The 57671-nt window shown below is 72.1% G+C and carries 46 protein-coding genes (2 of these 46 running past the window's edge); 21 read left to right on the top strand and 25 right to left on the bottom strand.

Features of this window, described 5'->3' with window-relative positions; translation table 11 throughout:
- Both AMIS_RS44705 and AMIS_RS27725 read right to left on the bottom strand, forming a co-directional pair.
- A protein-coding gene (locus tag AMIS_RS44705) for a DUF3320 domain-containing protein (RefSeq protein WP_014445742.1) crosses the window boundary here: on the bottom strand, positions 1–1101 show its 5' portion. The gene continues 4329 nt to the left of window position 1, outside the view; 1101 of the gene's 5430 nt are visible here — the first part of the coding sequence; the start codon lies at positions 1099–1101; its stop codon lies off the left edge, out of view.
- A gap of 737 nt (positions 1102–1838) precedes the next feature.
- The gene (locus AMIS_RS27725; protein ID WP_014445743.1) at positions 1839–3407 is read right to left on the bottom strand and encodes an FAD-dependent oxidoreductase; all 1569 of its coding nucleotides are present in this window, start codon (positions 3405–3407) and stop codon (positions 1839–1841) included.
- Between the two features lie 79 nt (positions 3408–3486).
- On the opposite strand from AMIS_RS27725, the gene AMIS_RS27730 reads away from it, so the two are divergent.
- Positions 3487–4053: a helix-turn-helix domain-containing protein gene (locus AMIS_RS27730; protein WP_014445744.1), complete on the top strand. Its 567-nt coding sequence runs from the start codon at positions 3487–3489 to the stop codon at positions 4051–4053.
- Here the strand turns inward: AMIS_RS27730 and AMIS_RS27735 are convergent.
- The 4 genes from AMIS_RS27735 to AMIS_RS27750 form a co-directional block, all read right to left on the bottom strand.
- Entirely contained in the window at positions 4045–4974 is a 930-nt protein-coding gene (locus tag AMIS_RS27735) for a phosphoglycerate dehydrogenase (RefSeq protein ID WP_014445745.1), read from the bottom strand. The genes AMIS_RS27730 and AMIS_RS27735 overlap by 9 nt on opposite strands.
- Positions 4975–4989: 15 nt before the next feature.
- On the bottom strand, positions 4990–6471 hold the full coding sequence (locus AMIS_RS27740; protein WP_014445746.1) for a glycosyltransferase family 39 protein: 1482 nt from the start codon (positions 6469–6471) through the stop codon (positions 4990–4992).
- A 164-nt stretch (positions 6472–6635) separates the two neighbouring features.
- Complete coding sequence (locus tag AMIS_RS27745; protein WP_014445747.1) at positions 6636–8750, bottom strand: PhoX family protein; 2115 nt, start codon at positions 8748–8750, stop codon at positions 6636–6638.
- 143 nt (positions 8751–8893) lie between these two features.
- On the bottom strand, positions 8894–9775 hold the full coding sequence (locus AMIS_RS27750; RefSeq protein WP_231859110.1) for an EamA family transporter: 882 nt from the start codon (positions 9773–9775) through the stop codon (positions 8894–8896).
- A gap of 281 nt (positions 9776–10056) precedes the next feature.
- Between AMIS_RS27750 and AMIS_RS27755 the strand changes: the two genes are divergently transcribed.
- The 4 genes from AMIS_RS27755 (at position 10057) to AMIS_RS27770 (ending at position 15723) form a co-directional block, all read left to right on the top strand.
- Positions 10057–12558 (top strand): alpha-L-arabinofuranosidase C-terminal domain-containing protein, encoded by a 2502-nt coding sequence (locus AMIS_RS27755; protein WP_014445749.1) that lies wholly within the window; start codon positions 10057–10059, stop codon positions 12556–12558.
- A gap of 10 nt (positions 12559–12568) precedes the next feature.
- Positions 12569–13990 (top strand): family 43 glycosylhydrolase, encoded by a 1422-nt coding sequence (locus tag AMIS_RS27760; RefSeq protein WP_014445750.1) that lies wholly within the window; start codon positions 12569–12571, stop codon positions 13988–13990.
- Positions 13991–14096: 106 nt separating this feature from the next.
- Positions 14097–14534, top strand: a complete 438-nt coding sequence (locus AMIS_RS27765) for an RrF2 family transcriptional regulator (protein WP_014445751.1) — start codon at positions 14097–14099, stop codon at positions 14532–14534.
- A gap of 13 nt (positions 14535–14547) precedes the next feature.
- A complete protein-coding gene (locus tag AMIS_RS27770; protein WP_014445752.1) occupies positions 14548–15723 on the top strand; it encodes an FAD-binding oxidoreductase in 1176 nt (391 codons plus the stop codon).
- Positions 15724–15762: 39 nt separating this feature from the next.
- On the opposite strand, the gene AMIS_RS27775 is transcribed toward AMIS_RS27770, so the two are convergent.
- Together AMIS_RS27775 and AMIS_RS27780 are read right to left on the bottom strand one after the other, a co-directional pair.
- A complete protein-coding gene (locus tag AMIS_RS27775) occupies positions 15763–17190 on the bottom strand; it encodes a flavin-containing monooxygenase (protein WP_014445753.1) in 1428 nt (475 codons plus the stop codon).
- The gene (locus AMIS_RS27780; RefSeq protein WP_014445754.1) at positions 17187–18857 is read right to left on the bottom strand and encodes a GMC oxidoreductase; all 1671 of its coding nucleotides are present in this window, start codon (positions 18855–18857) and stop codon (positions 17187–17189) included. Before AMIS_RS27780 ends, AMIS_RS27775 begins: the two co-directional genes overlap by 4 nt.
- Before the next feature lie 120 nt (positions 18858–18977).
- On the opposite strand from AMIS_RS27780, the gene AMIS_RS27785 reads away from it, so the two are divergent.
- Positions 18978–19853, top strand: coding sequence for an alpha/beta fold hydrolase (locus tag AMIS_RS27785; protein ID WP_014445755.1), 876 nt, complete (start codon positions 18978–18980; stop codon positions 19851–19853).
- Positions 19854–19905: 52 nt separating this feature from the next.
- On the opposite strand, the gene AMIS_RS42995 is transcribed toward AMIS_RS27785, so the two are convergent.
- A complete protein-coding gene (locus AMIS_RS42995; protein WP_157435110.1) occupies positions 19906–20124 on the bottom strand; it encodes a hypothetical protein in 219 nt (72 codons plus the stop codon).
- 150 nt (positions 20125–20274) lie between these two features.
- Between AMIS_RS42995 and AMIS_RS27790 the strand changes: the two genes are divergently transcribed.
- Positions 20275–21066, top strand: coding sequence for an SIR2 family NAD-dependent protein deacylase (locus AMIS_RS27790; RefSeq protein ID WP_014445757.1), 792 nt, complete (start codon positions 20275–20277; stop codon positions 21064–21066).
- Here AMIS_RS27790 and AMIS_RS27795 read toward each other — a convergent pair.
- The 4 genes from AMIS_RS27795 to AMIS_RS27810 are packed head-to-tail and all read right to left on the bottom strand — an operon-like array spanning position 21011 to position 24800.
- Complete coding sequence (locus AMIS_RS27795; protein ID WP_014445758.1) at positions 21011–22483, bottom strand: acyl-CoA synthetase; 1473 nt, start codon at positions 22481–22483, stop codon at positions 21011–21013. The two genes, AMIS_RS27790 and AMIS_RS27795, sit on opposite strands and share 56 nt — an antisense overlap.
- 6 nt (positions 22484–22489) lie before the next feature.
- Positions 22490–22948, bottom strand: a complete 459-nt coding sequence (locus tag AMIS_RS27800; protein ID WP_014445759.1) for a MaoC family dehydratase — start codon at positions 22946–22948, stop codon at positions 22490–22492.
- On the bottom strand, positions 22945–23886 hold the full coding sequence (locus AMIS_RS27805) for a 4-hydroxyphenyl-beta-ketoacyl-CoA hydrolase (protein WP_014445760.1): 942 nt from the start codon (positions 23884–23886) through the stop codon (positions 22945–22947). The genes AMIS_RS27800 and AMIS_RS27805 overlap by 4 nt, the downstream gene beginning before the upstream one ends.
- The gene (locus AMIS_RS27810; RefSeq protein ID WP_014445761.1) at positions 23883–24800 is read right to left on the bottom strand and encodes an SDR family oxidoreductase; all 918 of its coding nucleotides are present in this window, start codon (positions 24798–24800) and stop codon (positions 23883–23885) included. The genes AMIS_RS27805 and AMIS_RS27810 overlap by 4 nt, the downstream gene beginning before the upstream one ends.
- 108 nt (positions 24801–24908) lie before the next feature.
- On the opposite strand from AMIS_RS27810, the gene AMIS_RS27815 reads away from it, so the two are divergent.
- Positions 24909–25343, top strand: a complete 435-nt coding sequence (locus tag AMIS_RS27815; protein WP_014445762.1) for a MarR family winged helix-turn-helix transcriptional regulator — start codon at positions 24909–24911, stop codon at positions 25341–25343.
- A 125-nt stretch (positions 25344–25468) separates the two neighbouring features.
- Here the strand turns inward: AMIS_RS27815 and AMIS_RS27820 are convergent, their stop codons facing one another.
- Genes AMIS_RS27820 through AMIS_RS27830 form a run of 3 tightly spaced genes read right to left on the bottom strand, consistent with a single transcriptional unit; the run spans position 25469 to position 29102 of the window.
- Positions 25469–26938, bottom strand: a complete 1470-nt coding sequence (locus AMIS_RS27820; protein WP_172666632.1) for an amidase family protein — start codon at positions 26936–26938, stop codon at positions 25469–25471.
- 14 nt (positions 26939–26952) lie between these two features.
- Positions 26953–28650, bottom strand: a complete 1698-nt coding sequence (locus tag AMIS_RS27825; RefSeq protein WP_014445764.1) for a CocE/NonD family hydrolase — start codon at positions 28648–28650, stop codon at positions 26953–26955.
- Entirely contained in the window at positions 28650–29102 is a 453-nt protein-coding gene (locus AMIS_RS27830; protein WP_014445765.1) for a DUF3237 domain-containing protein, read from the bottom strand. The genes AMIS_RS27825 and AMIS_RS27830 overlap by 1 nt, the downstream gene beginning before the upstream one ends.
- Before the next feature lie 72 nt (positions 29103–29174).
- Here AMIS_RS27830 and AMIS_RS40865 point away from each other — a divergent pair, with 72 nt between their 5' ends.
- Complete coding sequence (locus AMIS_RS40865) at positions 29175–29807, top strand: TetR/AcrR family transcriptional regulator (RefSeq protein ID WP_014445766.1); 633 nt, start codon at positions 29175–29177, stop codon at positions 29805–29807.
- On the opposite strand, the gene AMIS_RS27840 is transcribed toward AMIS_RS40865, so the two are convergent.
- From AMIS_RS27840 to AMIS_RS27860, 5 genes are read right to left on the bottom strand one after another with little or no spacing between them, the layout of a single operon-like run.
- Positions 29749–30525: an ABC transporter ATP-binding protein gene (locus AMIS_RS27840; RefSeq protein WP_014445767.1), complete on the bottom strand. Its 777-nt coding sequence runs from the start codon at positions 30523–30525 to the stop codon at positions 29749–29751. The two genes, AMIS_RS40865 and AMIS_RS27840, sit on opposite strands and share 59 nt — an antisense overlap.
- Positions 30522–31469 carry an ABC transporter ATP-binding protein gene (locus AMIS_RS27845; RefSeq protein WP_014445768.1) on the bottom strand — a complete coding sequence of 316 codons (948 nt, stop codon included), beginning with the start codon at positions 31467–31469 and terminating at the stop codon, positions 30522–30524. Before AMIS_RS27845 ends, AMIS_RS27840 begins: the two co-directional genes overlap by 4 nt.
- The gene (locus AMIS_RS27850) at positions 31466–32332 is read right to left on the bottom strand and encodes an ABC transporter permease (RefSeq protein WP_014445769.1); all 867 of its coding nucleotides are present in this window, start codon (positions 32330–32332) and stop codon (positions 31466–31468) included. Before AMIS_RS27850 ends, AMIS_RS27845 begins: the two co-directional genes overlap by 4 nt.
- Positions 32329–33270: an ABC transporter permease gene (locus AMIS_RS27855; RefSeq protein WP_014445770.1), complete on the bottom strand. Its 942-nt coding sequence runs from the start codon at positions 33268–33270 to the stop codon at positions 32329–32331. The genes AMIS_RS27850 and AMIS_RS27855 overlap by 4 nt, the downstream gene beginning before the upstream one ends.
- A complete protein-coding gene (locus AMIS_RS27860; RefSeq protein ID WP_014445771.1) occupies positions 33270–34904 on the bottom strand; it encodes an ABC transporter substrate-binding protein in 1635 nt (544 codons plus the stop codon). Before AMIS_RS27860 ends, AMIS_RS27855 begins: the two co-directional genes overlap by 1 nt.
- A 180-nt stretch (positions 34905–35084) precedes the next feature.
- Here AMIS_RS27860 and AMIS_RS27865 point away from each other — a divergent pair, with 180 nt between their 5' ends.
- The gene (locus AMIS_RS27865; protein ID WP_014445772.1) at positions 35085–37331 is read left to right on the top strand and encodes a putative bifunctional diguanylate cyclase/phosphodiesterase; all 2247 of its coding nucleotides are present in this window, start codon (positions 35085–35087) and stop codon (positions 37329–37331) included.
- 1 nt (position 37332) lies between these two features.
- On the opposite strand, the gene AMIS_RS27870 is transcribed toward AMIS_RS27865, so the two are convergent.
- Positions 37333–37941: a TetR/AcrR family transcriptional regulator gene (locus tag AMIS_RS27870; protein WP_041831351.1), complete on the bottom strand. Its 609-nt coding sequence runs from the start codon at positions 37939–37941 to the stop codon at positions 37333–37335.
- An 11-nt stretch (positions 37942–37952) separates the two neighbouring features.
- On the bottom strand, positions 37953–39551 hold the full coding sequence (locus AMIS_RS27875; RefSeq protein ID WP_014445774.1) for an MFS transporter: 1599 nt from the start codon (positions 39549–39551) through the stop codon (positions 37953–37955).
- 264 nt (positions 39552–39815) lie between these two features.
- Here AMIS_RS27875 and AMIS_RS27880 point away from each other — a divergent pair, with 264 nt between their 5' ends.
- Positions 39816–44639, top strand: a complete 4824-nt coding sequence (locus tag AMIS_RS27880; protein WP_014445775.1) for a DUF4011 domain-containing protein — start codon at positions 39816–39818, stop codon at positions 44637–44639.
- Here the strand turns inward: AMIS_RS27880 and AMIS_RS27885 are convergent.
- Positions 44590–46398: a polysaccharide biosynthesis protein gene (locus AMIS_RS27885; RefSeq protein WP_014445776.1), complete on the bottom strand. Its 1809-nt coding sequence runs from the start codon at positions 46396–46398 to the stop codon at positions 44590–44592. The two genes, AMIS_RS27880 and AMIS_RS27885, sit on opposite strands and share 50 nt — an antisense overlap.
- 146 nt (positions 46399–46544) lie before the next feature.
- Between AMIS_RS27885 and AMIS_RS27890 the strand changes: the two genes are divergently transcribed.
- Genes AMIS_RS27890 through AMIS_RS27935 form a run of 10 tightly spaced genes read left to right on the top strand, consistent with a single transcriptional unit; the run spans position 46545 to position 57383 of the window.
- Positions 46545–47942, top strand: coding sequence for a polysaccharide biosynthesis tyrosine autokinase (locus tag AMIS_RS27890; protein WP_014445777.1), 1398 nt, complete (start codon positions 46545–46547; stop codon positions 47940–47942).
- Complete coding sequence (locus AMIS_RS27895) at positions 47939–48697, top strand: TylF/MycF/NovP-related O-methyltransferase (RefSeq protein WP_014445778.1); 759 nt, start codon at positions 47939–47941, stop codon at positions 48695–48697. Before AMIS_RS27890 ends, AMIS_RS27895 begins: the two co-directional genes overlap by 4 nt.
- A gap of 1 nt (position 48698) precedes the next feature.
- A complete protein-coding gene (locus tag AMIS_RS27900; protein WP_014445779.1) occupies positions 48699–49508 on the top strand; it encodes a transketolase in 810 nt (269 codons plus the stop codon).
- A complete protein-coding gene (locus AMIS_RS27905) occupies positions 49505–50455 on the top strand; it encodes a transketolase family protein (protein WP_014445780.1) in 951 nt (316 codons plus the stop codon). The genes AMIS_RS27900 and AMIS_RS27905 overlap by 4 nt, the downstream gene beginning before the upstream one ends.
- Positions 50430–51545, top strand: coding sequence for a DegT/DnrJ/EryC1/StrS family aminotransferase (locus tag AMIS_RS27910; RefSeq protein ID WP_014445781.1), 1116 nt, complete (start codon positions 50430–50432; stop codon positions 51543–51545). Before AMIS_RS27905 ends, AMIS_RS27910 begins: the two co-directional genes overlap by 26 nt.
- The gene (locus AMIS_RS27915) at positions 51542–52537 is read left to right on the top strand and encodes a glycosyltransferase family 2 protein (protein ID WP_014445782.1); all 996 of its coding nucleotides are present in this window, start codon (positions 51542–51544) and stop codon (positions 52535–52537) included. The genes AMIS_RS27910 and AMIS_RS27915 overlap by 4 nt, the downstream gene beginning before the upstream one ends.
- Positions 52534–53571 (top strand): DegT/DnrJ/EryC1/StrS family aminotransferase, encoded by a 1038-nt coding sequence (locus tag AMIS_RS40870; protein ID WP_014445783.1) that lies wholly within the window; start codon positions 52534–52536, stop codon positions 53569–53571. The genes AMIS_RS27915 and AMIS_RS40870 overlap by 4 nt, the downstream gene beginning before the upstream one ends.
- Positions 53564–54868 (top strand): GNAT family N-acetyltransferase, encoded by a 1305-nt coding sequence (locus tag AMIS_RS41290; RefSeq protein ID WP_014445784.1) that lies wholly within the window; start codon positions 53564–53566, stop codon positions 54866–54868. Before AMIS_RS40870 ends, AMIS_RS41290 begins: the two co-directional genes overlap by 8 nt.
- Entirely contained in the window at positions 54865–56139 is a 1275-nt protein-coding gene (locus AMIS_RS27930) for a lipopolysaccharide biosynthesis protein (protein WP_014445785.1), read from the top strand. Before AMIS_RS41290 ends, AMIS_RS27930 begins: the two co-directional genes overlap by 4 nt.
- Positions 56136–57383, top strand: a complete 1248-nt coding sequence (locus AMIS_RS27935) for an O-antigen ligase family protein (RefSeq protein ID WP_014445786.1) — start codon at positions 56136–56138, stop codon at positions 57381–57383. The genes AMIS_RS27930 and AMIS_RS27935 overlap by 4 nt, the downstream gene beginning before the upstream one ends.
- A 76-nt stretch (positions 57384–57459) precedes the next feature.
- Here the strand turns inward: AMIS_RS27935 and lexA are convergent, their stop codons facing one another.
- A protein-coding gene (gene lexA, locus AMIS_RS27940; RefSeq protein WP_014445787.1) for a transcriptional repressor LexA crosses the window boundary here: on the bottom strand, positions 57460–57671 show its 3' portion. The gene runs 412 nt beyond the window's last position; the window shows 212 of its 624 coding nt (coding positions 413–624); its start codon lies off the right edge, out of view — the gene reads right to left on this strand; it ends in the stop codon at positions 57460–57462.

The following is a 57671-nucleotide window of genomic DNA, read 5'->3' on the forward strand; positions in this document are numbered from 1 at the left end:
GAGCGCGGCGGCCTTCTCGGAGACGAACAGGACCCGTTTGCCGGCGTGCGCGAGCGCCCCGATCAGATTCGCGACGGTCTGCGACTTGCCGGTGCCGGGCGGGCCGTCGATCACGAAACTGCGCCCCTCGAGCCCGGCCGCCACGCAGGAGCGCTGGTCGGCGTCGGCGTCGAGGACCAGCGTGGTCTGCTCCGGCGGGCTCACCGTGTCGATCTCGGCGGGGCCGGCCGGGGTGAACGTGAGACTGTGCGCGGCGGCGAGGGCCCGCACCACCGGGTGCCCGGTGATCGTCTCCTCGTTGCGGATCAGGTCGCGGCGGATCTCCTCGGCGGCGACGTCGAACCGGGCCAGGACCACGGTCTCATCGGTACGCCATCCCGGCCGTCCCCTGGTCACCGCGGCGATGGCGGCGATCGCGGCGGCCGGATCCGTGCCGGTCAGCGTTCTGCCGGCCGGATCCGTGCCGGTCAGCGTGATGCCGGCCGGATCCGTGCCGGTCAGCGTGATGCCGTGCTGAGCGAGCCGGGTGACCAGGGCCGGGTTGAGAATCGGGTCGCCGCTGCCGGCGCGCAGGCGGGGGACGTCGTCCGGGCCGAGGGCGACCAGCTCCACCGGGGCCAGCAGGATCGGGCTGGCGTGACCGGTACCCTCGCCGTCCTGCCAATGCAGCACGCCGATCGCGAGATGCAGGACCTCGACGCCGCGGTCGGCCTCCTCCTGCCGGCTGTGCCGGCGCAGGCGGCGCAGCAGCGGATGCAGCACCTCGTCGGGCACGGCGGCCCGCAGCTCGCCCTTGCCGGTGCCGCCCTTGCCGCTGCCGCCTCTGTCGGCGCCGCCGTTGCCGGTGCCGCCCTTGTCGGTGCCGCCCTTGTCGGTGCCGCCCTTGTCGGTGCCGAACGCGCAGTCCCGTCCGGCGCGTAACGCCTCCAGGATGGCCGCCGGCTCCGGCGCGCTGATCTCGACCAGGTCGGCGCCGCCGCGCGGCAGGTTGACGAGGCGGTTGGCCGCATCGGGGTCGGCGATCCCGTCGCGCCAGGCCGCGAGCGCCGCCCGGACGTCCTCGCCCGGGCCGGTGTGTCTTTCAGCATCATCCGGCCGCATGTGCTCATTCCAGCAAGGTGACCGTGTCAATGCTGGCAATTCACCCTTTTTGTCAGACGCGACCCGACCGGCGCCGCCGCCCCAAGCCCGCTAACACCCCACCGAGCCGGGGGCACACGGTGACCCCGCAGGGCGGCGCGGGCACACGATGACCCGGCCACGACCGGAGCACACGGTGACCCCACAGGGCAGCGCGGGCACACGATGACCCGGCCACGACCGGAGCACACGGTGACCCCGGACGGCGGCGCAGGCACACGATGGCCCCACCCCGACGGGAGCACACGGTGACCCCGCAGGGCGGCGGGGGCACACGGAAGCTTTGAGCGGCGTGGACAGGGGCACACCGATGCTCTGCGTGTTCCCTGGTCACGGCTATGGCGTATGCCAGGGTCCACGATGACGGTGCGTGTGCGCTCATCCGGCTCGGCCGCAGCGGGCGGGCTCGCGGGCCGAGCGCCGGGCGCCGGGCTGGCTCTCAGTGCTAGTGCTGTCGGCTACGCCACCTGACGACACTGGTGACCAGCCGGGCGAGCCGAGCTGGTCACCAGTGCTGCTGGACGTCCGTTTTGTGAACGCTGAGCGCCAGCCGGCATCGAACTTTCCAAGATCCGCAACGGCCGGGCTCACCGGTGACGGGTCAGCGGTGACGGGTCAGCGGCGGCGAGTCAGCGGCGACGGGTCAGCGACGGCGAGTCAGCGGCGGCGAGTCAGCGGCAGGGCCCACCGGTGACTGGTCAGCGGCGGCGGGCTACGAGCACCGCGTCGTGAATCGTGATCTCGCGGCCCTCCGGATCCGTCGCCTGCCGGGGCCGCGCCTGCGCCGCCACCACCTCCCACGCCTCCGGCTCGAGCGCCCTCGCGACCTCCTCAGCCGTGAACAGCATGTCCGGGAAGTGCATCCGCCCCACCGTCGTAGCCAGATCGGACGGGTGATGCCCCACGATCAACAGCGTCCCACCAGGCGCGACAGCCCCCGCGAGGTGCGCGTAGAGCTCCGCCCGCTCCTGCGGCGGCAGGTGCATGAACTGCGCGGACACGAGATCGTACGATCCCGCGGCCGGCGCCTCCTGCCGCAGGTCACGGTGACTGAACGTGATCCGCTCGGCGACCCCGGCCGACGCCGCGTGACCGGCTGCCCGGCCGAGCGCCACGGTCGAGATGTCCACCGCGTCGACCTGCCAGCCCTGCCGCGCGAGCCACACCGCGTCGGCCCCTTCTCCGCTGCCGACGTCGAGGGCCCGCCCCGGCGTGAGATCCGCCGCCTCGGTCACGAGTTGGGGGTTGGGCCGCCCGCTCCACACCGCGTCCCGGCCCCGGTACCGCTCCTCCCACGCCTCCTCGGAGAACATCGTGGCGGTCCGGTGCCGGTACGCGTCCACGGCCTCGCGGGTCTCCTCCGCGATCAGGTCCATGTTGATCATCGCGCCGGTCATCTGCGCGGCGGCGGCGGCGACCGCGACGGTGGCGCCCAGGTTCGTCACGTTGCCGGCCACCCAGACGCCGGGCACGGAGGTCGCCCCGTTCGCGTCGGCCGGGATGTGGGTGCCCATCACGGCGCCGCCCATCTCGAAGTCGACCGGCTTGATCCCGAGGGATTCGAGCACCGCCGACCGCGCCACGAATCGCGGCCCGACGGCGAGGGCGTCCACGTCCACCACGGCGCCGGTCTCCAGCCGTACCCCGGTGATCTGATCGTCGGTGACCTGGACCGATGCGATGCGCTCGGCCACCACCGGGATGCCTCGCGCAGCGAGCTCCTCGGCCTGCTCGGCGTCGGGACCGCTGCCGCCGTTGAGCAGGTAGAGCACGTGCGGGCTGAGCTGACGCCACATCTTCGTCGAGTGGAACGCCATCGGGCTGCTGACGATCACGCCGATCCGCTTGTCGCGCAGTTCCCAGCCGTGGCAGTACGGGCAGTGCGCCACGTCCCGCCCCCACCGCTGCGCCAGCCCGTCGATCTCCGGCAGCTCGTCCACCAGGCCGGTCGTCACGAGCAGCCGCCGAGCCTTGACCTGGGAACCATCGTCGAGCGTCACGCTGAAGCCCGGCGCGGCGCTCACCACGGAACCCGAGCGGAACTCGACGCCGTAGGCCCGCAGTTCCTCGCGCCCGGCGGCGATCAGCTCGGACGGCGCCTTGCCGTCGAAGCCGAGCACGTTGTGCATGTGGGCGGCCGGCGCGTTGCGCGGCTCCCCGCTGTCCACGACGAGCACGGATCGCCGGGAGCGGGCCAGGACCATCGCCCCGCTCAGGCCGGCCGCGCCGCCTCCGATCACCACGACGTCGTACGCATCCTGCTGCATCGTTCTTGTCCCTCCGTTGCCCTGCGTGCCCGCCCACCGTGCACCAGGGTTCCGAAAGGCGGCAACTATTGTTGCTGTTATGGCAAAAGACGTCCTCGCCGCGGTCGGTCCCCGGCTGCGCGAACTCCGCCAGCAGCGGGACCTCACGCTCACCCAGGTCGCCGAGACCACCGGCATCTCGGTGAGCACGCTGTCCCGCCTCGAGTCGGGCAGCCGCAAACCCACCCTCGAACTGCTGCTGCCGCTCGCCCAGGCGTACCACGTGGGCCTCGACGAGCTGGTCGACGCCCCGGAGACCGGTGATCCCCGGGTGCGGGCGCGGCCGATCGTGCGTTTCGGGCGGACGATCGTGCCGCTGTCCCGCCGGCCCGGCGGCCAGCAGGCGTTCAAGATGATCATCCCGGCCCGGGAGCCGGCGCACACCGAACTGAAGACCCACGAGGGGTATGAGTGGCTCTACGTGCTCTCCGGGACCGTCCGGTTGCTGCTCGGCGAGCACGATCTGCTGCTGGAGGCGGGTGAGGCAGCCGAGTTCGACACCCGGCTGCCGCACCTCGTGCTCAACGGCGGAACCGTGCCGGCCGAGGTGATCAGCATCTTCGGCCCGCAGGGTGAACGGGTGCACGTGCGCGCACGGTCAGCGTGACACCAGGTTGCGCAGCGGGCGGCCCTCCCGGTACGCCGCCACGTTCTCCATGATCAGCTGCTCCGCCCCGATCGGCCGGCCGCCCGCCGCGTGCGGGGTGATGATCACGTTGGGCTCGTCCCAGAGACCCGAGCTCTCGGGCAGCGGCTCGGTGGCGAAGACGTCCAGCGCGGCGCCGGCGAGCCGCCCGGAGCGGATCGCGTTGAGCAGCGCCACCTCGTCCAGCGTGGCCCCCCGGCCGACGTTCACCACCCAGGCGTGCGGCTGGAGGTAGTTCAGGATGCGGGCGTCGATCGCCCGTACCGTGGCGGGGGTTGCCGGAAGGATCGAGATCAGCAGATCCGTGGCGGGCAGCAGCCACGGCAGGTCGTCCGCCGTGACCACCGGGAATCCGTGCCGGGTGCCGGCGCTGCGGGCCACCCCGGTCACCCGGGCGCCGAGCGCGGTCAGCAGCGGCGCCAGGGTCCCGGCGATCCCGCCGAAGCCCCAGATCACCACGTTCGCGTCGCGCAGCGTACGGAACGCAACCGGCTGGCGCACCGGCTGGATCCCGCCCAGCTCCTCCGCCCAGCGGCGCCCGATCTGGGCCCGGACCAGCAGGTTCAGCCGCCGCGCCGCGGCCAGGACCATGGCCAGGGTGTGCTCGGTGACGGTGTGGTCGTGCAGGCCGAGACCGGCCGTGACGAGGACGTCCGGCGCGAACCCGGCCTCCAGCACCATGTCCGGGCCGGCGGCCAGCGACTGCACCCAGCGCAGTTTCGTGAGGCGGCGGGCCGCGTCGGCGAGCGTGCCGGCCGGGTTGCCCCACGTGACCAGGACCTCGGCGTCGGTGTGTTCGTCGGGGATGGGCTCGCCGACCGCGTAGACGACGGTGTCCAGCGGGAGGTCGAGCTCGATGGTGTCGGGCAGCAGAACCTTCATCCGGTCAGCTTGCCATCAGCCACGCCGTTCATAGAGCGCCACCGTTGCGCGTTTCGGCTGCCAGAGGCCGATCCGCTGGTATTCGGCGGTGAGCATCGGGCGCAGCGACGGGCGGCTCGCCACCGGGTCGGCGACCCGGCTGCCGACCACGATCCAGATCCGCCGGTAGCCCTCCGGCAGCTCGGGGTGTTCCTCGGCGATCAGCCAGCCGGTCTCCGCGGAGGGGACCTTGACCAGCGGATCGGCCGGCCGGGTGGGCAGCCGGTTCAGGTAGTAATCCATCCCGGCCCGGATGTTGCGGTTCTTCGGCGGGTAGACCAGAACGTCGCCGGGCTGCTGGAACTCGCCGATGATCCGGGCGGCGGCGCGGTAGTCCGGGCCGACCTTCGCGGCGGGGGTGCGAACGGCGCGCTGCCCGGGCACCGCCACGAAGGCGACCAGCAGCAGGACGGCGACCGCGCGGGTTCTTCCGAATTTATCGTTGTTCGTCAGGGCGACGGCCGCCAGCATCGCCAGCGGCGCGAGGATCACCAGCAGGTACCGCGCCACCCACATCGGCGAGGCCAGCACGGAGACCACGGCCAGCGTCAGCGTCGGCCCGAGCACCAGCGCGGCCATCGGGGCGAGCAGGCGCAGCGGCCGCCACGCCGCGAGCACCACCATGCCGATCACCAGCCAGGCGACCTCTCGGGAGCCGAAGACGGCGGCCGGCATCGCGCGGATCCGGCCCAGCGTGATCGGCTCCACCCAGTGCAGCTGAGTGGACTCCTGGTGGGTGCCGAGATAGGCGATCGGCAGCACCGGCAGCAGCGCCACGGCCACCGCGCCGCCCCAGGTCAGCGCGAGCCGTCGGCGCCCGGCGCGCTCCCGCAGCAGCACCAGCCCGACGAGCACGGCGTGCGCGGTCAGGGTGGTCAGCGCGAGCAGATGGGAGAGGCCCAGGAGCGTGACGCTGAGCCCATAACCCATCCACGGGTACAGGGATGAGCGCCGCACCGCCACCACCAGCAGCAACATCGCCAGCACCGAGAAGAAGCAGGCGAACGCGTAGGGCCGCGCCTCGGCCGCGTACCGGGAGGTGTTCGGCGCCAGGCACAGGATCAGCCCGGTGACCAGTCCCACGCGGGCCGAGAACAGCCGCCGTCCCAGCTCGGCGGCGACCGCCACCCCGCCGGCCATGGCCACGATCGACGGCAGCCGCAGGGCCACCTCGGAGGTGCCGGCGAGTCCACTCCAGAAGTGCAGGAAGACGTAGTAGCAGCCGAAGACCGCGTCCAGGTTGCGGGCCAGCTCCACGATCTGGCCGACGGTCCGCTGGGACACCTCGGCCGAGGTCACCTCGTCCCAGCTGAGCACCGGCCGACCGGCCTGGACGAGGCTGATCGCCAGCATGAGCAGGCCGGGGATCGCCCACGTCGCGGCGGTCCATCGCCGTGCCGGCGGCATGTCCACGACTGCCGGCAAGTCACTGCTGTGCATCGGCCGCGACTCGGTCATTGACTCGATCACCTGTCACCCCCACCGTGTCTACGGCTGACCCGGTGGTCCGAGTTCACCGCATTCGCGGGTGGTTGTGGCGGGCTCGGCGGCCGAAACCACCTGTCCGGTGCACGCGGAACGGCCGCGGCGCTGGTGCGCCGCGGCCGTCCGGTGACGTGACGTCAGCTGCCGACGGGGCCGCCGTCGGTGCGCCAGGTGACGATCACGGCGGGCTTGGCGTAGTCGCCGTCGGGCCAGACCGACGCCGGCTTCTCCACCGAGGCGCCGGTGATCTCACCCGGGTGCTGGACGGCGGTGAAGACCGACTTGTCGTCGGAGGTGATGAACGGGCCGCAGGTCTCGGCGCCCTTGGGCACGGTGAGGAACTGCTTGAGGTGGCCCTTCTCCTTACCCTCGATCGGCGTCGCGAAGAGGCCGTCGTTGGTGCCGAGGGCGTTGCCGTCCGTCGAGATCCACAGGTTGCCGGCGCTGTCGAAGGCGACGTTGTCCGGGCAGGAGATCGGGGAGACGGCGCTCTTGTCGTACCCGCCGAAGTAGGTGTCGGCGGCGGCCGGGTCGCCGCAGACGATCGGCAGCGACCAGGTGAACTTGGTCGCGGTGTGGTCGCCGCAGTCCTCGACGATCTCGAAGATGTGGCCGTGCTTGTTGGCGTTGCGCGGGTTGGCCTCGTCCGCCGGGGCGTTGGCGCCGACACCGCGGTTGCTGTTGTTGGTCATCGCCGCGTAGATCTTGCCGGTGCGCAGGCTGGGCTGCACGTCCTCGGGGCGGTCCATCTTGGTCGCGCCGACCGCGTCACCGGCGAGGCGGGTGTAGGTCAGCACGTCGGCCGCGGTCATGCCCGGGACGAACGAGCGGTTGCCGGAAACCAGCTTGATCCAGACGCCCTTGCCGTCGAACCTGCCGTCCTTCGGCAGCTTGCCGGTGCCGTCGATCTCGGCAGCCGGGCTGTCGCCGGTGACCTTGGCGACGTAGAGCGTGCCGGACTCCAGGAGCGAGAGGTTGTGCTTGCGCGCCCACGGCGCGTCGCTCTTGATGTACTTCTTCTCGGAGACGAACTTGTAGAGATAGTCGAACCGCTCGTCGTCACCCATGTACGCCACCACGTGCCCGCTGCGCGCGACGATGACGTTGGCGCCCTCGTGCTTGAACCGGCCCATCGCGGTGTGCTTGCGCGGCGGGGCGCCCGGGTTCAGCGGGTCCACCTCGACGATCCAGCCGAACCGGTTCGCCTCGTTCGGGTGCTTCGCCAGGTCGAAGCGCTCCTGCACCCGGTCCCACTTGCGCGAGCCGCTCGGGTAACGCGCGGTGGTGGTGATGCCGTACCGGTTGAACTTGGTCTTGGTGGCCGCGTCGACCGCGTCGCCGCCGACGAAGTACTGGTTGAAGTTCTCCTCGCCGGAGAGCACCGTGCCCCACGGGGTGACGCCACCCGCGCAGTTGTTCAGGGTGCCGATGACGGTGTAGCCCCTGGGGTCCGCCGCGGTCCGCAGCGCAGCCGACCCCGCCGCCGGGCCGGTGAGCTTGAACTCGGTGGACAGCGCGGTGATGCGCTTGTTGTAGCGCAGCCGGTGCCCCTTGGCGGGCTTCCACTGCCCGGTCCTGCCGACCCGCTCGATCTCCACGACGGAGAGGCCGTGGGCCGCGATCGCCGCCTCGATCTGGTCGGAGGTCAGCGCGTCCTGGCTGACGAAGCCGGGGAACATCAGGTCCTCGTTGGTGTACTCGTGGTTCACCACGAGCAGGGCCCGGTTCTTCTCGCCGGGGAGCGGGATCACGCCGACGAAGTCGTTGTTGTAGCCGAACTGCTTCGACTGGCTGGCGCCGGTCTGCTGGGTGAGGCTGAACTTCGGGGCGCCGGGGACGACCGGGTCACCCCAGCGCAGCACCACCGAGGTCTGGTAACCCGGCGGGATGGTGACCGCGTCGGCGGTGTTCGGCGCGACTGCCTGGAAGGTGAGCTTGCCGGCCTTCTGCGGGACCGGCTTGTGGTGGCCGCCGCCGTGGGCCACCGGGGTGGCCGCCGCGGCCGGGCTCGCGCTCACCAGGCTGCCGCCGAGGCCGAGGACCAGGGCGCTCGCGGCGCTGGCCTGGACCACGCCGCGGCGGCTCATCCCGGCGCTGACGATGTCGCCGAGGTACGGGTTGGCCGAGCTGTTCGGAGCGGGGTGATCGCACGCGTTGCCACAGCGGTACAGACAGGTCATCGCGTCGCGCGCGCCGCCACTGTGGCCCGGGTTGCCCAGTAACGGAAGAAGCCGGCGACTCAGGTCGGACATCAAATCTCCTCGGTCATTTCGTCACCGTGCCAGTGACGAGATGCCCGGACGCTAAAAGTCCCGGTCTACGCGACCACCCAGGCAAGGTGAACGGCGAGTGAACGTCCACTCACGTTTGATGGGTGCCGGGCGGGCGCCGACGGTCAGACCGCCAGGCAGGCGACCGCGACCAGGGCGCTGAGCACGCCGACCAGATGCACGCGCGGCAGCCGCTCCCGCAGCACGGCGGTGGTGAGCAGGACCGTCACGGCCGGGTACATCGAGGCGAGGATCGCCGCCGTCCCGATCGTCCCCGCCGCCGCCGCGAACGCGAACGCGCCGTCCGCGACCGTGTCGAGCACGCCCACGACCGCCGGCAGCAGCCACACCGACCGGCCGCGCGGCACGCTTGGCGCCGGTGACCGGATCGGCCGGGCGAGGAGCACCAGCAGGGCGAGGGTCCCGCCGGCGATCCGGACGTACGCGGTGGCCCCGGACGGGTCGCCCGGCGCCGCCTCGTGGAGCAGGACGAAGTAGAGGCCGAATCCGAGCGCCGCGCCCGCGCCGCAGACCGCCGTCTTCACCGTCGCGGGTGAGTGGTGTCCCCGGAGCGGGTCGCCCGGACGGCTCGGAGTCACCGGCCAGCTCGCCAGGGTGATACCGGCCAGCGCGGCCACCCCGCCCGCCGCGGCGGCCGGGCCGAAGGTCTCGCCGTGCATCAGGCCCCAGGCGACCGGGACCAGGGCGGCCACGGCGGCCACCGGAGCGACCACGGCGAGGCTGCCGTCGCGCATGGCCCGGTAGAGCAGACCCATCGCCGGCAGGCCGATCGCCCCGGCGGCCGCGGCGGTCAGGAACAGCCGGGCGTCCGCGGCGAGCGGCTGCCCGCGCACCGCCAGGAAGGCGACGGCGAAGAGCATGCCGGCCAGCTTGGAGCCGATCAGGACGGTCCGGATCGGCATCCGCCGGGCGCAGACACCGGCCACGAAGTCCGAGCTTCCCCACGCGAGCGCGGCGATCCCGGCGAGCGTCATCGTCCACACCACAGCGTGCTCCCCGCTTGTCCTCTGAGCTCGGCCGACCACGTCAGCTCAGCACGACCCGCCCATGACGGGACAAGTACCTGGACAAGGGATTGACAGCACAAAACGCCCACCGTGGGGAATCCGCGTAGTGAGCGTTAACAACACTCCTTCGCCGTCACTGTAAACGCTCCTGCCCAGGAAATACATCGACGAGACGCTCTTGACACCGCCATCGATGTTTGCGTACACATTTCAAAAGCCCGTCCACCGGAAACATCCCCGACACACCGGAGGGCCCCTCCATGCCTCGATTCACCCCGACCCGGATAGCGGGCGCGGCCGCCGTCCTGGTCTCGATCCCGCTCGCTGTCTCACCGCCGGTGGCCGCCTCCGCCGTCGAGCCCGACTACACGATCACGGCCGGCCCGCAGCCGACCGGCGCCACGATTCCGAAGTCGATGTACGGCGTCTTCTTCGAGGACATCAACTACGCGGCCGACGGCGGCCTCTACGCCGAGCTGGTCCGCAACCGCTCGTTCGAGTTCAACGGCACCGACGCCGCCGGCTGGAACGGGCTCACCGGCTGGACGGTCGCCGGCCCGGCCGCGGTGACCAACGACGACCAGCGGCTGAACGAGCGCAACCGCAACTACCTCACGGTCAGTGGCGCCGCCACGCTCACCAACGCCGGCTTCCCGAGCCCGAGCACCGGCAGCGCCATCGCCGTGAAGAAGGGCGACCGCTACGTCTTCTCGGTGTGGGCGCGTGCCCAGGCGACGCTGACCATCGAGATGCACACCGCGGACGGCGCCGCCCTCAGCGCGCCCCTGACGATCGCGACGAGGACCGACACCTGGTCGAAGTACACCGGCACGCTCACGGCGACGGCGACCAGCGACGCCGCCCGGCTGAGCGTGAAGACCAGCGGCGCGGTGAAGCTCGACGAGATCTCGCTGTTCCCGAGGGACACCTACAAGGGCCGCGCCAACGGCCTGCGCAAGGACCTGGCCCAGAAGGTCGCCGACCTCAAGCCGGGCTTCGTCCGGTTCCCCGGCGGCTGCCTGGTCAACACCGGGAGCATGTACGCCTACGACGCCGCGAACAATTACCCGCGGGCCCGGTCCTACCAGTGGAAGGACACGGTCGGCCCGGTCGAGACGCGCGCGACGAACAAGAACTTCTGGGGCTACAACCAGACCTACGGCCTCGGCTACTACGAGTACTTCCAGTTCTCCGAGGACATCGGCGCCATGCCGCTGCCGGTGCTGCCGGCCCTGGTCACCGGCTGCGGCCAGAACCGGGCCACGGTGGACGAGGCGCTGCTGCAGCGGCACATCCAGGACGCCCTCGACCTGATCGAGTACGCCAACGGCCCGGTCACCAGCACCTGGGGCAAGCTGCGCGCGCAGAGCGGGCACCCGAAGCCGTTCGGGATGACCACGATCGCGGTCGGCAACGAGGAGAATCTGCCGAACGAGTACTGGGCGAACTTCCTCAAGTTCGAGTCGGCGATCAAGGCGAAGTACCCGGACATCACCGTGGTCAGCAACTCCGGCCCGGACGACACCGGCGCCACGTTCGACAACCTGTGGGCGAAGAACCGTGAGCACGGCTCGGACATGGTCGACGAGCACTACTACAACAGCCCGTCCTGGTTCCTGCAGAACAACGCGCGCTACGACTCCTACGACCGCAACGGTCCGAAGGTGTTCCTCGGCGAGTACGCGTCGCTCGACAACAAGCTGTTCAACTCGCTGGCCGAGGCCGCGTACATGACCGGTCTGGAGCGCAACGCCGACGTCGTGAAGATGGCGTCCTACGCGCCGCTGCTGGCCCACGTGGACAACGTCCAGTGGAAGCCGGACATGATCTGGTTCGACAATGACGAGTCGTGGGGCTCCACCAGCTACCAGGTGCAGAAGCTGTTCATGAACAACGTCGGTGACCGCGTGGTGCCGACCAGCGTGTCCGGCGCGGTGGTCCAGCCGAAGCCGATCACCGGCGCGATCGGGCTCTCCACCTGGCGGACCGCCGCGGTCTACGACGACGTCAAGGTCACCCGCCCGGACGGGACGGTGCTCTACAGCGACGACTTCACCGACGGCAACGCGGACGGCTGGACCGCGGTGCAGCCGCGCGGCACGTGGACGGTCACGAACGGCGGTTACGCGCAGACCACCACGGACACCGAGGACACCATGGTGAAGGCGGCCACGATCGGCGAGTCCGATTACGACTACACCTTGAAGGCCACCAAGACGGCCGGCGCCGAGGGCTTCCTGGTCGCGTTCGGCATCCAGGAGACCGGCCAGTTCTACTGGTGGAACCTGGGCGGCTGGAACAACACGCAGGGCGCCGTGGAGAAGGGCGTGACGAGCGCCAAGGAGCAGATCCTCACCAAGCCGAACACGGTGACGACCGGAAAGACCTACGACCTCAAGATCCAGGTACGGGGTACAAAGGTCACCCTGTTCCTCGACGGCGTCGAGTGGGGCGGGTTCGACGACAACCAGGTCACCGAGCCGTTCGCGCAGGTCGTCACGGAGGACACGAAGTCCGGCGAGCTGATCGTCAAGGTCGTCAACGCGCAGGACACCCCGGCCGTCACCAAGGTCGACCTGGGGAACCGCAAGGTCGCGCGGACCGGCCGGCTCACCGTGATCACCGGCGACCCGGGCGAGCAGAACACCCGCTCCGCCGAGCCGATCCTCCCGCGGACCTCCACGGTCAGCGGCCTCGGATCGTCGTTCACCCGGGAGTTCCCGGCGAACTCGGTCAGCTTCCTCCGCATCAAGACTCGATAAGGAGCCCACGATGACGTACGCGATGAGTCGCCGTACCCTGCTGCGGGGTTCCCTCGGGGTGACCACCGCCGGAGCCCTCGCCGGGCTCGGCGCGGCGAGCGCCGAAGGCAACCCGCGGCCCGGAACCCCGCCCACCGATGCTGAGATCTACGGTGTGACCACCAAGGATCCGCTGATCAGCCAGCGCGCCGACCCCTGGATCACCCGTCCGGTGAACGGCACCTACTACTTCACCGGCTCGGTCCCGGAGTACGACCGCCTGGTGATCCGCGGCGCGAGCACCCTGGACGGCCTGTCCACCGCCGAGGAGTCGGTGATCTGGCGCCGGCCTGCCGGCGGCACGATGGGCGGGCACATCTGGGCGCCGGAGCTGCACCGGATCGGCGGCAAGTGGTACATCTACTTCGCCGCCGGTGACGCCGGCGACGTCTTCCGGATCCGGACCTACGTGATGGAGTCGGCCCTCGACGACCCGCGCGACCCGGCCGGCTGGACGCTCAAGGGCCAGCTGAGGACCGAGTGGGACGGCTTCACCCTGGACGCCACCAGCTTCAGCCACCGCGGCAAGCAGTACCTGGTGTGGGCGCAGAGCGAGCCGGAGATCGCGGTGAACTCCAGCCTCTACATCGCCCGGATGGCGAACCCGTGGACGTTCGCCACCAAGCCCACCCGGATCGCGACGCCCACGCTGAGCTGGGAGATCCTCGGGTACCGGGTGAACGAGGGCCCGGCCGTCCTGATCCGCAACGGCCGGGTGTTCCTCACCTTCTCGGCCAGCGCGACCGACGCCCGGTACGCCATGGGTCTGCTCACCGCGGACGCGGACGCCGACCTGCTCAAGCGGGAGAGCTGGGTGAAGACGCCGGATCCGATCTTCGTGACGAACGAGAAGACCAAGCGGTACGGCCCGGGCCACAACTCGTTCACGGTGGCCGAGGACGGGAAGACCGACGTGCTGGTCTACCACGCCCGCGACTACCGGGACATCACCGGCGACCCGCTCTACGACCCGAACCGGCACACCCGCGTGCAGAAGCTCTACTGGCATGAGGACGGGACGCCGCTGTTCGGCATCCCGGTCGGCGACGGCGGCCCGATCGTCCGCCTCTCCCCCGCCGACGCGCCGCGCTGGTTCGTCCGGCACACCGGCGACGAGGTGAAGACCGAGAAGGCGCCGCGTGACCTGGAGAAGACCCAGTTCCGGTTCGTCGCGGCGGCCGACGGCACCGAGACGATCCAGTCGGTCGACGAGCCCGGCCGGTTCGTCACGGTCACCGGCACGACGGTGTCGCTCTCGGCGACCGGCACGCCTGTCACCCGGGTCGCGTCCCGCCAGGGCGTGACGATCCGGGTCGCTCCGGGCCGGTACCTGCGGCACGTGAACGGCGCTCTCACGGTCTCCGACAAGGCGACCGCGTTCCGGCTCAGCTGATCATCGGGGGACGTCCGGCCCAGGGCCGGACGTCCCTACTTTCCGGTGATCCTTCTCGCGGCCCGGAAACAGGACTTTCGTACTCCTCTTTTCGTAGGGTCGACGCGTGCGACTGAACCGCTCCACCGACATCGGTCTGCGGATCCTGATGCTGGCGGCCACCCGCGACGACCTGCTCACCATCGACGAGCTCGCCGACTCGCTGGCCGTTCCGCGCAGCCACCTCGCCAAGGTGGTCCAGCGCCTGCAGCACCGGGGCCTGCTCGACACCGTCCGGGGCCGGGGCGGTGGCGTCCGCCTCGCCGCCGCGGCCGCCGACGCGCCGGTGGGGCGCCTGGTCCGCGACCTCGAGGGCGAGACCGAGGTGGTGGACTGCCAGGGTGAGCCGGCCTGCCCGCTCAGCGGCGGCTGCCGGCTCCGGGGTGCGCTCCGCGTCGCGCAGGAGGCGTTCTACGCCTCCCTCGACCCCCTCACGATCGGCGATCTGGCCGCCCCACCGGTCCGCCAGACGCTGCTGACCCTCGGCCGCTATCGCGGCGATTGAGAGGAACCACCCCATGCTGTCCGCATCCAGCGCCCCGGTCATCGAGGCCACGCTTCCCGTCGTCGGCGAGCACCTCGAAGCGATCTCCGGCGTGTTCTACGAGACGATGATCGGGGAGAACCCCGAACTGCTGAACCTCTTCAGCCGCAGCGCCCAGGCCACCGGCGAGCAGCGCAGCGCTCTCTCCGGCGCGGTGGCCGCCTATGCCGCCCACCTGATCGGGCAGGGACCGCGGGGCGCCGCCTTCGAGCACGTCGTGGACCGCATCGCGCACCGGCACTGCGCCCTCGGCATCCGCCCCGAGCAGTACACGATGGTCGGCAGGTACCTGCTGCGCGCGGTCGGCACGGTCCTCGGCGACGCGGTCACGCCGGAGGTCGGCGCTGCCTGGGACGAGGTCTACTGGCTGTTCGCGGCGCAGCTGATCGGCCGCGAGGCCCGGCTCTACGCCGAGGCCGGGGTGGACGGCGTGGACCCCTGGCGGGAGTACGTCGTCGCCAACACGATCGCCGAGGCGCACGACACCGTCTCGTTCGTCCTCACTCCCGCGGACGGCGGCCCGGCGCCCGACTTCATGCCGGGACAATATGTCACCGTAAATGCGGAACTGCCGGGGGACGGGCGGCAGCTGCGCCAGTACTCCCTCTCCCAGGCCGCCACCGGCGGCACCCTGCGGATCACCGTGCGCCGGGTCCCCGGCGGGGCCGTCTCCGGCCTCCTGCACGACCACGTGAAGCCGGGTGACACGCTGCGGCTCAGCCAGCCGTACGGCGACCTCGTCCTGCGCCCCGGCGACGCGCCGTTGCTGCTGATCAGCGCCGGTGTCGGGATCACCCCGATGGCCGCCATCCTGGAACACGTCGCGCGCACCCAGCCGACCCGCGAGGTCGTCGCCGCGCACGCCGACCGCAGCCGGGACCGGCACGCGCTGCGCGCCGACATGAGCGCGAGCGGCGCGCGGCTGCGGAACTTCACCAGCCTTCACTGGTACGAGGACACCGACGGCCGCATCGACGTCGACCAGCTGCCCGTGCACCCCGAGGCGGACGTCTACCTCTGCGGGCCGGTCCCGTTCATGCAGGCCGTCCGGGCCGGCCTGCACCTGCGCGGCGTCCCGGACGAGCGGATCCGCTACGAGGTGTTCGGTTCCGAGCAGTGGCGCCCGGCCCCCGTGCCCGCGGCGGCCTGAGCCCTCGCGCCGGAGAACAACGGGATCCGGGGAAGCTGGTCATCGGAAGTCGGAGCGGTCCACCCGGGCCGCCCGGCGCCGGTACTCCTGCGCCTTGCCGGGCCAGTTCGTGACCACCCGCCCGGAGGCGGTGCGGTACCAGCTCTGACAACCCGTCCAGACGCTTCCGGCGAGACGGGACTGGATCTCGGCGTCGTAGCCGGCGGCGCGCTCCGCCCGTACCTCCAATGGTTTGTCGCCGTGGGCGACCAGACGCACCGCCTGCGCGATGTATCGGGCCTGGACCTCGTGGAAGTAGATCACCGAGGTGTTGCCGGTGTTCGTGTTCGGGCCGTAGACCAGGAACATGTTCGGGAAGCCGGGCACCGTCATGCCGAGGTACGCGTGCGCGCCCGCCCGCCACGCCTCGGCCAGCTCGGCGCCGTCGCGGCCGGTGATCCGCATCGGCACCAGGAACTCGGTGGCCGCGAACCCGGTGCCGTAGACCAGCACGTCACACGGATGATCGACGCCGTCGGCGGTCCGGATCCCGTCCTCGGTCACCGCGATGATCTTCTCGGTCACCAGGTCGACGTCCGGGCGGGCCAGCGCCGGGTACCACGCGTTGGTGAACAGGATCCGCTTGCAGCCCATCGGCTCGTCCGGAGTGACCTGGGCGCGCAGCCGCGGGTCACGCACCTGGATCCGGCGCTGGAGGTGCGAGGCGGCCCGCACCAGCGGCGCGGTGACCCGGTTGCCGGTCACCGCGGCGCCGGCCACCAGGGTGAGCAGCCAGGTACCGGCGCGCGAGGCCCGCATGAGCGGCGGCACCCGCCGGTACGCGCCGTGGCGCAGCCGGCCGTACCGGCGGTCCGGCTTCGGCAGCGTCCACGGCGGGGTCCGCTGGAAGACGGTGACGTGCGCGGCCCGCCCGGCGATCGCCGGCACCAGCTGGATGGCGCTGGCCCCGGTGCCGATCACCGCGATCCGCCGCCCGTCGACGGGCACGTCCGGGCGCCAGTGCGCGGTGTGCAGGGCGACGCCGCGGAAGTCCGCGGCGCCCGGCAGCGACGGGATCGACGGCCGGGACAGCTGGCCGACCGCCGGGATCAGCACGTCGGCCACGATCCGCTCGCCGCCGGCGAGAGTGACCGTCCAGCGGCGGCCGTCCCAGTCCGCGCCGGTGACCTCGGTGCCGAACCGGATCCGCCCCATGATCCCGTGCCGGGTGGCGCAGCGCTCCAGGTAGTCGAGGATCTCCCGGTGCGGCGGGTACCGGCGGCTCCAGGCGGGGTTCTGCGCGAACGAGTACGAGTAGAGCGGCGCCGGGATGTCGCAGGCACACCCCGGATAGGTGTTGTCCCGCCACACCCCGCCGATCCGGTCCGCCTTCTCCAGGATCGTCACGTCGTGGCGACTGTCCTTGATCAGCTCGATCGCGGCCGCGATGCCGCCGAATCCGGCGCCGATGATGACGATTCTGGTCATGGCCGTGGTCCGATGGTCAGGGTGAGCGCGGCAGGGGCGTGCGCGGGGACGACGGGGTGACGCGGCTTCACCGGATTCAGGGCGACATATCCGTTCCTGGGTCGTGGGTCCTCGTCGCCCTTGTTCGGCCACAGCGCGACCGCCCGCTCGGCCAGCGCCGTGATCGTCAGCGACGGGTTCACCCCGAGATTGGCCGCCACCACCGAACCGTCGATCACATGCAGCCCCTCGTGGCCGAACAACCGCTGATAGGGATCCACCACCCCGGTCTCCGGGTCGGCGCCGATCGCGCAGCCGCCGATGAAGTGCCCGGTCACCGGCCGCCCGGCCAGCTCGGTCATCGCGCCGGTCGGCACACCGTCCACCTTCTCGGCGACCCGCCGGGCGACGTCGTGGGCGGCCGGCACCCAGACCGGGTTCGGCTCGCCGATCCCCGGCCGGCTGGTCAGCCGGCCGCGCTTGGTGAAAACGGTGATCGAGTTGTCGAGTGGCTGCATCGCGAGCAGCACGATCGTCTCCCGGGACCAGTTCTTCGGCGAGACGTAGAGCCGGATGTCCCGCCCGGCTCGCGCGAGCTGCTTGGCGGCGGCCCACCAGCGCGGGGTGCGGCCGGTGTCGTCGACCAGGACCGTGGCCAGCAGCGCGAGGAGGTTGCTCCCCGGACCGTACCGGACCGGTTCGACATGTGTCACCGGGTCGGGGTGGATCGACGAGGTGATCGCGACGCCGTGGCTGAAGTCGCGGTCCCTGCGGCGGGTGCGGGCGCCCAGGATGGACTCGGAGTTGGTGCGGCTCAGCTCGCCGAGCCGCGCCGAGACGAGGGGCAGCAGGCCCCGGTCGCGCATCCGGTGCAGCAGCCGCTGGGTGCCGAGCGCGCCACCGGCGAAGACCACCTGCCGCGCCGTGAACGTCCTCCTGCGACGCCCGCCGGTCCGCCGCGTCTGGACCGCGTAGCCCTGAGCGTGCGGCCGGACCGCGCGCACGGTGGTGAGTTCGTGCACCACCGCGCCCGCCTTCTCGGCCAGGTAGAGATAGTTCTTGACCAGGGTGTTCTTCGCGTTGGACCGGCAGCCGGTCATGCACGACCCGCAGAGCGTGCAGCTCCTGCGCGCCGGGCCCACCCCGCCGAAGAAGGGGTCCGGGACTTCAGCGCCGGGCCGTTCGCCGCCTCCGGCGAAGAGCACACCCACCGGGGTACGGGTATAGGTGCCGCCCACACCGAGATCCTCGGCGACCTCCCGGAGCGCGTCGTCGGACGCCGTGGTGACCGGGTTGACGGTCACTCCGAGCATGCGTTTGGCCTGCTCGTAATAGGGGGCGAGCTCGGCCTTCCAGTCCGTGATCGCGGACCACTGCGGGTCGGCGTAGAACGCGTCGGGCGGCTCGTAGAGCGTGCACGCGTACCCCAGCGAGCCGCCGCCCACTCCCGCCCCCGACATGATCATCACGTCCTTGAGCAGGGTGAGGCGCAGGATGCCGTAGCAGCCGAGCGCGGGCGCGTAGAGGTAGTCCCGCAGCCGCCAGGAGGTCTTGGCGAACTGCTCGTCGGCGAACCTGCGGCCCGCCTCCAGCACGCCGACGCGATAGCCCTTCTCGGTCAGGCGCAGCGCTGTCACGCTGCCACCGAACCCGGAGCCGATCACGAGGACGTCGTAGTCGTCCGACATCGCCGTACCATCACACCGCTATTGGCAACATGTCAACAAGCGGTCTCCGGTTGTGGCTCGCTCCGCCGATTCGGTACCGGCCGGCGCCTACGGTGATCGCCGATCGTGCAGGGTGGAGCGATGGCAGAGCTCTCCTACGACAGGCGCGGCGCCGGGCCGCCCCTCGTGCTGATCCACGGCATCGGCAGCCACTGGCAGGTGTGGTCGCCCCTCCTGGACGAGGTGTCCCGCCACCGCGACGTGATAGCCCTCGACCTGCCCGGCTTCGGCGCCTCCCCGCCCTTCCCCGCGCCCGCGGCGGCACCGCCCGCCGGGTCCTCGCCCGCCGGGTCCTCGTCCGCCGGGTCCTCACCCGCGCCTTCACCGGCCCCGCCCGCTGAGCCGGCCGCCGGGTCGGTGGCCTGGTTCGCTGATCAGGTCGTCGCGTTTCTGCGCGGCCTCGGCATCGAGTCCTTCGAGGCGGGCGGCAACTCGCTCGGCGGCGGCATCGCCCTGGAGCTGGGCCGGCGCGGCGCGGCGAGCCGGGTCACCGCGTTCTCCCCGGTCGGTTTCTGGAACACGCCGGGCCGCCTCTGGTGCCAGGCCGTGGTGACCGCGGCCCGCACCGGCGCGACCCGCCTCGCGCCCGCCCTGCCCGGCATCATGAACTCCCGCGCCGGCCGTTCCGCGTTCTGCGCCCCGTTCTACGGCCGTCCCGCGAACCTGCCCGCCGGCGACGCCCTCTCCGGCGCCCGGGCTCTGGCCGCGGCGCCCGGGTTCCCTCGGACCCGGGACGCGTTCAGCGGACTGCGCCCGTGGACCTACGCCGGCATGGGCGAGCTGTCCCGCATCCCGGTGACCATCGCCTGGGGCACCCGCGACGCCGTCCTGCCCTATCGCACGCAGGCCCGCCGCGCCCGCATGATCCTCCCGGCCGCCCGCCACGTCCCGCTCCCCGGCTGCGGCCATCTCCCGTTCGCCGACGACCCGTCCCGCTGCGCCGCCCTGCTCCTCTAGCAGCGTGTCGACTCCGGGCGCGCTCCGCACCCGGAATCCACACGCGGCGGGGTCAGGACTTGGCCAGCCAGGTGATCATCATGATCAGCAGGAAGAGGGCGCCCGCCGCCAGCGTCACCACCGCGACGAGCGTGCTCACCTCGGACTCGGAGCGCTCGGGTCGCGTCCCCGGCGCGGTCAGATCCTCCACCGCGGAGAACACCCGCGCGCCGGCCACCCGCATCCGCCGCTTCCAGTGACGCCGGTGATGTGTGGACCGGACAGGCGTCAACGGCACTCCACTCCGGACATATGACCACACCTCCACGCACCACCTCACTCGTCCGGTCAACGACCCATGTGCGGATCAGTGATGCGGGCCGCCGTGTCGCGCTGCGACACTTCCGGGCGGAGATACGAACTCGGGGGGAAAGAGGATCGGATGGCCGACATCGTTCAGGCCGCGAAACTGCTGGGCGACGCCCGGCGGGTGGTGGTCTTCACCGGCGCCGGCATCTCGGCGGAGAGCGGCGTACCCACCTTCCGGGACGCGCTCACCGGCCTGTGGGAACGCTTCGACGCCCAGTCGCTCGCCACGCCACAGGCGTTCCAGGACCAGCCCGACCTGGTCTGGGGCTGGTACGAGTGGCGCCGCCACCGGGTCAGCACCGTGTCCCCGAACCCCGGGCACCGGGCCGTGGCCGCGATCGAGAGCCGCGTCCCGAGCACCGTGGTGATCACTCAGAACGTCGATGACCTGCATGAACGTGCCGGATCACGGGATCCGGTGCATCTGCACGGCAGCCTGTTCGCACCCCGCTGCTCGGGTTGCGGCGAAGCCGTCGCATTGCCGCCCGCCACGGCGGAGCCGGACGCCGGCCGAAGGGTGCAGCCGCCGGCGTGCGTACGGTGCCATGGTCTTGTTCGTCCGGGTGTGGTGTGGTTCGGCGAGGCGCTGCCGGAGGCGGCGCTCGAAGCCGCGGCCCGCGCCGCCTCCGCGTGCGACGTGCTGCTGACCGTCGGCACATCCGGGATGGTCTATCCGGCGGCCGAGATCCCACGCATCGCGGCCCGGGCCGGCGCCGCCGTCATCCAGGTCAACCCGCATGCCACGCCGATGGATTCGGTGGCCCTGGTCAACCTTCGCGGCAGCGCCGGCCGGATCCTGCCCGAGCTTGTCACGAAGGCGTGGCCCGACGCGGCAACGGCCGATCCCGCAGCGGCGCCTTCCTGACCTTGTTCGACCCGGTGCGCGGCAGGTCATCGACGATGTCCACATAGACCGGGATCTTGTATTTCGCCAGCCGCCCGGCCAGAAACGCCGGCACATCCGCAGGCGCAAGATCGAAACCCGCGCCGGGTACGACGAAAGCCCTCCCCACCTCGCCCCACTTCTCGTCCGGAACGCCGATCACGGCCGCCTCCGCCACACCGGGATGCTCGAAGATCGCCGCCTCCACCTCGGCCGGATAGACGTTCTCCCCGCCCGAGATGTACATGTCCTTGGTCCGGTCGACGATCCGGAAGTGCCCCCGCTCGTCGACGACCGCCAGGTCCCCGGACCGAAACCAACCACCCGGCTCGAACGCGGCGGCCGTCGCCACCGGATCGTTCCAGTAACCGGGCGTCACGTTGGGCCCGCGCACCAGCACCTCACCCGGCTCACCGGGCGGCGCGGCGCACCGGACGTCCGCGAAGAACACCGGCAGCCCCGCCGAACCGGCGTGCTCCCGGCTCTCCCGCGCTTCCAGGAACGTCGCTCCGGGTGCGGTCTCGGTCATCCCGTACCCCTGACAGAAGGCCAGGCCCCGCTCCTGATAGGCCCGGATCAGCGCCTCCGGAACGGAGGCGCCGCCGGTCATCAGGCTGCGCACCGACGACAGGTCGGCGGTCGGCCAGCGGGGTGATCTGCTGAGCCCGGCGTACATCGTGGAGACGCCGAACATCCAGGTCACGCGGTGACGGGCGATCAGGTCGAAGCAGCCGTCCACGTCCCAGCCCGGCATGATCACCGAGGTGCCGCCCTTGAGGAACGTCGGCAGCAGGCATTGGTTGAGCGCCGCCACGTGGAACAGCGGCGCGCTGACCAGCGTCACCTCGTCGGCCGCCACGTCGACGCCGACCAGCAGGTTGTAGCAGTTCCAGACGATGTTGCCGTGGGTGAGGGTGGCGCCCTTCGGGTGGCCGGTGGTGCCGGAGGTGTAGAGGATGCAGGCCACGTCGCCGAGGTCGACGGGTTCGTCCATCGGGTCCGGCGTCCCCGCCGCGACGTACCCGTCATAGCCTGATAAATCCATCTGAATCGGCGTTCTCGCCGTCGTCGGCGCCGCGTGGATCAGCGCCACCGCGCCGCTGTGCTCCAGCTGGTAGGCGATCTCCGGCTCGGTGAGCCGCACGTTCAGCGGTACGAAGATCGCGCCGAGCATGTGCGTCGCGAACATCGTCTCCACGAAGGACGGGTGGTTGGGCCCGAGATAGGCGACCCGGTCACCGCGTTTCACCCCGTCCCGGCGCAGCGCCGAGGCGAGCCGGCAGATCCGCTCGTACAGGGCGGCGAACGTGACGGGCCGATCCTCGAAGATGAGTGCCGTGCGGCCGGGCGACATCGCCGCCCGGCGCCCCGGCCACGACCCGAGTCCGTGGTCGTTCACGGTGGGTCAGACGTAGTGCCGGAAGACCGGCTGGGCCACGCACGCCGGCTTCGACGAGCCGTCCACCTCGACGGTGAAGTCGAACGTGCTCTGCACCCCGTTGCCCGCCACCTCCTCGACCTTGAGCACCGTGGCGGTCAGGCGGATCTTGGAACCGACCTTGACCGGGCTCGGGAAGCGCACCTTCTCCAGGCCGTAGTTCAGGCCCATCGTGACGCCCTCGACCGTCAGCATCGAGCTGAACAGCGGGATCACCAGCGACAGCGTGAGGTAGCCGTGGGCGATCGGCCCGCCGAACGGTCCCTGGCCGGCCCGTTCCACGTCGACGTGGATCCACTGGTGGTCGTCGGTGGCGTCGGCGAATGTGTTCACCCGCTCCTGGGTGATCTCCAGCCACTCGGACGAGCCGAGCGACTGGCCGACGAGCGCCTTCAGTCCGTCGAGGCCGTTCACTGTCGTGGTCATTTCTCGTTCTCCGTTCTCATTGCGGGAAAGAGCAGCCGGGCGGCGTTCGTCTTGAGAATCTTGGGCTTCACGGCGGGCTTGATGTCGAGCTTCTCGAAGTCGGCCAGCCAGCGGTCCGGGGTGAGGACCGGATAGTCGGAGCCGAACAGCACCTTGTCCTGCAGCAGGCTGTTCGCGTACCGGACCAGCTGCGGCGGAAAGTACTTGGGCGACCAGCCGGACAGGTCGATGTGAACGTGTTCCTTGTGGGTGGCGACGGCGAGCGCCTCGTCCTGCCAGGGGAACGACGGGTGAGCCAGGATGATCCGCAGGTCCGGGAAGTCCACCGCGACGTCGTCGACGAGCATCGGATTCGAGTACTTCAACCGGATCCCGCCGCCCCCGCGGACCCCGGCGCCGATCCCGGTCTGTCCGGTGTGGAAGAGCGCGACCGCGCCGAGCTCCTCGATCGCCTGGTAGAGCGGGTAGGCGAGCCGGTCATCCGGCGCGAAGCCCTGGATGCTCGGGTGGAACTTGAAACCGCGGACGCCGTACTCCTCGACCAGGCGGCGCGCTTCACGAACACCGGCACGGCCCTTGTACGGGTCGACGCTCGCGAACGGGATGAGCACGTCGGCGTGCTCCGCGCAGTCCTCGGCGATCTCCTCGTTCGAGATCCGCGGGTGCCCGGTGGCGTGCTCGGCGTCGACCGTGAAGACCACCGCGGCCATCCGGCGTGACCGGTAGTAGGCGGCGGTCTCGGCGATCGTGGGCTGCCGGTGGCCGTGCGCCGCGAAGTAGTCCTCGGACGCGCCGAGCAGGGCCGGACTCAGTGACCCGCGGCCGTCGCGGCTGACCTCGGCGTGCGTGTGCACGTCGAGGGCGACGAGGTCGTCCAGGTTGACGGCGTGTTCGTGCGCGCTCGTCGTGGTCGCCGGGGTGCCGTTCTCGGGGCTCATTGCGGGGCCTTCGGCGCCGGGATGCCGTAGGTCTCCGGGGTCGCGCCGACGCCGGTGGCCCAGCTGTCGGCGATGGCCGCGGCGCTCCAGCCGCCGTCCGCGAACGCGACGTTCTTCTCCGCCGGGTGCGACCAGAGCGCCAGCCGGTCCCCGCCGATGCCGATGGCCTGGCCGGTGACGCCCTTCGACGCCTCCGAGGCGAGGAAGACGATCAGCCCGGTGACGTCCTCGACCGTGCCGAGCCCTTCGTCACGGCGCAGCCAGGCCGGGAACGGCGCGCCGGTCCGCTCGGCCTCCTCGATCACCGGCGCGAACGCCGGGATGGTCTTGGTCATCTCGGTGGCGGCAACCGGCACGACCGCGTTGACGGTGATGCCCGCGCGACCGAGTTCGAGCGCCCACGTCCGGGCCATCGCGGCGATGCCCGCCTTCGCCGCCGCGTAGTTGGTCTGACCGAAATTGCCCCGCTGCCCGGCCGGCGACGAGATCAGGATGAGCCGCCCGCCGTCCCCCTGCTCGCGCATCCGGATCGCGGCGGCGCGGGCACACGTGAACGTGCCGCGCAGGTGCACGCCGATCACCGCGTCGAAGTCCTCGTCGGACATCTTCCAGAGGACCCGGTCGCGCAGGATCCCGGCGTTCGTGATCAGCACGTCCAGCCGCCCGAACGCGTCGACCGCGGCGCCGACCAGCCGGTCCGCGGTCTCCGCGCTGCCCACCGCGGCGGCCACCCCGACCGATCCGGGCACCTCGGCGACCGCGGCGTCCACCACCGCGGGGTCCACGTCGTTGATCACAACGGACGCGCCGGCAGCCGCGAGCGCCTTGGCGTAGGCGAGGCCGAGACCGCGCCCGCTCCCGGTGACGACCGCGACCCGGCCACCCAGATCGATGCCGTTCAGATCCATACTCATCAACCTCTCGTACGGACGGGCGACGCGCCAGCCCTTTCAACAGGAATCCTGTCGATCCGAGTCTTGATGACGATCAGGTTTCCTGTCAATGGGGTAATCTGACGGTCCGTGCACGAACAAGGGGTGACCGCCATGCCGTCGATGCTCTACCTCGTCAAACAGCTTGAGCTGGCAGTCCGCGCCCGGCTCGACGAGGTGGTCCGGTCGTCCGGCATCACCGCGTTGCAGTACACGGCGCTGACCGTCCTCGAACGCCACGACGGCCTGTCCGCCGCCCAGCTGGCCCGCGACTCGTTCGTCACCGCCCAGTCGATGGCCGACATGGTCAGGGCCCTCGAGTCCCGAGGCCTGATCCGCCGCGAACGCAACACCGGCAACCGCAGAGAACTCCTCATCCGCCTCACGCCGGAGGGCCGAGCCCTGCTGGCAGCGGTCAGCGAGCCGGTGTCCGAGCTGGAGAGCCGCATGACCAGCACCATGACCCCCGCCCGGACAGCCGACTTCCGCCAGTCCCTGATCACCGCCTGGCAGTCCCTGACCTGACCGCCCACCACCGCGCCGTCGCCGCGGACCGCACCTGAGCCTCGCACCGCGCCATGCCCGGCGCTACCGCGCAAATCGCCAGTGCCACGGCACGAGGCCGGCGCCGACGGCGGGTGGCTCGGCGGTCAGGACGGGTTGATCGGGGTCACCGCGGGAAACGCCGCCTCGATGTCCCGGGCCGCCGCCAGCGCCACATGCTCACCGTTCAGCCCGGCGATCACCTGCACCCCCAGCGGCCTCCGCCCGCCCGGACCGGCCGTCCCGGCGGCCGCGGCGGTCCCGGCGGGCGCGGCCACACCGGACATCTCGGCCGCCCCGGGCAGCTCGGCCACCCCCGTCGGGACGGCGACGGCCGGGAGGCCCAGGAAGTTGGCGGTGACCAGCAAGCGGTGGGAGCGCCAGAGCTCGGTCGCCGCGGCCGGGCCGCTCAGGTCGTACCCGATCGGGGGCATGGCCTGCGTCGTGACCGGACCGACCACGACGGGGTACCGGGCGTGGAACGCCCGCCACGCCGCCGCGTGCACGAAACGCTCCGCCCAGGCCCCCTGGTACGCCGCGGACGTGTCGAGCAGCTCCACCCCGGCGATGTTGTCCCGGAAGTACCGGACCGTCCCCTCGGAGAGCGGCCCGGGGAACACCCCCGGCGTGAGCAGCATCGGCGCGTTCTCGGTGGAGGAGAGCTGCCGCCACAGGGTGGCGCACCTGTCGACGGCGGGCGGCGACACCTCCTCGACCTCCCACCCGGCGGCGGCGAGGGCGTCGGCCGCCGACCGCACGGCGCCGGCGACGACGGGGTCGACGCCCCAGCCCGCCGGATCCACCGTCACCGCCGCCCGACGAATACCGTTATATTCCGACAAGTGCGGCACCGTCACGGACAGCGGGTCACCGTCGTCCGCCCCGTGCATCACCCCGAACAGCAGATCCAGATCGTCCACACTGCGAGCCAGCGGCCCGTTCACCGCCATCTGCTGCAGCGACATCGGCAACGGCTCCACGATCCGCGACGGCCCCGCCACCCGTCCCGCCGACGGCCGCAGCGCCACGATCCCGGCCGCGTGCGCCGGCAACCGCAGCGACCCGCCGTAATCGTTGCCGATCCCGGCCGCGGCCATCCCGGTGGCGACGGCGACCGCGTCCCCGCCGCTGGACCCGCCCGGCACGCGCGCCGGGTCCCACGGGTTGATCGTCCGTCCGAAGAGGTCGTTGTCGGTGTCCCAGCGCAGCCCGATGTCCGGCATGTTCCCCCGGCCGACCGGGATCGCCCCGGCCGCGAGCAGCCGGTCGACGAACGTGGCGTTGGCCGCGGGGACAGCGCCGGCGGCGAACGGCAGCCCGGAGGTGGTCGCCGACCAGGTGAGGTCGATGTTCTCCTTCACGGTGATCGGCACACCGCCGAGCGGTCCCGCCTCGTGACCGGACGCGATCCGGTCGTCCAGGGCGGCCGCGCACGAGCGGGCGCGGGCGTCGAGGGTCACGGTGACCGCGTTGACCGAGGGGTTCACGGCGGCGATCCGGGTCAGGTGCGCCTCGACCACGGCGGACGCGGTGAATCGCCCGGCACGCACGCCGGCCGCGATCTCAGATGCCGGCATTTCCGTAAAAGTCATCAATCCTCCAGCACACTAACAGTCAAGGACGTCGACCCGAGGTGCAACCACTGCCGGTTGGGAACCGTCTTGCCGGCCAGCCACCGGTGCTCCCCCGTCCCCGGCGCCGGCACGAACTCCGGCGCGTCACTGGACGCCACCGTCAGCCGCAGCGCATGCCCTGCCGCGAGCCGATAGCCGAGATGACCCATGTCGATCGTGACGGCGAAGGCCGTACCGGGATCGATGATGGTTTGTTGTCCGCGAGCGATCAGCCGAGCGGACCCGTCCGGCGCCACGTCGAGCAGCCGGGCGAAGAGGTCCATCTCCGGACCGTCCGACCGTGCCACCGCGTCGAGACGCACCGGTCCGACGAGATCGAGCGGCGCCGTGACCGCCTCCGACGAGAACACCAGCACGTCCGGGCGCGCGGCGAGGTCCCGCTCGTCGGGGCGCTCGGCGAGGTACGCGAACGCGTCCCGGACCGGCGACGGCACCGGATCCGCCGCGTCATGCGTCCAGGCGACCACGTCCGGCTCCGGCTCCGGCGAACCCGACGGCCGACCCGACGGCGGACCCGACGGCGAACCCGAGGGCGAGGGCGAGGGTCCGAGGGTTCCGCCGGGTGCGTCACCCACGGCCGCTTCCCCGCCGGCCAGGCGCCACTTCCGGGGGTACGCCCGAGCAGGCGGCCACTGGGAGCCGGTGCGGAACGACGCGTCCCCGGACCCGGCCAGCTGCCACCGGACGCGAGGCAGTTCCCGGTCCTCCCCGCGCAGGAACACGTCGAAGAACTCCACCGCCGGGTCGAGATAGCGGGGCAGGAACGACGGGTCGGTGTTCGGGACGCCGGGTGCGAAGTGGCTGTTGTTCTCGTGGTCGATCGCCTCCAGGAGCAGGTATGCGGTGCGCGCCCAGGCGGGCCGCGCCGCGATCTCCCGGTGGTCGGACCACTGCCACGGCGCGCAGTTGTCCCACCAGCCGATCGTCATGAGCACCGGCACGGCGGGCGCGTCGAACGGGCTGCCGGCCGGGAACCGCCGCAGGCTGACCGGGTAGGGGAACCACAGGTCGTACGAGGCGGACCGGCTGCCGACCGCGGTGAAGAACTCCTCGACCTGCGCCGCGAGGGGCCGCCGCGACCAGTCGATCTCCCAGTCCAGGATGTCCCGGTCGTGGAACATCGACAGCGGGTAGAACCGGTGCACCGACATCTCCACGTCGTGGGCGCGCCGGCCGGGCTCGAGGACCGGCAGCTCGCCGAGCCGGGTGCCGGTGACCCGCGGGACCATCGCCCGCAGCGCCGGATGCCCGGTCGACGCCGCCGCCCACTGGGTGAACCCGTAGTACGAGTCGCCCCACATCCCGACCTTGCCGTCCGACCAGTCCTGGGCGGCCACCCAGTCCAGGGTGTCGTACCCGTCGTAGGCCTCGTTGACGAAGAGCAGCGTCTCGCCCTCGGACCGGAACTTGCCGCGCACGTCCTGCACCACGAAGCGGTAGCCACGAGCCGTGAAGTAGGCGGCGATCCGCGGCATGAACGTGTACTCGCCGGATTTGTCATAGGGAAGCCGGGTGAGGATCGCCGGACCGGGACGAGCAGAAGAGGGCTGGTAGACGTCGGTCGCCAGCCGCACCCCGTCGCGCATCCGGACCATGTGCTGGGTGGCGTCCGGCGAGATCGGGCCGGGACCGGTCCGGGTGAACGAGACGCTCATCAGAGCACCTCGAAGAAGCGGATGCAGACCTGGCCGCGTTCCCCGCGGGCCAGCCCGACGAACACCGTCGACGCGAGCCAGGCATGGTCGGGCGCAGAAGTCGAGAAAACCGGAGAAGTCCGATAATAATAGTGCGTTTCCGGCAGATCCTCACCCGCCTCCACCCGCGCCTCCACCTCAGGGGACGCCCGCCAGAAGCCGCGGTTCCGGATGTCGATCACCGCGCCGTCGTCAGCCTCCAGCAGGTAATGCGCGTCCAGGGCGGTGACCTGGCCCCTCGTCGTGGACCAGTCGCCACCACCGGCCAGCACACGCCCGGACAGGCGGGGGCCGGACACCGTACCGCCGGTGATCGGGGTGAACTGCAGGCCGTCACCGATGTCCAGCGACGCGGCGACGTCGACCCGCGCCTCGAAGGCGAGGGCCAGCCGGGGATCGGGGAGCTCGAGCATCAACGTCCTCGTTTTCTTTTCGGAAATGACAATCAACTAAGCTGGTCACACCAGCTGACGGAGGGAGCCGGGATGGGACGCCCGAGCATGGCGGCCGAACGGACCGAACAGATCATGCAGGCCACCGGCCGGTGCCTGCGGAAGAGCGGCCTGGCCGGCACCACGCTCGAACGGGTCGCGGAGGAGTCCGGGCTGAGCCGCAGCCACGTCCGGCACTACGTCGGCAACCGGGACGACCTGCTGCGCGGCTTCGCGGGCTGGCTCTACACCGGCTACCAGGCGGAGTTCATCGACCGGATCGCCGCCGCCCCCGACCGGGAGAAGCTGGCGATCATGATGGATTACCTGTTCAGCAGCGGGTTCCTGCCGATCAGCGACGACGACACGGTGATCCGCGAGCTGATCACGGCGGGTATCGCCGACGCGGGCATCCGGTCCACCATGCAGGGTCACTACACGCGGGCGATCCAGGCCGTCGAGGACGCGATCGCCGCCGAGCATCCGGACGTGGCGTCCGGGGCGCGGCGCACCGTCGCCTACGGACTGTGGTGCCTGGCGATGGGCAACTCGATGATGGCCGAGCTCCAGCTCCCGGTCGCGTCCGGCGGCCTGGTCCGGACCGCCGCCGAGGCGCTCCTGGAGAAGGTCAGTCACACCTCACCGCCCGGGACGGCGTCCAGCCCGGCCGCGGCACCGATGCGATGAGCCGCCGGGTGTACTCGTCGGACGGCGTGTCGAGCACCGCGCCGACCGGGCCGGACTCGACCACCCGGCCCCCGCGCATCACCACCACGTCCTCGCAGACGTGCCGCACCACCGACAGGTCGTGGGTGATGAACAGGTAGGCCACCCCGGTCGCCGCCCGGGCGTCGACGAGCAGGTTCAGGATCTGCGCCTGGATCGACACGTCCAGCGCGGCGACCGCCTCGTCGAGCACGAGCAGCTTCGGGTTCGCGGCGAGGGCCCGGGCGATCGCCACCCGCTGCCGCTGCCCGCCGGAGAGGTGCCGCGGCAGCGCCGTCCCGAGCCGCTGGTCGAGCCCGACCAGCTCGAGCAGCTCGGCGATCCGGGCGGCCCGGCGGCGCCGGTCCACAGCGCGATCATGGTGGGCCAGGACCTCGCCGAGGCAGTCACGCACCACCTGCCGCCGATCCAGGGAGAGGTACGGGTCCTGGAACACCATCTGCACCACCGACGCTCGCCGCCGCCGGTCCGTCACCACCTCGCCGTTCAGCAGGACCGCGCCGGAGGTGGCCCGTTCCAGCCCGGTGACGATCCGGGCGCACGTGGTCTTCCCGGAACCCGACTCCCCCACCACGGCGAGCGAGCCGCCGGCCGGGACGGTGAAGCTCACGCGATCGACCGCCACGAACTCGGCGAAGACCTTCCGCAGGTCACGGACTTCCAGCAGAGGCGTGCTCACGAGTCCTCCCGGACCAGGTGACAGGCGGCGCGTCCGGCGCCGATCGGCAGCAGCTCCGGCCGCCGGTCCCGGCAGCCGTCGGTGACGAGCGGGCAGCGGTCGGCGAAGACGCAGCCGGCCGGGGCGGTCAGCGCGGACTGCGGGACTCCGGGCACGGTCCGCAGGCGGTCGCCCGGTGGCACGGCGCCGGGCCGGGAGTCCAGCAGCGCCCGCGTGTACGGGTGACGCGCCCCCTCGTGCAGCAGGCCGGCCGGCAGGATCTCCACGATCTCGCCGGCGTACATCACCGCGATCCGGTCGCAGACCGCCGCCGCCAGCTCCAGGTCATGGGTGATGAACAGCAGGGCCGCCGAGCGCCGGCGCCGCTGCTCGGTGAGGATGGCCACCACCTCCTCCTGGGTGGTGACGTCGAGCGCGGTGGTCGGCTCGTCGGCGAGGATCAGCTTCGGTTCGGTCAGCAGGGCGGCGGCGATCACCACCCGCTGCAGGAGGCCGCCGCTCAGCTCGTACGGACGCTGGTTGAGCCTGCGCCCGGCGTCGCCGACCCCGACCTCGGAGAGCAACCCGGCAGCGCGCCGCGTCGCCTCGGACCTGCCGATCCCCTGGTCGCGCAGGACCTCGGTGAGGAAGTCGCCGACGGTCCGCACCGGGTTCACCGTGGCGCGCGGGTCCTGGAAGACCATGGCGACGTCCCGGGACCGGAATCGCCGCAGCTCGGCGGCGTTCATCGCGGGGACGTCGATCCCGTCGAACCGCACCGAGCCGTCCACGGTCGCCCCGGCCGGCAGCAGCCGTACCACGCTCTTGACCGTCATCGACTTGCCCGATCCGGACTCGCCGACGAGACCGACTGCCTCACCGGCGTGCACCGAGAACGTCACATCGCGCAGGATCGGCCGCTCGCCGAGCCGGACGCCGAGGTGGGTGAAGTCCAGCAACGTCATCGCACGTCACCGCCGAACCGCAGGGCCAGCCGTTCGGCGACGGCGGTGAACGCCACCACCGTGATCACCACGGCGACCGCGGCGTAGAGGGACTGCTGCGGGAATCCGGCAAGGATCGACGGCTGACCGTTCGCGATCATCAGTCCCCAGTCCGCGGCCGGTGGTTGCAGCCCGAGGCCGAGGAACGAGATCGAGGCGAGGTCGATCATCGCGTACCCGAAGCCGATCGCGGCCTGGACCAGCAGCAGCGGCGCGAGGTTCGGCAGCAGGTGCCGCCGGCAGATGTGCCAGCCGGAGAAGCCCTGCACGCGCAGCGCCTCGATGTACGGCAGGGACCGCTCGCGCAGCGCCGCCGCCCGCATCACCCGGGCGATGACCGGCACGAACGCGAGCGACAACGCCACCACCGGGGTGACGAACCCGGCGCCGAAGAGCGCGGCCACGGTGATCGCCAGCACCAGCCCGGGGAACGCGAACAGCACGTCGAGCGCCCGGGAGACCAGGTTGTCGAACCAGCCGCCGAACCAGGCGGCGGCGACCGCGAGGGCGGTGCCGGCCGTCCCCGCGGCGAGCACCACGACGAGCGGACCGAACAGGCTGGTCCGGGCGCCGGCGACGAGCCGGGAGAACAGGTCGCGGCCGAGGTCGTCGGTGCCGAGCGGATGCGCGGCGGAGATCGGCGCGTAGGCGTTGAGCGGGTCGACCGCGTTCGGGTCGTGCGGCACGATCCAGGGCGCGAACAGCGCCATCAGCGTGACCACCCCGCAGACCGTCACGGCGAACGCCGTCACCCAGCGCACCCGTGCGAGCCGGCCGGTCCATCGGCGCACCGGCGCGCCGAGTGAGAAAGCGGTCGCCGTCATGCCGGCCTCTCCTTCAGCAGCCGCGGGTCGAGCACCGCGTTGAGCACGTCGACAAGCGTGTTGACCAGGACGAAGACGGCGACCAGCAGCAGCGCGAGGGCCTGCACCACGACCATGTCCTGCCGCGCGGCGCTCTGCACCAGCAGCGAGCCGAGCCCGCTCACCCCGAACGCCTGCTCGGCCACGGCGGTGCCGGCGAAGAGCCCGGCCACCGTGACGCCGGAGACCGCGAGGATCGGCGGCGCCGCGTTGCGCAGCACGTGCCGCCCCAGCACATGACCGCGGGGCAGGCCGCGGGCGCGGGCCGCGGCCACGTGATCGGAGCCGAGCTCGGCGCGCACCTCGGTCCGGGTGATCCGGCTGACGTAGGCCAGGTAGCCGCCGCTCAGCGCGAGCGCCGGCAGCGTGAGGTGGTGGATCCGGCCGGCGAAACCGGTCCCCGAGCCGTAGACCGGGAACCAGGCCAGCTTCGTCGCGAACACCCAGATCAGCAGGATCGCCGCGACGAACGCGGGCGCCGCCATCAGCACCGTCGTGGTCACCGTGAGCGCGCCGTCCACCCGCCGGCCGGCCACGCCCGCGACGATCCCGGAGGAGACACCCAGGATCAAGATCAAGAGACTGGCGTACGCCACCAGCAGCGCCGTGGTCGGCATGCGTGCCGCGATCAGAGCCGTCACCGGCTCCTTCAGCACCATCGAGTCACCCGGGTAACCGCTGAGCAGCCCGGAGAGCCAGTGCCAGTACTGCGCGAGGAACGGGTCGTCGAGGTGGTACCGGGCCCGGATCTCGGCCAGCGCCGCCGGGTTGGGCTGGTGCCCGCCGGCGAGCAGCGCGGCCGGGTCGCCGGGTGCCAGGTACAGCGCCCCGAAGATGACCAGGCTGGCCACCGCCACGGTCGCGACGAGCGCGGCCAGCTTCCGCCCGAGGAACCCCATCACGGCGCCCCCACGAGCGCCGCCCACGGCGAGCTGATGTAGGAGAAGCTGGCCGGCGCGCCGGTGATCCGCTTGTTCAGGTAGAGCCGGTTGTAGGAGCCGGCCAGCGTGATCTGCAGCTTCGCCGGCCCGTAGATCGCCTGCGCGGCCACGAACCGCTGCGCCGACACCACCGGGTCGGTCGCCGAGACGGCCGCCTCGATGTTCGCGGTGACCTCGGGGTTCTGGTAGTTCGTCCAGTTGAACGTCTCGCCCTTGAGCACGAAACCCGGCGCGTAGTAGAGCGCGCCAGGAACTTCGAGATACCCGGTGGTCGCGATCAGGTCGATACCGGCCCGCAGCGACGGGTCGTAGAACATCCCGGCGTACTCGGCCGGCTGCAACTGCTTGATGGTGACCGTCAGGCCGATCTCCCGCGCCGCGGCCTGCGCGATCGTGGCCGTCTGGAGCAGCGACTGGTCACCGGCGGCGGTCGCGATCACCAGGTCGGTGCGGCTCGGGGCGGCCTCGGCGACGAGCTTCCGCGCGGCGGCCAGGTCGGCCACGGTGGTGTCCGGCAGGGCCGCGTACCCGGCGTCGTAGACGTCCCGCGCCGGGCTGCCGTGCCAGGAGAGCGGCGGGGTGAAGGTCTTCAGCGGCGCGCCGGCGCCCTTGAGCACGCTGGTGATGAAGCTGGACTTGTCGATCGCCAGGTCGAGGGCCTGCCGGATCCTCGGGTCGGCGGCCGGCCCGTCGGCGGCGACCGCGCCGAGGCTGAACGATTCGGTGCTCGGCCCGAAGTACAGCGTGCCGTTTTCGGAACGACGCAGCGCCGCGATGCTGCCGCCCGGCGCGCCGTAGACGCCGTCCACCTCGCCGGCGAGCAACGCGCTGGTCAGCGTGCTGCTGTCGGTGAGCGGGACGAACGCGAACGTGGCGGCCTTCGCCCTGCGGGCGGTGTCCCAGTACCCGTCGTACCGGGTCAGCGTGATCTTCTGCCCGCTGCTCCAGTCGCCGAGCCGGTAGGGCCCGGTGCACATCAGGCCGCCCGCGGCGGTGCCGAACGCGGCGCCGGCCCTGACCGCGAACCTCTCCTGGACGATCGCGCCGGGCACGCCCGCCATGTCCGGGACGAACTGCACGTCCGGCTTGCGGAACGTGACGGTGACCTGCTGCGGTCCGGTCGCGGCGATGGTGGCGACGTTGGCGTAGACGTGGGCCGCGTAGGAGCCGACCTCCGGATCCATGTTGCGCTTCAGGCTGTAGACGACGTCGGCGGCGGTGAGCGGCGAGCCGTCCCAGAACGTCACGCCGTCGCGCACCGTGATGATCACGGTGGTCGGGTTCTTCTGAGTGACCGCGCTGGCCAGGCCGGGCGCGGTGGAGAAGTCCGGCTCCAGGCGCAGCAGACTCTCGCAGAGGTTCGTGCCGACCGTGTTCGCCGAGTAGTCGCCGGTGTGCGCCGGGTCGAGCGAGGACGGCTCGCCGGACGGCAGCGCCCAGGTGACCGTGCCGACCTCGCCGGTCGCGGCCGGGGTGGTCTCGACCAGGTCGATCGCGCCCGCTCCGGTCGAGGGCGCCTCGCCGCTGCCCGAGCAGGCGGTCAGAGTCAGGCCGAGGAGCAGGGCGATACCGCTTCTGTGTACACGTCTCAAGGCAACTCCCGGAACGAATGCGCGGCGTTGACCGCCTCAGGCTTCCGCCCCGGCTATAGATTGTCAATCCTGGAAATCAACTATTAACTGCTGCTGTCCTGGCAGCGACAACGGGGTAGTCTGCGCTGACGAATAACTCCTGACCCTCCGGGCGTCGGCGCGGCGGCCGATCAGAACGGCATGGGTGCGACGCAGGCCGCCGGACTGGTCAGGCATCTGTGGTGGATCTACCTGGCCGTCACGTCGGTGGCCGCTGCCGCGTACCTGATGGCCCCGGTCGACGCCGCCACCCGGTGGATCTACGTGGCGGTGAACAGCACCGCCCCGATCGCCACCTGGTACGGCCTGGTCCGGCACGCGCCGCGCCGGCGGCTCGGCTGGCAGCTCATCGCGACCGGACTGGCCGCCTCCGCCCTCGGCGACGTGCTCTTCGCGAGCTACACCTCCCGCGGGCTGACCGCGCCCTTCCCCTCCGTCGCGGACGCGCTCTACCTGCTCGGGCACCTCGCGATCGCCGCCGGGACAGCGGCCCTCGCGGCCCGCGCCGGCCGGACCGCGTTCATCGACGCGGCGATCATCGTGGCGCCGCTGGCCGGCCTCGCCTGGCTCGTCGTGCTGGACCCGATCCACACGCTCGGCGGCACCCCGCTCGCCCAGTTCGTCGCGATATCCGCCCCGGCCAGCACGCTCTTCGTGGTGTACTGCGCGCTCGCCCTGGCGCTCGGCATCCACCTGCGCACCATCGGCGCCCGGGCCCTGCTCCTCGGCCTGTTCGCCTGGTTCGTCTCGGACACGCTCTACACCCAGCAGAGCCTGGCCGGCACCTACGCCGAGGGCAGCGCGATTGACCTCGGCTGGATGGCGATGCCGATCCTGATCGCCACGGCCGCCCTGCACCCGTCCATGGTCGTCACCACCCCGCGCCGGTCCGCGCTGGTCATGCTCACCGTGCCGCGCGCGGTCACCCTCTTCAGCGCCTCGCTCGTGCTGCCCACCGTGCACCTGTTCTGGGGGCCCGAGCCGGACACCCCGCTGATCATCGGCGCCGCGGTCGCGATGTCGCTGGTCGCGATCCGGCTCATCGCACCGATCCACGAGCTGGCCCGGCGCGCCGCGCACGACCCGCTCACCGGCCTGGCCAACCGCAGCCTGCTGATGGACCGGCTGGCCCTGGCCCTCGGCGCGCTGCCGGTCGGCGGGAGCACCCGGACCGGCCTGCTCTTCTGCGACCTGGACCACTTCAAGATGGTCAACGACAGCCTCGGTCACGACGCCGGCGACAAGCTGCTGGTCGCCATCGCCGACCGGCTCCGGGACACGGTCCGCGGTGGTGACCTGGTCTGCCGGCTCGGCGGCGACGAGTTCGTCGTCCTGATGCCGGCGGTCACCGAGGCCGACGCCGACGCCGTCGCCGCGCGGATCGCCGAGCGGCTGGCCGAGCCGCTGCGCCTCGCCGACGGCAGCGAGTTCTTCGCGTCGCTCTCGATCGGGCTGCGCACCACCGGCGACGGCAGCGACGACCCGGACGCGCTGCTGCAGGACGCCGACATCGCGATGTACCAGGCGAAGTCCACCGGCCGGGGCCGGACCGTCCGCTTCGACGCGCAGAGCCGCGCGGAGGCGGCGCAGCGGCTGCGCCGGGACGCCGACTTCCGCCGGGCGCTGCACCACCCCGGCGAGCTGTTCTGCGTCTACCAGCCGGTCTACCGGGTCGACGACGGCAGCCTCAGCTCGGTGGAGGCGCTGGCCCGCTGGCGTCACCCCCGGGACGGGATCCTGCTGCCGGCCGCGTTCGTGCCGATGGCCGAGGCGACCGGGATGGTGGCCGCGCTCTTCGCGGCCGTGCTGGAGCAGGCCCTGCACGAGCAGCGCACCTGGTACAACCGGACCGGCGGCTGGATACCGATCGCGGTGAACCTCTCGCCCCGCCAGCTCGACGCCACCACGACCGAGGCGGTGCTGACCGCGCTGCGGCGGGCCGGAACGCCGGCAGCCGCGCTCACCCTGGAGCTCACCGAGACCGGTCTGGCCGAGCCGGAGACCGTGGAGGCGGCGCTCGGCCCGCTGCGCCGCGCCGGGGTCAAGCTCGCGGTCGACGACTTCGGCACCGGGTACTCCTCGATGGCCCGCGTCGCCGACCACGGCTGGGACATCGTGAAGATCGACCGCACCTTCGTCTCCGGCATCGCCGCCGACCCGGCCCGCCGCTCGCTCGCCGACGCGATGGTCGGGATGGCGCACGCCCTCGGCATGGTCTCGGTCGCCGAGGGGGTCGAGGATCCGGCGGACATGGCGGTGCTGCGGGAGCTCGGCTGCGAGTACGCCCAGGGGTTCCTGCTGGCCCACCCGCTGGACGCCACCGAGATCCTCGACCACATCGCCGCCGCCGAACAGAACCGCCTGGCCCTGGTCCCGCCCCGCGGGTGACTCAGGAGGCGACAGCCCCGCGCAGCACCGCGTCCACCAGCTTCTCCGCGAACCCCTCGTCCGGCACCAGGTGCTGCAGGCGCAGCATCGACTGGATCATCGAGGGGGCGGAGAGCATCAGCGCGGTCATCTCCACGTCCAGATCGGCGCGGAGCTCGCCGGTCGCGACGCCGCGTCGCAGCACCTCCCGCATCACCTCACGCCGCGGCTCGATGACCGCCTGGTGCATCCGGGCCAGCTCGTCGTCCTTGATCAGGTCGGGGAGCAGGCAGGCGGTGACCTTGCCGTAGCGCTGGGCGCGCGGCGTGCGGTTCGCCTGGATCAGGGCGATCAGATCCTCCCGCACCGACTGCCCGGCCAGCTCCGGCAGCGGGCCTTTCATGGCGCGGACCGCGTCGGCGATCAGCGCCTCCTTGTTCGGCCAGCGGCGGTAGATGGTGGCCTTGCCGACGCCGGCTCGCGCCGCCACCGCCTCGATCGAGACGGCGGCGGCACTCTGCCCGTCGCTGATCAGCGCCAGCACCGCGTCGAGGATGGCCTCGTCGGCCTGGGCGTTACGGGGCCGGCCAGGAGCCTTACGCTCCTGGCCGGCGTCGGTGCTGGTGCTCATGGCGTTCATTGTTACCGAGTGGTTTCCGCGTCGGCCAGTTCCCTGCCCTGCTCCTGCGCGGGACTCTCAGCAACGGCCGGCGCCGGCGCGGCGGCGGGGCGCTTACCGGGCAGCCAGAGGGCCGCGACCAGGGCGCCGAGCAGCGCGAACACGGTCGAGCCGACGGACGCGTAGTGCATCGCCGTGACGAACGCCTCGTTGGCGCCGGTCAGCAGCGCGGGCGCGGCGGATCCGGCCTGCCCGGCCACCGCGTAGGCGCCGGCGATCGACTCGCGGGCCAGGTCGGCGGCGGCGTCCGGCAGCCCGGCCGGAGCCTCGAGGTTGCTGCGGTAGACCGAGGAGACCACCGCGCCGAGGACCGCGACGCCGAGCGCGCCACCGAGCTGGCGGATCGTGTTGCTGACCGCCGAGCCGACACCGGCTTTCTCCCGCGGCAGCGCCGACATGATCGCCTCGGTGGCCGGCGGCATCACGTTGGCCATGCCGACGCCCTGCACGAAGAAGGTCACCGCGACGATCCAGATCGGGGTCTCGGCGCCGATGAACACCCAGAGGGCGAGCGCGCCGGCGACCAGGACCAGGCCGACCGTGCTGACCGCCTTCGGGCCGAACCTCTTGACCATGCCGGCGCTGAGCGGCGCGAAGATCATCTGACCGAGCGCGAACGGGACGAAGAGCGCGCCGGACGCGAGCGGGCCGTAACCGCGGACCATCTGCAGGTAGAACGCGCCGAAGAACATCGAGCCCATGGCCGCGAAGAAGACCAGGCCGATGATGCCGGTCGACGCCGAGAACTGGCGGTTCGTGAAGAGCCGCACGTCGAGCGAGGGGAACGTGATCCGCTTCTCGTAGAGCACGAACGCCACCATGATCAGCAGCCCTGCGGTGAGCGTGCCCCAGGCGAGCGGCTCGCCGAACCCGTCCTCGCCGCCCTTGATCACGCCGTACGTGATGAGGGTGAGGCCGACGATCGAGAGCAGCACGCCGATCACGTCGATCCGGTTCGGCTTCGGGTCCTTGGACTCCGGCACCAGCACGAACACCAGCGCCACGCCGATCACCACGATCGGCACGTTGATCAGGAAGACCGAGCCCCACCAGAAGTGCTCCAGCAGCACGCCGCCGAGCACCGGGCCGATCGCCACGGCCAGGCCGACCGCGCCGGCCCAGACGCCGATGGCGCGCGGGCGCTCCTTCGGGTCGAAGACGTTCGCGATGATCGAGAGGGTGGCCGGCATGACGGCCGCGGCGCCCAGGCCCATCACGGCACGCGCCGCGATCAGCATGTCGGGGCTCGTGGCGTACGCCGAGAACAGCGACGCCAGACCGAAGACGATCAGGCCGAACACGAGCGAGATCCGGCGCCCCAGCCGGTCCGCCAGAATGCCGGCGGTGAACAGCAACCCGGCGAAGACCAGGGTGTACGAGTTGATCGCCCATTCCAGCTCACTCTGGCTGGCGCCCAGCCCCTGCTCCGGGTCGGCGATCGTGCGCATGGCGACGTTCAGCACGGTGTTGTCGAGAACGACCACCAGCAGGCTGATCACCAGCACGCCGAGAATCGCCCAGCGCCGGGGATGCCCGGCCTGTGGTTGAACGTGGGTACTCATGGACTGGCGCCCCCGAAGACCATTTCCGATACGGAACGGTTCCGTATCACAAAGCAACCTAACGACCCCGGATGTGAAACGGAACGGTCTCGTATCGAAAGTAACCCCCGTCACAGAGGTACGCCTCGAGACAGCGTGGTGGCTCCGGGCGCGATCCGCACCCGGATTTCACCCGCGGGGGGACGGCTCCGCGACGGGAGCGAGCGAAGCGAGGAAATACTGATTCGCCAGCGAAAACGGGTTCACTTACGTTGCAATCGGGACATGAGAGATGACCCGTCCGAATCCGCACAGGCTCGGACCGAGGTTCGGGCGGCGCTGCACGCGTGGCGGGACAGCCTCGTCGACCTCGGCGACACCAACCGGCTGATCAACTTCCCGACCGACAACCCCGACCTCGTGGAGATCGTCGGCCCGGAGCCGGAGAGCCTGGTCCGATCGCTGCACGCCGGCGCCGAGTGCCCGCTGGCCGGCACCGGCGCCGACCCGCAGCAGCACGCCGCCACCGACGACCTGCTGCGCACCGAGATGCCGGACCCGGTTCTCGACGCCGCGCTGCGCCGGATGCTGAAGAAGTCCCGGCAGGAGTACCTGGACCGGGGCGTGTCCGTGCTGCACCTGGTGCTCGGCCTGCTGCGCTGGCGGGACGAGGAGGAGAACCCGTTCGCCAGCCCGATCCTGCTGATGCCGGTGGAGCTGGTCACCGCCGGTCCCGGCGACCCGCCCCGGCTGCGGCTGCGCGACGACGAGACGGTGCTCAACCCGGCGCTCGCGATCCGCCTGCGCCGCCTCGGCATGGAGGCCCCGGCCGTGGACGGGCACGCCGAACCGGACGTGTCCCGGATCTGGTCCGGGCTGCAGAGCGCCGTCGCCCGGCGCCGGGGCTGGCACGTGGAACGCACCGTGCTGCTCTCCTGCCTGACGTTCCACAAGGAGGCGATCTACCGGGACCTGCTGGTCAACGAGGACCGGATCCTGTCGCACCCGGTGGTGCAGGCGCTGGCCACCACGAGCGGGAAGCAGACCGGCACGTTCCGGTTCGCCCCGGTCCCGCCCGCGGTCGTCGACCGGGTCGCCCCGCCGGAGCACGTGCCGCTGGTGCTGGACGCCGACGCCTCGCAGCGGGCCTGCATCGCGGCCGCCGTCGCCGGGCACAGCTTCGTGATGGACGGGCCGCCCGGCACCGGCAAGTCGCAGACCATCGCCAACATGATCGGGTGCCTGCTGCACGCCGGCAAACGGGTGCTGTTCGTCTCCGAGAAGGCCGCCGCGCTGGACGTGGTGCACCATCGGCTCGTCGAGGCCGGGCTGGACCGGTACGTCCTGGAGCTGCACGGGCACAAGGCCGGCCGCAAGGAGGTGGCGACCGCCCTCGCGGCCGCCCTGGACGACGGTCCCGCCCCGGTGGACGGCCCGGACCCGGCCGACCGGCGGGGCACCCGGGAACGGCGGGAGCAGCTCAGCGCGTACGCGACGGCGATGAACGAGACCCGGGCGCCGCTCGGCCGCAGCCTGCACAACGTGCTCGGGCTCTGCGCCCGCCTCCAGGACGCCCCGGCCGCGCCGGTCCCGGTGATCCAGCCGGACGCGGTGACCCCGGAGTCGGTGCGCCGGGTCATGCAGGCCACCGGCCGGCTCGCCACCGCCTGGCGGACCGTCGTCGACCGCGACGCCCTGCCCTGGCGTGACGTCGTCACCCGGGAGCCGCTCGATCCGGCGCTGTCGGCGGCGGAGAGCGCGCTGGCCGGGCTGACCCGCGCGGTGCTCGCCGACCGGGCGCCGGTGGAGGCGTTCGGGCTGAGCGGCACCGAGGACGCCGGGACCCTCGCCCGGCTCGCCGCGCACGCCGCCGCGCGGCCGCCGCACGTCAGCGACGCGTGGCTGACCGCGCCCGCCCTGGACGACCTGCGGCAGGCCGCCGAGGCGCTGGGCCGGGACCTGACCACGGTCCGGGCGGCCCGCGAGGCGGCCACCCGGCGGGCCGGCGCCTCCTGGTCGGCGCTGCCGGACGCGGCCGGGCTGCCCGAGGTGCCGGATCTGAGCGGGCTCACCCCACCGGCGGTCGAACTGGATCCGCTGACCGCCGCCGAGGCCGACCGGCAGGCCCGGCTCTGCACCGAGGCCGCCGACACCCTGGAACGCCACCGGGCCGTCGTGGACCGGGTCACCGCGAAGCTGGGTTTGCCGAACGCGGTGAAGGTCGCCGACATCGGCCGGGTGGCGACGATCGCCGAGCTCGGCGGCCGCCCGCACCGGCCCGAGCCGTTCTGGTTCTCACCGGGCGTGGCAGGCACCGTCGCGGCCGGGGCGCCGGCGCTGCGCCGGGCCCTGGAGAACCTGGTCGCCGCCGAGATGCGGGCCCGGCCGTTCTTCGCCGAGGCGATCCTCACCCAGCCGGTCGAGGAGCTCGCCGACCGGTTCGCCCGGGTGCACCGGGGGTGGCGCAAGCTGCTCGGGGCGTACCGGAAGGATCGGCGGATCATCGCGGCGTTCGTGATGCCCACGGCCGCGGTGCGCGACGCGCTGCCCCGGCTGGAGACGGCGGTGGCCTGGCAGCGGGCCCGGCAGGACCTGACCGCGGCGGAGAGCGCGTACGGCGCCGCGCTGGGCCGGTACTGGCAGGGACCGGGCACCGACTTCACGGCGATCGACGAGGCGCTGGGCGTGGTGGAGACGGCGCTGCGGGCCGCGCCACCGGCCTCGGTGCCGGCGGTGGCCGCGTACGTCTGCGCCCCCGACCCGGACCCGGAGCTGATCCGTCTCGCGACCGGTGCCCGGGACGCCGTGCTGGCGAAACAGGCCGGCCTGCCGGACCTCTCCCAGGGCCCGATCGACGCCGCGATCGAGTGGCTGCGGGAGAACGCCACGGCCCTCGCCGCGATCGCCGCGACGGTGCACGCCTACGACGTGGCGACCGGGCGGACCCTGGACTACGCCGAGGTGCAGCGGCTGGGCCGGCTCCGGCGGGAGGTCGCCGAGGCGGAGGCGTCGATCGCCGGGAACGCCGGCACCTACGCGGCGGTGTTCGGTGACGCGTACCGGGGTGGCGAGACCGACGAGGCGGCGCTCGCCGCCGCGGTGCGGTGGACGGCCGGCACCCGTACCCTGCTCACCGGCGCCGACCAGCCGCTCACGGTGGCGCAGGCGAAGGCGCTGCACGACCTGCGGCCGGTGACCGGGCTGGACAGGCTGGCCGAGCAGTGGGCGCGGGCCCGGCAGGCGGTGCTCGACGCGTTCGGACCGGCACGGCGCGCGGAGCTCACCGCCGAGCTCGGCGATCCGGACCGGGCGGCGGCGTTCCTGCGGCGGATCCGCGGGGACGCGGACGGCCAGGAGGAGTGGTTCGCCGCGCTGGACGCCCGGGCCGTGCTCAGCGGGCACGGCCTGGACACGGTGGTGGAGTTCTGCGCGGACCGCCGGCTCGACGCCGAGCAGGTGCGCCCGGCCGTGGAACGCGCGCTCTTCCGCGCCTGGGCGGACGCGGTGATCCAGGCCGACCACCGGCTGCGCCCGTGGCGGTCGGGCGACCGGGACCGCCTGGTCGCCGAGTTCCGGGCGCTGGACAGCCGGCTCGCCGCGGCGGCCGTCGGCGACATCGCCGAGTCCGTCGCCGCGCGCCGCCCGGACGGCGACGGCCCGGCCGCCGGCCTGCTGCGCCGCGAGGCCGTGAAGGCCAGCCGCCACCTGCCGGTCCGGGAGCTGATCGGCCAGGCCCGGGAGCTGGTCCTCGGCCTGCGGCCGTGCTTCCTGATGTCGCCGCTCACGGTCAGCCAGTCGCTGCCCGCGGACATCCGCTTCGACGTGGTGATCTTCGACGAAGCGTCCCAGGTCACCCCGGCCGACGCGATCAACTGCATCTACCGGGGCGCCGCGCTGATCACCGCGGGCGACGACCGGCAGCTGCCGCCGACCAGCTTCTTCGACCGGACGCTGGGTGGCGGCGACGAGCCCGAGCAGGAGCTCGCGGTCCTCGACTTCGAGTCGGTGCTGGAGCTGGCGAAGGGCTGCGGCGCGTTCGCCAGCCTGGGCCTGAACTGGCACTACCGCAGCCGGCACGAGGCGCTCATCGCGTTCTCCAACCACGCGTTCTACCAGGGCCGGCTCAGCGTCTTCCCGAGCGCGAACACCGGCGGGCCGGACACCGGGGTCACGCTGCTGCCGGCCGGCGGGGTCTACCGGCGCAGCACCACGCGGGACAACCCGGTCGAGGCCGAACGGGTGGCCGAGCGGATCGTGCACCACTTCACCACCCGGCCCGGCCTGTCGCTCGGCGTCGTCACGTTCTCGGTGGCGCAGGCCGAGGCGATCGAGCGGGCCGTCGAGGTGGTCGCGGCGGGCCGCCCGGAGCTGGAACGCATCCTCGACGACGACCGGCTGCACGGCTTCTTCGTGAAGAGCCTGGAGGCGGTGCAGGGCGACGAGCGGGACGTGATGATCTTCTCGATCGGGTACGGCTACGACGAGGCCGGCAAGATCAGTGCCAACTTCGGGGCGCTGAACCGGCCGAACGGCTGGCGGCGGCTCAATGTGGCGATCACCCGGGCCCGGTACCGGGTGGAGATCGTCACGTCGATCCTGGCGCGGGACGTGCCGGAGACCGACAACGAGGGTGTCCGGCTGCTCGCGGAATACCTGGAGTACGCCGAGCGCGGGCCGGCCGCACTGGACGTCGCGGTCCCGGCGGCGCAGGCCGACGGCGCGGACGGCCCGTTCCAGGAGTCGGTCATGGACACCCTGCGGTCCTGGGGCTACCCGGTGCAGGCGAACCTGGGCTGGGCCGGCGGCCGGGTCGATCTCGGCGTCCGGCGGCCGGACCGGCCGGACAACGGGTACCTGCTCGGGATCCGGTGCGACGGTGGCGCGTACGGCGGGTGCACCGCCGCCCGCGACCGGGACCGGCTCAGTGAGCAGGTGCTCCTCGGGCTCGGCTGGAACCTGCACCGGATCTGGTCGATCGCCTGGTACCGCGACCGGGCCGGTGAGGAGGCCCGGCTGCGCGCGGCGCTGGAGGTGGCCGCCGGCAGCCCGCGCGCCAAGCTCACCGAACGGCGGAATCTGGTCGCGGTGCCGTCACCGGCCGGCTCGTGAGCTCGTCGAGCTGGGCGATCAGCTGGTCCGGACCGGCCGCCGGGTCGATCCGGAACAGCTGCGCGGCGTCCAGCGGCGGCACCGCGACGTGCGAGATCAGCGGGTGGAACGGGCGGTCGTCCCGCTCCCCCGCGCCGAAGAGGGTCTCGGCCAGCTTCTCCCCCGGCCGCAGCCCCGTGTAACGGATCTCCACCGGGCTGCGGGCCAGCTGGACCATCTGCCGGGCCACCTCGGCGATCCGGACCGGGTCGCCCATCTCCAGCACCAGTGCCTCGCCGTCGCGCCCGATCGCGGCGGCCTGGATGACCAGGTGCACCGCCTCCTGGGTGGTCATGAAGTACCGGGTCACGTCGGGGTGGGTGACGGTCACCGGCCCGCCGTCGGCGATCTGCGCGCTGAATGTGGTGAAGACCGAGCCGCGGCTGCCGAGCACGTTGCCGAACCGGACACTGAGGAACATCCCGGGCCGCCGGCTCGCGGTCCACGCGGTGAGCCGCTCGGTGATCCGCTTGGAGTACCCCAGGACGCTCGTCGGGTCGGCGGCCTTGTCGGTGGAGATGTTGACGAACCGTTCCACCTCGCCCGCCGCGTCCAGCACGTTGAGCGTGCCGAGCACGTTGGTCTTGAGCGCCTCGCCGGGATGGCGCTGCAGCAGCGCGAGGTGCTTGAGCGCGGCGGCGTGGAACACCACCTGCGGCCTGCGGGTCCGGAAGATCGTCCGGATCCGCTCGGCGTCGCGCAGGTCGGCCAGGATCACCGCCGGGTCGTCGAGCCGCCCGAGCGGGTCCAGCGACAGCTGCACGGCCTGCAGCGCGCTCTCGTCCCGGTCCAGCATCATCAGCTCGGCCGGCTGGAAACGGTGGATCTGCCGGCACAGCTCGGAACCGATCGAGCCGCCGGCGCCGGTCACCAGCACCCGCTTGCCGGTCAGGTAGCCGGCGATCGCCGTCAGGTCGGTCTCGATCTGGTGCCGTCCGAGCAGGTCGGTGACCTGCACGTCGCGGATGTCGTCGACGGCGACCGGGTGGTCCATCAGCTCACTCATCGACGGCACCACCTTGAAGGTGGCGCCCGCCGCGACGGTCCGGTCCCGGACCGCGCGGACCAGCTCGGCCTCGGCGTTGGCGACGGCGAAGACCACCAACCCCGCTCCGGTACGGGTGAGCACGGCCGGGAGGTCGTCGCGGGCGCCGAGCACCGGCACCCCGGAGATGTGCAGGCGGCGCTTGCGCGGGTCGTCGTCGATCAGCCCGACCGGCAGATACCGGCTGTTCGGATCGTGCAGCATGCTGCGCACCAGCAGCGTGCCGGCCTCACCGGCGCCGAAGAGCAGGACCGGCGCCGCGGTGCGCTGGTCCGGCCGGCGCCGGCGCTGCCGCCGTGCGCGCTGCGCGTACCGGACGGCCAGCATGAGCACCAGGGCGACCGCCCCGCCGGCGAGCGGCGCGAGCGGTGGCACCGGCCGCCGGGAGAGCAGCATGTCGAGCGCGAGCAGGACCGCGGCGGTGCTGCCGGTGGTGATCGCGGCGGCACGGACCTCTTCGAAGCTCGCGTAGGGGTACCGGCCGCGGTACAGATGCCGGGTGTGCCCGATGGCGAGCTGCAGGACGACCGCGAGCGCGGCGGCCAGCAGGTACCCGGTGAGCCGCCGCCGGTCCAGGTCGGTGCCGTAACGGGTGAGGATCGCGGCGAACAGGCCGGCGATCCAGGCGGCCGCGTCGGTGGCGGCCGCTCGGAGGTTCCAGGCACGTACCGGCATGGTCGTCCTCCCCGCGCGGCAAACGACCGGTCCCCGAGACTTTATCACCATATTTAGGCTAAAAAGCGGACTTTCTTGATACCACCTCTTCCGGAGGAAGTCCGGATCTATCGTCACAGACAGCCAGCGGGACGGGGAGGTCTGCCATGGGCCTGCGCGACTACCTCGGCGTCGCCAAAAGACACTGGTGGCTGGTGACGGCCTGGGTCCTCGTCGCGCTCGGCGCCGCCACGGTCGTCACCTTCAACACCACCCCGGTGTACGCGGCCCGCGTCACCTTCTTCTTCACCGCCCCGATGGCCGCCGCCGCCGAGCTCTACCCCGCCAGCATGTTCAGCACCAGCCGCCTCGCCACGTACGCCGCCCTGCTCACCAGCGACGAGATAGCCGCCCCGCTCGCCGCCATGCCGGAAGTGGGCCTGAGCGCCACCGAGCTGGCCGAGCGGATCAGCTCGGAGACGATCGCCGACACGGTCCTGATGGAGGTCACGGTGGAAGACCCGTCGCGGCGACGTGCCCTGTTCGTCACCGAGAAGCTGTCGGTGCTCTTCAAGGACGCCGTGGAGAACCTGGAACGGCAGCAGACCGCCTCGGCGATCCGGGTCGAGGTGGTCGACGGGCCGCACCTGGAACCGGACCCGGTCGAGCCGCAGCCGCTGAACAACCTCGCCCTCGCGCTGATGGGCGGCCTGATCATGGGGGCCGGATCGGCGGTGCTCCGCGAGATCGCCGACAGCACGGTGCGCAGCGCGGACGCCCTGCAGACGCTCACCAGCGTGCCGGTGCTGGCCCGGATCCCGCTCGACGGCCGGGTCCCGTCCCAGGCCGGCCCGTTCGTGTCGGCGCACGACTCGCCCCGCACCGAGGCGCTGCGCCAGGTCCGCACCCTGCTGCAGTCGGCCGCCGCCGAGCAGTCGCTCAAGACGCTCGCCGTCACCAGCGCGGTCCCCGGCGAGGGCCGGTCGTCGACCACGTGCAGCCTGGCCCTGCTCTTCGCCGAGACCGGTCAGCGCGTCCTGGTGGTCGACGCCGAGCTGCGCCGGCCCCGGCTGGCCCGGTTCCTCGGCCGGGAGACGGCGACCGGCCTGAGCACGGTGCTCAGCGGGAGCGCCACCGTGGAGCAGGTGATCCAGCCGTGGGGCGCCGGGCTCTGGCTGCTCGCCGGCGGGCAGAGCCCGCCGAACCCGAGCGAGCTGCTCAGCTCGCCGCGGATGACCGAGGTGGTGGACGAGGTGCGCCGCCGCTTCGACGTGGTGATCTTCGACTGCCCGCCGCTGCTGCCGGTCACCGACGGCGAGGTCATCGCCGCCCGCGCCGACGGCACGCTGCTGGTGGTCCGTTACGCCGGCACCTCCGGCGCGGAGGTCACCGGCGCGGTCCGGGCGCTGCGCGGGGTGAACGCGACGCTGCTCGGTTGCGTGCTGAACATGGTGCCGCTCAAGGGCCCGGACGCGTTCCCGCGCTTCGAGCAGTACACCGCGACGCCGAAGACCCGCCGGGGTGGCCGCCGCCGGGCACCCCGCCTGCTGGAGATGGCGGCATGAGCGCGGACCGTCCCGTCGCGGCGCCGGGCGGCCTGAGCACCCCCGCCGAGCGGCAGGTGCCCGGGCGGATCGCGGAGATCTTCGACAGCAGCCCGGACGACCTGCCCACCCGGCTGGCGAACCTGACCCGGTACGCCCGGCGCGCCCAGGTGACCCGCTTCGCCGCGCTGTACGAGCTGTTCAAACTGGCGCTGCCGGTCAAGGGCTCGATCGTCGAGTGCGGCGTCTTCCGTGGTGCCAGCTTCATGACGTTCGCCCAGCTCAGCGCGGCGCTGGAGCCGACCAACCTGACCCGGCGGATCTACGGGTTCGACTCGTTCGGCGGCTTCCCGCAGGTTTCCGAGGCGGACCGGCCGGAGACCACCGAGGTGCGTGCCGGTGACCTCGCCGCGGACAGCTACGACGAGTTGAACCGGCTGCTGGAGGTCTACGACACCGACCGTTTCCTGGGTCATCTGCCGAAGGCGCGGCTGATCCGCGGCGACGTCACCGAGACGATCCCGGCGTTCGTGGCGGAGAACCCGCACCTGGTGATCAGCCTGCTCTTCCTCGACCTGGACCTGTACGAGCCGACCCGGGTGGCGCTGAAGGAGTTCCTGCCCCGGCTGCCCCGCGGCGCGGTGCTCGCCTTCGACGAGCTGGACAACCCGCTCTGGCCGGGCGAGACGTCGGCGGTCCTGGACGAGGTCGGGCTGAACCGCCTGGAGCTGCGGCGGTTCGATTTCGACCCGTACATCGGATATGCGGTGATGTGACGTGGACTCCCTGTCGCTCGCCCGCGCGGTCCGCGCCCACGTGCTCCGGATGACGAGCACCGGCCGCAGCTCGCACGTCGGCTCCGCGCTCTCCTGCGCCGACCTGCTGGCCGTCCTCTACGCCGGCGTGTTGCGGGTCGACCCGGAGCACCCGGAGTGGCCGGACCGGGATCGCGTGATCATGAGCAAGGGGCACGCCGGCGCCGCCCTCTACGCGGTCCTCGCCGAGTCCGGTTTCTTCGACGCGGCGGTGCTGCACCGGCACTACCAGAACGGCTCGTTCCTCTCCGGGCACGTCAGCCACGTCGGCATCCCGGGCGTCGAGTTCTCCACCGGCTCGCTCGGCCACGGCCTGCCGGTCGGCGCCGGGTTGGCCTGGCGGGCCCGGCAGACCGGCCGCGAGTGGCGCACCTACGTGCTGCTCGGCGACGGCGAGTGCGACGAGGGGAGTGTCTGGGAGGCGGCCATGTTCGCCGGGCACCACGAGCTGGCGACCCTTGTCGCGATCGTCGACTACAACCGCATGCAGTCGCTCGGCACGACCGACGAGACGCTGCGGCTGGAGCCGTTCGCCGACAAGTGGCGCTCGTTCGGCTGGGACGTCGTGGAGGCCGACGGGCACCACCACGCCGAACTGCTCCCGGCGCTGCGGGTGCCGCGGACCACCGAGCGGGCCCGGCCGCGCTGCGTGCTCGCGCACACGGTCAAGGGCAAGGGCGTCTCGTTCATGGAGAACCAGGTGCTCTGGCACTACCGGCCGCCGTCGGCCGAGGAGCTGGAACGGGCGCTGGCGGAGGTGGGCGCCGGATGAGGAACCGGTTCTTCAGCGGCCTGCTGACCGCCGCGCTGGTCGACCCGGACCTGGTGCTGATCACCGCGGATCTGGGGTTCGGCGCGGTCGACGACTTCGCCGCGGCGCGGCCCGGGCAGTTCGTCAACGCCGGGGTGGCCGAGCAGAACATGGCCGGGCTGGCCGCCGGGATCGCCCTGGCCGGCGGCCGGGTGTTCACCTACTCGATCGCGAACTTCCCGACCCTGCGCTGCCTGGAGCAGATCCGCAACGACATCTGCTACCACCACGCGGACGTGACGGTGGTGGCGGTGGGCGGCGGGCTGGCGTACGGGGCGCTCGGCATGTCCCACCACGCCACCGAGGATCTGGCGATCATGCGGGCGCTGCCCGGGATGGCGGTCGCGGCGCCCGGCGACCCGGCCGAGGTGGACGCCGTGCTGTCCGACCTGCTGGCCGGGGGCGGGCCGGCGTACCTGCGGCTCGGCAAGACCGGTGAGCGCATGCTGCACACCGGCGGGGTGTCCGCGCCGCGCGGCACGTCGATCCCGCTGGGCGGCACCGGCGGCGAGGTGCTGCTCTGTTCGACGGGAGCGATCCTCGACGCCACCTGCGACGCCGCGCAGCTGTTACGGGCCAAGGGGATCCGCGCCGACGTGCGCTCGTTCCCCTGGCTCGACCCGTTCGACGCCGTCGCGGTCCGGCAGGCGGCCGGCGAGTACGAGGCGCTGATCACCGTCGAGGAGCACTCGATCGTCGGCGGCCTGGGCAGCGCCGTCGCCGAGGTGCTCGCCGAGTCGGCCGGCGGCACGCCGCTGATCCGGATCGCCCTGCCACCGACCTCGTCCTCGGTCGTCGGGGACCAGCAGTACCTGCGCGCCGCGTTCGAGCTGGACGCCGAGTCGATCAGCCGGCGCGTCCGCAACCACCTGGAGGCGAACCGTGGACTGGCGAGTCAGATTCGTTGACTACCCCGAGCAGTGGCGGCGGCAGCGGGCCGAGCTGCTGCCGATCATCGAGGACACCATCGCGCGGGGCGACCTCATGCTCCGCCGGCAGCTGCACGACTTCGAGGAGCATCTGGCCGCGTTCAACCACTCGGCCCGCGCGGTCGGGGTGAGCAACTGCACCGACGGGCTGCGGCTGCTCGCGCACGCGCTGGACATCGGGCCGGGCGACGAGGTGGTCACGGTGGCGCACACCTTCATCGCCACGGTGTCGCCGTTCGTGCTGCGCGGCGCGAAACCGGTCTTCGTCGACATCGGGACGGACCACCTGATGGACACGACCCAGCTGGCCGCGGCGATCACCGAGCGGACCCGGGTGGTCATCCCGGTGCACCTCAACGGCCGTACCGTCGACATGCACGCGGTCGGCAAAGCCGCCGCGTCCGCCGGGGCGGTCGTCCTGGAGGACGCCGCGCAGGCCCTGGGCGCCACGTTCGACGGCCGGACCGCCGGGACGTTCGGGCTGGCCAGCACGTATTCGTTCTACCCGGCGAAGATGCTCGGCGCGCTCGGTGACGCCGGCGCGGTGCTCACCGACGACCAGGAGCTGGCGAACCGGCTGCTGCGGCTGCGCGACCACGGCCGGGTGCAGAAGGCCGAGATCGACGGCTGGGGTTACAACTGCCGGCTGGACAACCTGCAGGCCGCGATCCTGGACTACCGGCTGGGCAGGCTGCCCGGGTGGATCGAGCGGCGGCGCGAGCTGGCCCGCCGGTACGACGAACGCCTGCGCGACATCGACGGCCTGCGCATCCCGGTCGGGCCGGACGCCGACCCGCTGCGCCGCGACGTCTACCAGAACTACCCGGTCACCACCGAGCACCGGGACCGGCTCGCCGAGCACCTGCGCGCGGACGGCATCGAGACGCTGGTCTCCTGGCCGATCCCGCTGCACCACCAGCGCGGGCTGGGCCTGGACCACTGGAAGCTGCCGCGCACCGAGGAGCTCTGCCGCCAGGTGCTGTCGCTGCCGATGCAGGTCGAGCTGGAGGACTGGCAGATCGACCACGTGGCGGACAGCATCCACCGGTTCTTCGGGAGACCGGCATGACCCTGCCCTTCCTCAGCGTGGTCATCCCCTGCTGGAACGAGGCCCGTTTCGTGGCCGCGTTCCTCGACTCGGTGTTCGCCACCACCTACCCGGCGGACCGGATGGAGGTGCTGCTCGTCGACGGGATGAGCGACGACGGCACCCGCGAGATCGTCCGCCACTACGCGCTGCGCGACCCGCGGCTGGTCCTGGTCGACAACCCGGGACACAGCAAACCCGCCGCCCTCAACCTCGGCATCCGGCAGGCCAGGGGCGACGTCGTGGTCCGTCTCGACGTGCACGCCGAGTACCCGCCGGACTATCTGGAGAGCTGCGTCCGGGGCCTGGTCGAGCACCCGCGGGCGGACAACGTCGGCGGGATCCGGATCTCCCGGGCCCGCGACGACACGCTGCTGGGCCGGGCCATCGCGCTCTCCACCACCAGCGTGTTCGGTGCCGGGAACTCGAAGTACCGGGTCGGCGCCTCCGGGCCGCAGTGGGTCGACACGGTGTTCGGCGGCTGCTACCGCAAGTCCGTCTTCGACCGGATCGGCCTCTTCGACGAGCAGCTCACCCGTGCCCAGGACCGGGAGTTCAACCATCGGCTGCGGGCGTCCGGCGGCAGCATCCTGCTGCTTCCGGAGATCACCTGTACGTACTACGCGCGCAGCGACTTCCGGGAGTTCTGCTCGTGGACGTTCGAGGCCGGGTACTGGCCGTTCCGGGCCAGCCGCACGGTGGGCCGCTGGATCGGGTCGTGGCGCAACGTCGTACCCATGGGATTCGTCCTCGCCCTCGCGGCCGGCGCCGCGGCAGCCCCCCGCAGCCGGACGGCCCGGCGTGCGACCGCCGTGGTGCTCGCCACCTACGGGCTCACCGCGCTCACCTTCGCCGCCCGCCTGGCCCGGCAGCACCGGGACCCCGGCCTGGTCGTGGCGCTGCCGCCGGTCTTCCTCGCCACTCACGTGATCTACGGAGCCGGCTCACTCAAAGGGGCCCTGGAGCGGACATGAGCGACATCCTGCACTACTACCGGGGCCGGGTCGCCCTGCACGCGATCCTCGAGGGCCTGGGCGCCGGTCCGGGCGACGAGGTCGTCGTCCAGGCCTACACCTGCGCCGCCGTGGTCGAGCCGCTGCTGCGCCTCGGGGTGCAGCCGGTCTACGCGGACATCTCCCGGGACACCTTCGGCCTCGACCCGCAGCGGCTCCCGGCGCTGCTCACCCGGCGTACCCGGGCGATCGTCGCGCAGCACACGTTCGGCATCCCGGCCCCGATGGCGGCGATCACCGCGATCGGCCGGGAGCGCGGCATCCCGGTGATCGAGGACAGCGCGCACATGACGCCCGGCACCGTGGCCCGCGCCGACTCGGTCGCCTCGTTCTGGTCGTTCGAGTGGGGCAAGCCGGTGGTGGCCGGCGTCGGCGGGACGGCCGTCGTGCACGATCCGGGGCTGGCCGCCGAGATGCGCCGCGGCTACCACCGGTACACCTCACCGCCGCCGCTGCGGGAGGCGATGATGGCCGCCGAGTACCTCGCGTACCGGATGGCGGCCGGCACCGGCATGCTCTGGCGGCTGCGCACCCTGTACCGCCGCCTGTCCCACGCCGGCGTGGTCACCGGCTCCTACTCCCCCGACCCGCTGACCAGCCCGGAGTACGGCTGGCGGATGAGCCGCAGCGTCCGCTGGCGGCTGCCGTCCCGGATCGTCACGGGTCACGCCGAGGCGGCCCGGCGCCGGCACGCCACCGGCCGGGACCTCGGTTACGTGCCGCACCGGATCCCGGTGGTCGTCGGCGACAAGGACCGGGTGCTGCGCGAGGCGGCCGCGGCCGGGCTCGAGGTCGGCGACTGGTTCACCACGCCGGTCCACCCGCTCGCCGGAGGTGACCTGGCCGCCGTGGGCTACCGGCCCGGCAGCTGTCCGAACGCCGAGTGGGCCGCTGCCCACGTGGTCACCCTCCCGGTACGCGCCGGCACCCGTCCCGCCGACCTCGACCGGGCCCTGGCCCGCCTCGCCCGGATCGAGGCGAGCGTCCATGCCTGAGCGTTTTCGTGTCGTCAGCGGGCCGTTCACCGACCGGCAGATCGCCGCGGTGGCCCGGTTGCACGCCGCCGAGGTGCCGGAGGGATTCCTCTCCTCGCTGGGCGAGCCGGTGCTGCGGCTGCTCTACCGGCACGTGGCGAACAGCCGGCTGGGCGTGGTGCTGCTCGCCGAGAGCGCCGACACCGGTGAGCCGCTCGGCTACATCTGCGGCGCGATCGACACGTCGGCGCTCTTCGCGGAGTTCGCGCGGCGGCGGTGGGCGTCGGCCGTACCCCTGCTGGTGCCGCGGCTGATGCACCCGGCCCGCGCCCGGCGGATGCTGGAGACGCTCGCCTATCCCGGATCCTCGGATCCGGGCCTGCCCCGTGCCGAGATCCTGAACTTCGTGGTGACGCCGGCGATGCGCGGCCGGGGGGTGGCGGCGCTGCTCTTCGAGAACCTGATGGGCTGGTTCCGGCACCACGGCGTGCCGGCGGTGAAGGTGGTGACCGGGGAGCAGCAGCGGCGGGCGCAGGGCTTCTACGAGAAGTCGGGGAGCGCGCTGCACGGGCACACCGCGATCCACCGCGGTTCGCAAAGCCGGATTTATGTTCATAAGCTGGTAGAAGGTGGTTACGCTCCGAGAGTGACCCCACGCTACGACGCGATCAAGCGGGCCATGGATGTCGCCGTCGCCGCGGTCGTGCTCACCGCCACCGGCCCGGCCGCCGCCGCGGTGGCCTGGCGGATCAAGCGGGAGGACGGCGGCCCGGTCCTCTACCGGGGCACCCGTATCGGCAGGTACGGCAAACCGTTCGCGATGCTCAAGTTCCGCAGCATGGTGGTCGACGCGTCCCGGCTCGGCGGGCCGTCCACCGCCGACGACGATCCGCGCCTCACCCGTACCGGGAAGTTCCTGCGCCGGTGGAAGCTCGACGAGCTGCCGCAGCTGGTCAACGTGCTGATCGGCGACATGAGCCTGGTCGGCCCGCGCCCGCAGGTCGCCTCCGACGTGCAGCGCTACACCGCCGAGGAGATGCGGCTGCTGGACGTGCGGCCGGGCATCACCGACTGGGCGTCGATCGTCTTCCACGACGAGGGCGCGATCCTGGCCGGGCACGAGGACGTCGACCGCGCCTACGACGAGCTGATCCGGCCCGGCAAGATCGCGCTCGGTCTCGCGTATGTGGAGAACCGCGGTCTCGGCACCGACCTGCGGATCATCGCGCTCACCGCGCTGGCCCTGCTCGGGTACCGCCGCACCACCGAACTGCTGCAGCGCGAGGTTCCGCTCGACCTGGCGCGCATCCGGCGTTGAGACTGCTCCGGGCGGTTCCCCGCGCGGTGCGGCGTGACTACGCCGCCAGCCTGCTGTCGCAGTGGTTCGTGCTCGGCATCGGCTTGTTCCTCTTCTACGTCGTGGCCCGGCGCGGCGGCGCGGCGGGGTTCGCCTACTACCAGATCGCGCGCGGGGTGGTCAGCTCGTTCCAGCCGCTTGCGATGATCGGTCTCGGTCAGGGCCTGCACCGCTACCTGCCCCGGACCAGCACCGGCACGGAACGGCTCGCCCGTCAGGCCTTCGGCATCCAGGCCGCCGTCACGGTCGGGCTCATGCTGCTCGGCATCGCGCTCGGACCGCAGGTCAGCCGCCTGCTCGGACTGCACGGCGGCACGCTCGCGGTCGCCGCCATCATGGTCATGTTGATCGGCAACTGCCTTTGCTCGACGGCCGTAGCCGCGCTGCGCGGCAGCCATCAGGTCGCCCGGGCAAACACCATCTCCGCTGTCGGATTCGGACTCACCCCGATCCTCGCGGTCCCCGCGGCAGGCCCGGTCGAGCACTTCCTCCTGGCACAGGGCGCAGGCATGATCCTGGTCGCCGCCTGGGGGACGTTCACCGTCCGTCACCGCTCGCCGGCACCGCCGGCTCCCGCGTGGTCCAGGTCCGAGCCCACCTTGCGCACCTTGATGGGGTACGGGCTGAGACGCCTCCCCGGAGACATGGCGCTGCCGGCGCTCTTCACCTACCCCACCTTCGCCGTCGCGGTGGCGCTGCCCGGCGGCCCGGAGGCGGGTTTCGTCGGTTTCGCCTCCTCCGCCGTGACGCTGATCTGCTCGCTCTTCGGCACCCTGACGCCGGTCCTGCTGCCCCGGCTCAGCCGCCTCTTCCAGCACGGCGCCGTGGCCGACGGCCCGGACCCCACCCGGTCCATGCTGCTCCGGCTGCCGCTCTACGCCGCCCTGCTCGCCGCCGTCGCCGCCGCGTTCGTCGCCTCGGTCGCGCCCACCCTGGTCACCGGCTTCCTCGGGCCGGAGTTCACCGGAGCGATCGGCGTCCTGCGGCTCGGTGTGCTCTCGGCGATCCCGCTCGCCGTCTTCTACGCGGCCCGCCCCACCCTGGACGCGCTGCTCGACCGCCCGGTGATCAGCCGGCTGCTGCTCGCCTGCCTCGCCCTCCAGGTCACCGTCACGCACGTGGCACAGCTGACGCTCCCCGCTCCGCACGCCGCGGTCCTCGCGCTCTGCGTCGCCGCCACCGTCCTCGGCGCCGGCGCGCACCACCTCGTCGTCCGGGCGCTGCGGCCATGACGCCCCCGGCTCTCGCCTCCCCCACTGAGCGCCCCCGTCCCGGCGGGGTGGTGGTCCTCGCGTTCATCGCCACGCTCGCCGGCCGGTTCGTGCTGACCCGTCTCGGCCTCGAGGTCCCGATCCTCAACGACGTACGGGTCCTGCTCTACCTCTGCCTGATCCTGTGCCTGCTGCTGGAGTCGCACCGGATCGGCCGGACCGCGGCGGCCGGCGGGTACTGCCTGCTGCCCATCTTCGGCCTGCTCGGATACCAGATCCTGTCGGCCTCCTGGGCACCGTCGAACGCGGTCACCGGCCCGATGATCGGCGACCTGGCCGCGACCGCGTTCCTCATCCTGGTCTACTACTTCCTGGCCCGCTGGGACCGCGACCACGTCACCCGGATGACCCTGCACCTGTTCCACATCGCCGCCTGGCTCTACTTCCTGGCCGCAGCGTCCGGGCGCGGCCACGCCTCGAACGGCCGGTGGGCGGCGCTCGGCGGCGGCCCCAACGTCTTCGTCCGCGTCATGATCCTCGGCTGCATCACGTCGCTGTACCTCTACGCCCGGAGCGGCCAGAAGCTGTACTGGCTGGCGCCCATCCCGGCCTTCCTGTTCGGCGCCCTCGCCTCCGGCTCGCGCGGCGGCATGGCGGCGCTCGGCATCACCGCCGTCGTCGCCGTCCTCGCGATCCGGCCCAGCCTGCGCTGGAACAAGATAGCGAAACCCCTCGGCTTCCTCGTCGTCCTCTCGATCATGGTGGCGCTGACCGCCGGGCGGGTGATCGCCGACTTCGTGCAGACCCGGTTCGTCGAGGCCACTGTCGGGCAGGGCTACACCTCCGACCGTGACGTGCTGTTCTCCTGGGCGCTGCGGCTCTTCTGGCAGCGCCCACTGCTCGGCACCGGCATCAACGGCTTCCACGCCATCGCGAACCTCGGCGAAGGCGAGCGGTACGTTCACAACCTCCCGCTCTCGGTCGCCGCCGAGGGCGGTTTCGTGGGGCTGTCGCTGCTGGGGCTCGCGTGGTTCGGGTTGTGGCACGCGTACATCCGGACGCCCCGCACCGAACGCAGCCTGGAGGCCCGCGCGTCCGCCTACTGCGGCATCTACATCGGCGGGACGTCGCTCTTCTCCGGCGACTACTTCGACGCCCGCATCATGTGGATCATGCTGGTGCTGGCCGCGGTCCGCCCGGCCCGCCGCCGAGGAGCCCGAGCCCCGGCCGACGTGAGCCACCCCTGGTCCCGGGTCTCAACGTGACCCCTCACCCACCCCAGCCCCGGGCACACGGTGACCAGGGCCGCCGCCCGTCCGCAACCGCGCACCGCGCAACCGGCTACAACCGGCGGATCACGCACACCACCTTGCCCAGCACCACTGCCTCATCACCCGGGATGATCTGGAACAGCGGGTTCCGCGGCACCAGCTCCACCCGGCTCCCTCGCCGCCGGAGCACCTTCACCGTCGCCTCGCCCTCGATCATCGCCGCGACGATGTCGCCGTTCTCCGCGACCGGCTGCTGGCGCACCACCACCACGTCCCCGTCAC

Source organism: Actinoplanes missouriensis 431, from assembly GCF_000284295.1.
GTDB classification, from domain to species: domain Bacteria; phylum Actinomycetota; class Actinomycetes; order Mycobacteriales; family Micromonosporaceae; genus Actinoplanes; species Actinoplanes missouriensis.

What these genes read in the sequence shown, in the direction of transcription:
- AMIS_RS27725 (WP_014445743.1), bottom strand. Translation starts at nt 3,407, where the DNA reads ATGCAGCAGGATGCGTACGACGTCGTGGTGATCGGAGGCGGCGCGGCC.
- AMIS_RS27730 (WP_014445744.1), top strand. Translation starts at nt 3,487, where the DNA reads ATGGCAAAAGACGTCCTCGCCGCGGTCGGTCCCCGGCTGCGCGAACTC.
- AMIS_RS27735 (WP_014445745.1), bottom strand. Translation starts at nt 4,974, where the DNA reads ATGAAGGTTCTGCTGCCCGACACCATCGAGCTCGACCTCCCGCTGGAC.
- AMIS_RS27740 (WP_014445746.1), bottom strand. Translation starts at nt 6,471, where the DNA reads ATGACCGAGTCGCGGCCGATGCACAGCAGTGACTTGCCGGCAGTCGTG.
- AMIS_RS27745 (WP_014445747.1), bottom strand. Translation starts at nt 8,750, where the DNA reads ATGTCCGACCTGAGTCGCCGGCTTCTTCCGTTACTGGGCAACCCGGGC.
- AMIS_RS27755 (WP_014445749.1), top strand. Translation starts at nt 10,057, where the DNA reads ATGCCTCGATTCACCCCGACCCGGATAGCGGGCGCGGCCGCCGTCCTG.
- AMIS_RS27760 (WP_014445750.1), top strand. Translation starts at nt 12,569, where the DNA reads ATGACGTACGCGATGAGTCGCCGTACCCTGCTGCGGGGTTCCCTCGGG.
- AMIS_RS27770 (WP_014445752.1), top strand. Translation starts at nt 14,548, where the DNA reads ATGCTGTCCGCATCCAGCGCCCCGGTCATCGAGGCCACGCTTCCCGTC.
- AMIS_RS27775 (WP_014445753.1), bottom strand. Translation starts at nt 17,190, where the DNA reads ATGACCAGAATCGTCATCATCGGCGCCGGATTCGGCGGCATCGCGGCC.
- AMIS_RS27780 (WP_014445754.1), bottom strand. Translation starts at nt 18,857, where the DNA reads ATGTCGGACGACTACGACGTCCTCGTGATCGGCTCCGGGTTCGGTGGC.
- AMIS_RS27785 (WP_014445755.1), top strand. Translation starts at nt 18,978, where the DNA reads ATGGCAGAGCTCTCCTACGACAGGCGCGGCGCCGGGCCGCCCCTCGTG.
- AMIS_RS27790 (WP_014445757.1), top strand. Translation starts at nt 20,275, where the DNA reads ATGGCCGACATCGTTCAGGCCGCGAAACTGCTGGGCGACGCCCGGCGG.
- AMIS_RS27800 (WP_014445759.1), bottom strand. Translation starts at nt 22,948, where the DNA reads ATGACCACGACAGTGAACGGCCTCGACGGACTGAAGGCGCTCGTCGGC.
- AMIS_RS27805 (WP_014445760.1), bottom strand. Translation starts at nt 23,886, where the DNA reads ATGAGCCCCGAGAACGGCACCCCGGCGACCACGACGAGCGCGCACGAA.
- AMIS_RS27810 (WP_014445761.1), bottom strand. Translation starts at nt 24,800, where the DNA reads ATGAGTATGGATCTGAACGGCATCGATCTGGGTGGCCGGGTCGCGGTC.
- AMIS_RS27820 (WP_172666632.1), bottom strand. Translation starts at nt 26,938, where the DNA reads ATGCCGGCATCTGAGATCGCGGCCGGCGTGCGTGCCGGGCGATTCACC.
- AMIS_RS27825 (WP_014445764.1), bottom strand. Translation starts at nt 28,650, where the DNA reads ATGAGCGTCTCGTTCACCCGGACCGGTCCCGGCCCGATCTCGCCGGAC.
- AMIS_RS27830 (WP_014445765.1), bottom strand. Translation starts at nt 29,102, where the DNA reads ATGCTCGAGCTCCCCGATCCCCGGCTGGCCCTCGCCTTCGAGGCGCGG.
- AMIS_RS40865 (WP_014445766.1), top strand. Translation starts at nt 29,175, where the DNA reads ATGGGACGCCCGAGCATGGCGGCCGAACGGACCGAACAGATCATGCAG.
- AMIS_RS27845 (WP_014445768.1), bottom strand. Translation starts at nt 31,469, where the DNA reads ATGACGTTGCTGGACTTCACCCACCTCGGCGTCCGGCTCGGCGAGCGG.
- AMIS_RS27850 (WP_014445769.1), bottom strand. Translation starts at nt 32,332, where the DNA reads ATGACGGCGACCGCTTTCTCACTCGGCGCGCCGGTGCGCCGATGGACC.
- AMIS_RS27855 (WP_014445770.1), bottom strand. Translation starts at nt 33,270, where the DNA reads ATGGGGTTCCTCGGGCGGAAGCTGGCCGCGCTCGTCGCGACCGTGGCG.
- AMIS_RS27865 (WP_014445772.1), top strand. Translation starts at nt 35,085, where the DNA reads ATGGGTGCGACGCAGGCCGCCGGACTGGTCAGGCATCTGTGGTGGATC.
- AMIS_RS27870 (WP_041831351.1), bottom strand. Translation starts at nt 37,941, where the DNA reads ATGAGCACCAGCACCGACGCCGGCCAGGAGCGTAAGGCTCCTGGCCGG.
- AMIS_RS27875 (WP_014445774.1), bottom strand. Translation starts at nt 39,551, where the DNA reads ATGAGTACCCACGTTCAACCACAGGCCGGGCATCCCCGGCGCTGGGCG.
- AMIS_RS27880 (WP_014445775.1), top strand. Translation starts at nt 39,816, where the DNA reads ATGAGAGATGACCCGTCCGAATCCGCACAGGCTCGGACCGAGGTTCGG.
- AMIS_RS27885 (WP_014445776.1), bottom strand. Translation starts at nt 46,398, where the DNA reads ATGCCGGTACGTGCCTGGAACCTCCGAGCGGCCGCCACCGACGCGGCC.
- AMIS_RS27890 (WP_014445777.1), top strand. Translation starts at nt 46,545, where the DNA reads ATGGGCCTGCGCGACTACCTCGGCGTCGCCAAAAGACACTGGTGGCTG.
- AMIS_RS27895 (WP_014445778.1), top strand. Translation starts at nt 47,939, where the DNA reads ATGAGCGCGGACCGTCCCGTCGCGGCGCCGGGCGGCCTGAGCACCCCC.
- AMIS_RS27905 (WP_014445780.1), top strand. Translation starts at nt 49,505, where the DNA reads ATGAGGAACCGGTTCTTCAGCGGCCTGCTGACCGCCGCGCTGGTCGAC.
- AMIS_RS27915 (WP_014445782.1), top strand. Translation starts at nt 51,542, where the DNA reads ATGACCCTGCCCTTCCTCAGCGTGGTCATCCCCTGCTGGAACGAGGCC.
- AMIS_RS40870 (WP_014445783.1), top strand. Translation starts at nt 52,534, where the DNA reads ATGAGCGACATCCTGCACTACTACCGGGGCCGGGTCGCCCTGCACGCG.
- AMIS_RS41290 (WP_014445784.1), top strand. Translation starts at nt 53,564, where the DNA reads ATGCCTGAGCGTTTTCGTGTCGTCAGCGGGCCGTTCACCGACCGGCAG.
- AMIS_RS27935 (WP_014445786.1), top strand. Translation starts at nt 56,136, where the DNA reads ATGACGCCCCCGGCTCTCGCCTCCCCCACTGAGCGCCCCCGTCCCGGC.